Below are 57671 nucleotides of genomic sequence, written 5' to 3'. Positions count from 1 at the left end.
AATGAATCCCCGACTGATGTGTTATTGCACCATCTGCAGATTTATTTTTTTGGTGGGGTTTCGGGGTTTAATTATTATGTTATTAATGAGCAGCCTAATTATAATTCGCTACTGACAGTGCCTCGATTTATTCAGGCCTTACTACCACTAGATTTAGATTTTCCTCCGTCTTTTTATGACTTCGTAGAAACGCCTGGAACGCTAAATGTGTTCACGTCTATGTTTCCCCCGTATCATGATTTTGGGGTGTTAGGGGTGCTTCTATTCTTTCTGATGTATGGCTCCATATCGACAGTCGCCTGCGTCCGATTTGTAAAAACAAATAAATCAACCTGGCAAGTTATGGCGGGGTTTTTTATATACGCAACCGTTATGACGATATTTGATGATCAGTTTGTACGAGGTCTTCCAGTCATATTGATATTCATCTTTTTTGCGCGTATTTTTGATTCGATACGTTCAAAGTGCCTGAGTTCGACGGAAAGTGAGTATTAAGTCAAATACAAAGCTCATGTGTACAATTTCGAGTGGTTTCAAAATGGAAGACTTAAGTGTTACTGTTTGTATGGCTGCCTACAATGGAGAAAAATATCTACGCGAGCAAATTGACTCAGTACTCAGCGAGTTGGCAGGTACCGATGAGCTTGTTGTTGTGGATGATTGCTCCTCTGATGCAACATATAAGTTGCTTTTGTCATATTCAGCTAAAGATCCAAGGGTAAAGGTTTTTAAAAACGCTTATAACTCTGGAGTGGTGAAAACGTTTGAAACTGCACTTTCTTATGCCCAAAATGATATTGTTTTTCTGGCAGACCAAGACGATATCTGGATGCCAGGAAGAGTCGATACGTGCTTGGCTATATTCAAGTCTAAACCAGAAGTTTCAGCTGTATTGGTAAATGCGGAAATTTTAGCATTCCAAGAGAAGACGGGACTCTCTTTCTACCCTGCAGGGCTTGAACCTAAATTGACAATTACTTCACAGCTCCTTCGAAATCAATTCATCGGGTGCTGTTTATGCTTCAGACGATCCATGCTGAAAATAGCGCTGCCATTTCCGACAAGTATATCGATGCATGATTGGTGGTTGGGTTGCTGTACTTTATTAAGTGGTAGTGTCTGTTTTGTTAATGAAAGTAAAATTTATTATAGACGGCATTCAACTAATGCATCCCCATCACAACGTAGGGCGCTGTCTGTCGTTTTGAAATCCAGAGCGGCAGATGTCTTATGTTTTTTTAAATTATTAGCTAGGTTTCTTGATAAGAGGCTTGAACGTGTCAAATAAAGTTGCTGTTCTGCTTGCTACTTATAATGGTGAGAAATATTTACGGGAACAGCTTCGTACTATTGAAATGCAAACCCATGAAAATTGGCATTTGTTTATACGGGACGATGGTTCTACTGACGCGACCGTAGATATTATTAAAGAATTCAGTTCTCGTTTTTCAAATACTACTATTGTTGATAATTTCGGAGAGTTTACTGGGTCCGCCGCTGGGAATTTTTTTAAGCTTTTGAATTTTTCGGATTTTGAAGGTTTTAGTCATATCAGCTTGGCTGATCAAGATGATATCTGGGCTCCCACTAAATTGGAATCAGCTCTAAGTCACATGAGTTTAGTTGGGGCCGGCGGTTACTCATCAAATTTGGTGTCGTATGACAACACTTCATTTCGTGCAAACTATATAGACAAAAGTCAGCCTCAAAAAAAATTCGACTTTATATTTCAAGGTGCGTCCGCAGGGTGTACATATGTATTCACGCGTGAGACATGCTTGTTGATTCAAAAAAAAACTATCAATATTGATAGTTTTAAAGGGCGCTCTCATGACTGGTTAATTTATGCTTTGTGCAGGACTAATGATATTCCTTGGGTCTTCGATCAGGAAGCACACATTTTTTATCGTCAGCATGCCGGGAATGTATTTGGCTCAATGAGTGCATTTGCAGGTTTGGTGGCCAGACTTAAACTATTGCGCAGCGGTTGGTATCGCGAAAATGTTCTTTGGATAGCAGAAAAATCGGGGGCTGATGCTAAGGCCTCTGCAGTCGTCGATCGCATAAAAAGAAATTCGCTAATGGATAAAATATCCCTTGCTAAAACGGTATCCCAATTTCGGCGCTCTAACAAAGAGAGTAAAGCTCTTGTATTCATTATTTTTTTATTTTTTTAGTGTGTATTAGTAAGTGAATATAATATATGAAAAGACTATTTGATATTATTTGTTCGGTGTACGGATTGTTGATTTTATCCCCCGTCATTTTGATTGTCGCTTGGATGATTCGAAGAAAACTGGGGTCTCCTGTTCTTTTTAAACAGGAAAGACCAGGTTTGCACGGGAAATCATTTCTCATGATTAAGTTTCGAACTATGCGTGATGCGGTCGATAGTAACGGTCGGCCTCTCCCAGACAGTGAGCGGATGACACATTTTGGACGTTTTTTACGCTCGAGCAGTCTGGATGAGCTGCCAGAGCTCTGGAACGTTTTGAAGGGTGATATGAGTTTAGTTGGACCTAGGCCTTTGCTGATGCAATATCTACCGCTTTACTCGGATGAACAGAGAAGACGGCATGAGGTTAAGCCCGGCGTAACAGGTTGGGCTCAGATCAATGGACGTAATAGTTTAAGTTGGGATGAGAAATTCAAGCTTGATGTCTGGTATGTCGACAACCACACGCTATGGCTCGATATAAAAATTCTTTTTCTAACCATAAAAAAAGTGCTTATAAAAGAAGGCATTTCGCAGGAAAATAACGCGACTATGGAAGCCTTCACCGGGTCCATTGAGCAAAAACGTACTACTGATAAATCGTAGGGAAAATGCTATGCAAGAAAAAATTCTGAGCCTTATCGAAGAAGCAATGGAAGCAGATGAAGGGACGGTGAGCCTTGACGATACACTCGCAGATCTGGCGTGGGACTCGATTGCTGTCGTTACCTTTATGGCATTGGCGGATGAACGTTTGGATAAAACACTTTCAGCAGAAAAGTTGAATGAGTGCGTGAAAGTGTCAGATATTGTGGCGCTTATTACCATATAGTTGTAACTTTAAAAAAGAGGTAAGCGCTAAGTTATCAAACCCGGAAATAATTTTCCGGGTATTTGATTTTTGCGTGCAACACGAGTGTTAGTTTATAAGATGTGTTGCGCGGATATATATTCTGAAATTTTTTATATTGGCTATGTGAGCGTAAAAGATGGCAGTGTTGGATTCTGTTAAAATTGCTGATGATTTAGTACGGTCTTATTGGCATCCAATTGCCCACATGTCTGAGTTGGCGAATGATAGAGATTTTGTACTTTTTGAGATACAAGATTTTGAAGTGGTTGTTATTAACGACAAAGGTAATTTTGTAGCGTTCGATAATCTATGCCCTCATCGTGGAGCTCGTTTTTTTACGGAAGACTATGGTAATCAAATGGTAAAGTGTCTTTACCATGGCTGGAGTTACACTCGCGGTAAAGTCAATGTGGCAGGTATTAAGACTTTTCAAGGCTGTGATATTGCCAGTGCCCGGCTCAATGAGTTTAAACTGGAAGTTATCGGTGAGCTTGTGTTTTTTGCTATAAAGCCGCATACAATCCTAAAAGAGCAACTTGGGCCTGTTATCAGTGATTTGCTTGTTAGGATTGGAGGTGATATTGATAGTCGTGCAGACTTTAACAGATACCCTTTTGAGTGTGATTGGACCATTGCTCTAGAAAATGCTCTAGAGCCTTATCATATACCGTTAATACATACCAATACGCTTGCAACATTAAATTTAGGTGTTGGTCAAAATGAGTTTTACGGCGAGAATTCAATATGGTATTCACCAGTTGAAGATGAAAAGGTTGCCAAGCGTCTTAGAAGCTTGAATCGATTTTATTCGGTAACAGAGCCTTATCAAGGGTATATGAGTATTTTTATTTTTCCATTTTCAATGATTTCTTCTACGTATGGTTACTCGTATTCGATGCAAAGTTTTTTTCCCTCTTCAGATGCGCAGTCTTCTTTTTTTACCAGTCGGCTTTATCCAGTGAAAAACAGTGAGCCCAAATATAAAGAAATTACATCTTCTTTTGTTATCTCTAGTGCTCAAATTAATCGTCAAGTATTTGATGAGGATCATCAAATTTGCAAACGTATTCCTGCCAAGTCATGGTCTACCTCTGCGCCAAAATTCACGAGTACGCTAGAACAAAAACTCCTGCACTTTAGACGCTCTTGTGCAGAGTGGAATAAATCTTCTTGAAGAGCCTTTTGAATATACAAGCCCGCAAAACTCGAACAGCAGGAGTTTAAGATGGTTGGCAATAATCACATCCGTTCGGTCAAAAATGTTCGTGTCAAAGGAATAGCTTGTGCTGTGCCGGCTCACGTTGCCGAGGTCACCAGCCTTACTGATGCATTTGGTGCTGAAAATCTCAACAAGATCATGTCTAGCACGGGAGTAGAACGTCGTCATGTGGTGTCTAGTGAGTGCTCCTCAGATCTATGTGTCGCAGCAGCTGAACGCCTGATAAGTGATCTGAATATTGACAGATCAACTATTGATACTTTGATTTTTGTATCACAGACCCATGATTTCACTTTGCCAGCCACTGCATGCATCTTACAAGAACGCTTAAATCTACCCATGCACGCTGCAGCATTTGACATCGCATTGGGGTGTTCAGGATATACATACGGGCTCTGGGTAGCAGGTTCACTTTTGTCTGGTGGTGGAAGTCAACGTGCTTTGTTATTGGTCGGCGATACCATCAGTAAAATTGTCTCTCCTGCAGATCGTTCGGTCGCAGCATTATTTGGTGACGCTGGGTCAGCAACGATATTGGAACATGATCCGTCTGCTCCTGATATGCCCTTTGTCATGGGGACAGATGGGAGAGGAGCCAAGAACCTGATCGTGCCGTCTGGAGGTTTCCGAGACCGCCATGGTCAGTCGACTGAAACCTCAGAACCAGGAGTTCGAGGGCCTTACGACCTGTACATGAATGGTGCGGAGATTTTTGCATTTACTCTGGCTCGCGTACCGGCACTCGTGAAGGCTCTTCATGAAGCAAATACAGCAAGTGGAAAAGAGATCGATCATTATGTTTTCCATCAAGCTAATCGCTTCATGCTGGAGCATCTGGTTAAACGGATGAAACTACCACCTGAAAAGGTAGTGTTGGATGTGAAAGATGTTGGCAATACAAGTTGCGCTTCAATTCCTCTTGCACTTAGTCTTCATCAGAATAAAGCAGGCAGTCATTTATCTGGCCGCTTCATGTTAGCTGGGTTTGGCGTCGGGTATTCTTGGGCAGGATGTATAGCTGATTTTGATAATGTCTGGGTTAGCTCGCTTACCGTTACTTCCAACTCTGAAACCGAAGGTGAAATGTGACAGAGGTGAATCCTTTTTCGATGCTTGGCAAGCACATACTGGTAACAGGTGCTTCTTCAGGGATCGGGCGTGCAGTTGCTATTTGGCTTAGTAAACAGGGCGCAAGTCTAACATTAGTTGCTCGTGACATGACGCGCCTGGAGTCTACCCTTAGCCAGTTACAAGGTGCAGGTCATTCAATTGAGTTATTTGATTTCTTGTCTGGTGCTGATGTTTCTCAATGGTTGAAGGAAGTTGTTAAAAGGACATCTCCTCTGGATGGATTGGTTCATGCTGCTGGTGTACAGATGCCAATGCCAATTCGAGCTATGAGTGCCGGGCATTGGGATAAGATCATGGCAACCAATGTAACTTCAGGCTTTTTACTAATTAAGGCTTTTCGTCAGAAGGGGGTATGTGCTTCTGGTGGCAGTATTGTTTTGATTTCTTCTGTAATGGCCCAAGCTGGCGAACCCGCGCTCCTCGGTTACTGCGCAAGCAAGGGGGCTGTTGAGGCTATGGTGCGTGCGGCAGCCGTAGAGTTGGCACGTGAAGGTATTCGTGTTAACGCAATTGCTCCTGGGGTCGTACAAACTGAGCTAGTCGATACATTAGAGTCTTTAGTGGGTGCTGACTCAATGCTTGCGATCGAACAGCGGCATCCTCTCGGTTTTGGCAAGGCAGACGATGTTGCCTATGCAGTTAACTATCTTCTTTCACCAGCAGCTCGTTGGGTTACTGGCACTGCTATGGTTGTTGATGGGGGCTACCTTGCATGATCAAGACAAATAAACTTGTAATCTTGGGGGCGGGTGGTTTTGGGCGTGAAGTTTATGCATGGCTTTTGGATCTTATTAGCCAGGGAACTCTTCGTTCGACGAACACCGCTGAATGGATAATTTCCGGTTTTATTGATGATTCCGGAGATGCCCTAAATGGTTTTTCTGATCTTCCGCCTATATTGTCAACTGTCGAAAATTTTGTCCCTGCAGATGACATATATGTCGTCTGTGCAATTGCCAATCCTCGCGTCAAAAAAACATTAACAGATAAATTAAAAGTTAAAGGCACAAACTTTTACACTCTGCTTCACCCTACTGTGATTGTCGGTCCCCGCGTAAAAATTGGCGAGGGATCTGTCATTTGCCCGTTCACAGTCCTTTCAACGGATTTAGTTGTCGGTGACTTTGTCACCATTAACTCTAGTTGCACCATTGGCCATGACACCTTGGTGTCAGACTTTTGCACACTGAGTGGTCATTGTGATGTAACGGGGGGGGGTAAATTGTTAGAGGGTGCATTTCTAGGTTCTCACGCGGTTGTTGTGCCCAAGGTTGTAGTGGGTGAGTACGCAGTTGTCGGTGCCGGGAGCGTAGCCATCAGAAAAGTTGCGCCAGGTGTTACGGTATTCGGTGTTCCAGCCAAACGTATTTCCGGATGATCAAATGAATGTATTTGCCCGAGTCACAGCTATTGAATATGTCCTTCCTGTTAACTCACTGACTAATGATGAACTGGCGCGTGAGTTTCCCGAGTGGAACGTAGATAAAATATTTAATAAAACAGGAATCAGCGATCGTCGAATTATTGCGCAGGATGAATGTGCGTCTGATTTGGCGTTTCTTGCGTGTGAAAAGCTATTAGCAACAGGTACTATCGATCGATCCGAGATTGATTTTATTATTCTGTGTACTCAAAGCCCAGATTACTTTTTGCCTGCTACTGCTTGTATTTTGCAGAACCGTCTAGGGCTTTCGACACTGTGCGGAGCTTTTGATTACAATCAAGGCTGCTCAGGTTTTATTTATGGTTTGGGGTTAGCCAAAGGATTGATTGAAACAGGGCAAGCAAAAAATATCTTATTAGTGACGGCGGAAAGCTATAGCAAATTTATTCATCCCGCAGACAAAAGTGTTAGGACTTTGTTTGGGGACGCCGCTGCAGCAACGTTGATTCAGGCGTCTGCAGGTGGCCCGTTTCTTGATCGATTTCGTTATGGCACCGATGGTGCGGGTGCTAAAAATCTAATTGTACCTATTGGAGGCGCTCGCCATCCGGCGGCACTCAATTTAGAGCCTGATCTTTATACGGATGACAGTGGAAATTCTCGTACTGATGCCAATTTGTACATGAATGGCTCTGCTATTTTTGAATTTTCTATGCGCCGTGTACCTGAGCTATTTACATCGTTGTTTGATGATGAATTTACGATTGATCAGGTTGACTTATTTGCGTTTCATCAAGCTAATAAATTTATGCTCGATTCTTTGCGGCGCAGAATTAAACTGCCCTCTGAAAAGTTTATTGCAGAGTTTGCACACTGTGGTAATACTGTTTCAAGCAGTATTCCTATCGCGCTTAAAGAGTCGTTAAATAAAGGCGTTTTAGTTGAGGGCAAAACAGTTGTAGGTGTTGGTTTTGGTGTAGGGTATTCTTGGGCTGGCTGTATTATTAAATGGTAAGCTTCATGAAACTTATAATTGATGGTCAGCGTCTACGCAGAGGTTAATTGTGCTAAATACTAATTTTTCTCCATGGCCTTCTTTTTCTGATGAAGAAGCTGATGCAGTCCGTGCCGTGATTTTGTCGAATAAAGTTAATTATTGGACTGGTCAGGAAACTCGCTTTTTTGAAAAAGAATTTGCTACGTGGTCTGGGACTGAATATGCCGTGGCTTTGGCAAATGGGACTGTCGCCCTGGATTTGGCATTAAAAGCCCTTCGTATTGGCACTGGTGATGAGGTGATAGTAACCTCTCGCACTTTCCTGGCTTCAGTTTCAAGTATTGTAAATGCCGGAGCAATACCAGTTTTTGCCGATGTGGATTTGAATTCGCAGAATATTACTGCAGAAACCATCCGCCAGGTTTTGACTCCTCGCACTAAAGCGGTGATTTGTGTCCATTTGGCAGGCTGGTCATGTGATATGGATCCAATCATGGCATTGGCAGATGAGTTTGGCCTCAAGATTATTGAGGATTGTGCTCAAGCTCACGGAGCTTATTACAAAGGCCGTCCGGTTGGTTCTATTGGCCATGTCGGTGCCTGGTCCTTTTGCCAGGACAAGATCATGACAACAGGTGGTGAGGGGGGCATGGTTACGACTAATGATCGCCAACTCTGGTTGGATATGTGGGCATACAAAGATCACGGCAAGAGTTGGGAAGCTGTCTATGAGCGTGAGCATACCCCCGGATTTCGCTGGCTGCACGAGAGCTTCGGTACGAACTGGCGGATGCTGGAGGTGCAAGCTGTCATAGGTCGTATTCAGTTGCGACGTATGCATGACTGGCAGGCAACTCGTTTGAATAATGCCCTTCAGATTTGGAACGCTGCGAAGCAGTTACCTGCTCTTCGGGTACCTGACCTGGCAGCAAGTGACGTTCATGCCGCCTATAAGTGCTACGTGTTTGTGCGCCCTGAGTGCCTTAAAGCAGACTGGTCCCGTGATCGCATTCTTAATGAAATTGTTGCCCAAGGGGTACCTGCCTTTTCAGGCTCGTGCTCAGAGGTTTATCTTGAAAAGGCTTTTGACAATACTGGATGGAGGCCTGCGCAACGTCTTGAACACGCCAAAGAACTAGGTGAAACAAGCATGATGTTTTTGGTTCACCCTACGTTGACAGTCCAAGAGATAGACATGACATGCGAGATATTGAGCAGTGTTGTGAAGGAAGCATCTTTGTAAGCAGGTGCTACTTTATAAGTACTAGGTTTGCATAAAGCAGACTGCGTATTGGTTTTGGATCTGCACAGGTGTTCAAAGATGTTATGGCTATAATTAGATCTTTTTTACTCAATTTGTCTCGACGGCAAAAACGAGCCATTCAGGTAGCATCGGATATCATGCTCGTTTGGCTAGCCTTATGGTTAGCCTTCGTTGTTCGACTGGGGATTGACGATATGATCAACCCGGTTACTGCGCATGTCTGGCTATTTGTCGCCGCGCCTTTAGTAGCCATTCCCCTGTTTATCCGTTTTGGCATGTACCGCGCAGTCATGCGCTATTTCGGCAATGATGCCCTCATCGCCATCATTAAAGCAGTCAGCTTGTCTTCGCTGATCCTGGCGGTGGTGGTGTACTGGTACAGCAATCACGATAACGTCGTTCCGCGCTCGATCATTTTCAACTATTGGTGGCTGAGTCTGATCATGTTGGGCGGTTTACGCTTGGCCATGCGTCAGTACTTCTTGGGGGATTGGTTTTCCGCAGCCCAACACGTGCCTTTTACCAGTCGTGATGATGGACTACCACGAGTCGCTATTTACGGTGCGGGTGCTGCGGGTAACCAGTTGGTTGCTGCATTGCGCATGGGCCGGCTGATGCGGCCCGTGGCTTTCATTGATGATGATGAAAGCATTGCTGATCGAGTTATTTCAGGCTTGCAGGTTTTCAAGCCTGAAAATATGCAGCAGATGATCGATCGAACTGGCGCTCAAGAACTACTTTTGGCCATTCCTTCGTCATCACGTGCACGTCGTCGCGAGATATTGGGATTGCTAGAGGGCTTTGCGCTGCATGTACGCAGTGTTCCCGGCTTCATGGACTTGGCAAGCGGCCGGGTCAAGGTTGACGATATCCAGGAAGTGGATATCGCTGATTTACTGGGACGTGATGCAGTGCCCGCACAGGCGGATTTATTGGAGCATTGCATCAAAGGTCAATGTGTTTTAGTCACGGGCGCGGGAGGCTCAATTGGCTCTGAGCTATGTCGTCAGATTCTGTCGTTGAACCCAACAACGTTATTACTGTTCGAACACAGCGAGTTCAATCTTTACAGCATCCTTTCTGAGCTTGAGCAACAGGTGAGTCGCGAATCGCTCTCGGTTAAAGTGCTACCGATTTTGGGATCGGTTCGGAATTCTCAGAAGCTGCTCGATCTGATGAATACCTGGAAGGTTGATACGGTTTATCACGCTGCGGCTTATAAGCATGTGCCCATGGTTGAGCACAATATCGCGGAAGGGGTCCTTAATAACGTTATCGGCACACTCAACACTGCTCAGGCAGCCCTTCAGGCAGGAGTGGAGAACTTTGTTTTGATCTCCACAGACAAGGCCGTACGCCCGACCAATGTGATGGGGAGTACCAAGCGATTAGCTGAGATGACGCTTCAGGCTCTCAGCCATGAGGTGGCCCCTGTCTTGCTGGGCGATAATTCAAACGTAGTCAGGGTCAATAAAACTCGTTTCACTATGGTTCGTTTCGGCAATGTGTTGGGCTCATCGGGTTCAGTGATTCCTCTATTCCATAAGCAGATCAAAGCCGGTGGCCCACTGACTGTCACTCATCCTAAGATTACCCGATACTTCATGACCATTCCTGAGGCGGCCCAATTGGTTATCCAGGCCGGCTCCATGGGGCAGGGTGGTGATGTCTTTGTTCTTGATATGGGTGAGCCGGTACGCATTGTCGAACTGGCTGAGAAGATGATCCATCTTTCAGGTCTAAGCGTGCGCTCCGATAAGAACTTGCATGGCGACATTGAAATCGAATTCACAGGGCTTCGTCCTGGAGAAAAGCTTTACGAAGAATTGCTGATTGGCGACAACGTAATCGCTACGCAGCATCCAATGATCATGTGTGCCAATGAGGACATGTTGTCTTGGAGTGAACTCAAGCAAAAACTTGAACAATTGCTTGACGCAGTAGATCAGGACGACTATCCACGAGTTCGACAATTGTTACGTGAAACAGTCAGTGGATATTCACCTGAGGGTGAAATTGTGGACTGGATTCACCTGCAGCATCGGACTGAGCCCTAGTCAATACACACCCTGCAACTGACACATTTTTGACACCCTCCAACCATCGCCTAAGTTTGGAGTACAGCTCAGGAAAGCTGTTTCCACTTAACGATGTATTGGAGTGTCACTTATGCGTATTGCCTTTCTCTCTTCGATGTTTTTGGCTTTGATGGTCGGTGTTTCCAGCGTGACTCATGCTGCTCCTGTGGCCGAAGCAGGTGCACCGGTCGTGGCTGCGGCGGCTTCACCCGATGTTCAAGTGATGACAATCAACCTCAATACGGCAGATGAGGCGACACTTCAGCGCGAACTGTCCGGTGTGGGTGCCACCAAGGCTAAAGCAATTGTTGCTTACCGTGAGGCAAACGGTGCTTTTGCTTCGGCTGATGAGTTGCTGGAAGTCAAAGGCATAGGCAAGGCCATTTTCGACAAGAACCGGGATCGGGTTGCCGTTAACTAAGTAAAGCGCGGGAATGCAGAAGGCCAGTCAATGACTGGCCTTTTTTGTTTGCAGCCGCTTTTACTCGACTGATTGCTTCAGTGTTTTACGTGTTACATCCAGGATTTTTTCTCTTAATGCGTCACTTTCAGCGCTTCGGGCAAGCACCAATGCGCCCACCAAGCTGGCGAATATCATGATGCTCTGATCTTGCGCCTCTGTGCCCGGCAGCGTGCTTTCGATTTGTTTGAGCCTTGCGTTGATAACGCTGTCGGTCGTCGGGCTGGCATGTCCTTGCTGTGCCATTTCTGCAGACATGGTTGGCAATGGGCAGCCTTCATGGGGCGAGGTCACGTGCCATTGCGACAGGTAGGCATCAATAAACACATGCAGCGGCTGCGGCTGGCTGAATATATCGGCACACAGGCCATCGACTTCATATGCTGCCTGTTGCAGGGCTTTTTCAACCAGTTCGTTTTTTGAGGCGAAGTGAGCGTAAAAGCCACCGTGGGTCAGGCCCAGTGATTTCATCAGGGGCTGCAGGCCGGTTGCTCCAATCCCGTCACGTCGAAACAGGCAGGCGGCTTCTTTAATAATGCGTTGATGCGTCAGGGCTTTGTGGTCGGGTGAGTAACGCATGGCTGCAGCCTCTTAATGCAATGACGCATCATAGCCCTGAGTTTCGAGCCATTGCACAGACACTTCGTGCATTTGTGTATAGGCATTTGTCCTCAGAGCTCATCCTTGAACGAGCGCTGAGGACTGCCCACGTTTTACCGGTCCTTTGATTCTTTTGCGTCCATTTCAGCATTGCGTTCAGCAACGCGTTTGCGCTGCTCATCGGTCAGTTCCACTTTGTCGGCGGTGTCACGCAGGGTCATCAGGCCGCCAACTATAGCGCCGATGACTACGATGAGTATTATCCAACCATACCAGGGCATTGTGTTCTCCTTGAAGGGCACGTGGCTGAGCAAAAAATTTGCGAAGCGTTGTGCTGTCTATCCCGTTAAGTGTGTGAGTAATCAGTGATTTCATTGTAGGCCGGTTATTTTTTCGTGCGCGTGTGATCACCTCAAGATGATTAAAGTCATGAAAATACGATCATCGGGTGCCGGTAGGCGGCGGCTTCCGCTACAATGCGCGCCGATTTCGACCAGCCTGAGAACCCGCTAATGTCCGACTGCCAGACTCCTATCATCGTCGCCCTGGATTACCCAACGCGTGACGCCGCACTGAAATTGGCTGATCAGTTGGACCCGAAACTGTGCCGCGTAAAAGTGGGCAAAGAGCTGTTCACCAGTTGCGCTGCTGAGATTGTCGGTACGTTGCGTGACAAAGGCTTTGAGGTCTTTCTGGACCTAAAATTCCATGACATCCCCAACACCACCGCGATGGCCGTAAAGGCTGCTGCCGAGATGGGCGTGTGGATGGTTAACGTTCACTGTTCGGGCGGCTTGCGCATGATGGCTGCCTGCCGTGAAGAGCTGGACAAGCGTACCGGCCCGCAACCGTTGTTGATTGGTGTCACGGTATTGACCAGCATGGAGCGTGAGGACCTCGCTGCCATCGGCCTGGACATCGAGCCACAAGAGCAAGTGTTGCGTTTGGCTGCTTTGGCACAAAAGGCCGGTATGGATGGGCTGGTGTGCTCGGCTCTGGAAGCGCAAGCGCTGAAGGCCGCACACCCGTCGCTGCAATTGGTAACGCCAGGGATTCGTCCTGCTGGCAGTGCTCAGGATGACCAGCGTCGCATTTTGACTCCACGTCAGGCGTTGGATGCGGGTTCTGATTACCTGGTTATTGGTCGCCCGATCAGCCAAGCGGCTGATCCGGGCAAAGCATTGGCTGCCGTGGTTGCCGAAATAGCTTAAGCTCGCCAGTGATGTCGCCGCAGCCCGGGCTGCGGCGACATGGGGTTTAAACCTTCAGTACCAACTTGCCGAAGTTTTCCCCGCTGAACAGCTTGAGCAGGTTTTCAGGGAAGGTCTCCAGCCCTTCAACAATGTGCTCCTTGCTTTTCAATTGCCCTTTGCTCAGCCAAACAGCCATTTCTTGTGCGGCCGCAGCGTAACGGTCGGCATAGTCCATCACCACAAACCCTTCCATACGCGCACGATTGACCAGCAATGACAGATAGTTGGCCGGCCCTTTGACGGATTCCTTATTGTTGTACTGACTGATCGCACCGCAGATGATTACGCGCGCCTTGAAGCGCAAGCGACTGAGCACCGCGTCCAGAATATCGCCGCCCACGTTGTCGAAATACACGTCGACCCCTTTAGGGCATTCACGTTTCAGGCCGGCGAGAACGTCTTCGTTCTTGTAGTCAATCACGCCGTCAAAACCCAGTTCGTCAATCAGGTAGGCGCATTTGTCTTTCCCGCCTGCTATACCGACCACATGACAGCCCTTGAGCTTGGCGATTTGCCCGGCAATGCTGCCAACGGCGCCCGCAGCACCAGAAATCACCACAGTGTCTCCGGCTTTCGGTGCTCCAATGTCGAGCAATGCGAAGTAGGCGGTCATGCCGGTCATGCCCAGCGCTGACAAGTACACCGGCAAAGGCACCAGTTTGGGATCAACTTTGTAGAAACCGCGGGTTTCCCCAACGAAGTAATCCTGCACACCCAGCGCGCCGTTCACGTAATCACCGACGCTAAAGTCCGGATGCTTCGAGGCAACGACTTTGCCGACGCCCAAAGCGCGCATCACGTCCCCAAGAGCCACAGGGGGGATGTAGGACTTGCCTTCATTCATCCACCCGCGCATTGCGGGGTCGAGGGACAGGTATTCATTTTTAACCACGATTTGCCCATCGCCGGGCTCAGCCACAGGCACCTGTTGGTAGGTGAAAATGTCGCGGGTTACTGCGCCGACGGGGCGTTTGGCGAGAAGGAATTGGCGGTTAGTCTCGGCGGTCATCGTAGGCACTCATCATTAAGGCAAAGGAGGTTGATAGACGTTCTGGGCCGTGTCGGCAAGCGAACATGATCTTACGAATGCTTTTTCATCAATTGGGGTGATGTTGGTAGGCGGAGTTATATCACTTCGATAAATAAGTTGTTTGGGTGTGCCTACACTGAAAACAGATTTTCCCCTTTGAGGATAAGAATAATGAGCATGACGTTTTCCGGGCGAGTGGCTGTGGTGACCGGGGCCGGTGCAGGTATCGGGCGGGCCGCGGCACTGGCCTTCGCGGCCGAGGGCTTGAATGTCGTTGTGGCCGATCTGGATGCCGCGAGCGGGGAGGGCACTGTCGAGCTGATCAAGGCCGCCGGTGGCAGCGCAGCATTTGTACGTTGCAATGTCGCCCTTGAGGCGGACGTCAGGCATTTGATGGAGCAGACCCTCAGCACTTATGGCCGTCTGGATTACGCCTTCAACAATGCTGGCATCGAAATCGAGCACGGCCGCTTGGCGGACGGTACAGAGGATGAATTCGACGCAATCATGGGCGTGAACGTTAAAGGTGTGTGGTTGTGCATGAAATATCAGTTGCCTCTGATGCTCAGCCAGGGCGGTGGAGCGATCGTCAATACCGCGTCTGTGGCAGGCCTTGGCGCCGCACCGAAGATGAGTATCTACTCGGCGTCAAAACACGCGGTGATTGGTCTGACAAAGTCGGCGGCCATTGAATACGCGAAGAAAAAGATCCGCGTCAATGCGGTGTGCCCTGGCGCGATTGACACAGATATGTTCCGCCGCGCATACGAGGCAGATCCGAGAAAGGCGGAGTTTGCTGCGGCGATGCATCCGGTCGGGCGAGTGGGCACAGTAGAAGAGGTCGCGAGTGCTGTGCTGTACCTGTGTTCGGACGGTGCAGCATTTACCACGGGCCATGCCTTGGCAATTGATGGCGGGGCTTTAGCGATTTAATGAAACCGCTGAAGGCTGCGATCTTTTGATGTTGAAAAAGATCGCAGCCCACATTGAGCCATGATTCAGCGGGTTTTCCAGTTCAAAATCATCAGCGTCAACACGCCTGCCACGATGCCCCAGAACGCTGAGCCGACCGAGAACAGGCTCATCCCTGATGCGGTGACCATAAACGTTACCAGCGCAGCTTCTCGCTCTTTGGACTCCGTCATGGCAATAGTCAGGCCGTTGATGATCGAGCCAAACAGCGCCAAGGCCGCAATCGACAGCACCAACTCCTTAGGGAAGGCGGCAAACAAGGCGGCCAATGTGGCGCCAAAAATGCCTGCAATGCCATAGAAAATCCCGCACCACATGGCCGCGGTGTAACGCTTTTTGGGGTCTTCATGGGCATGTGGCCCGGTGCAGATGGCCGCGCTGATGGCCGCCAGGTTGATCCCGTGCGAACCAAAAGGCGCGAGCAGCAGCGAGGCCACACCCGTGGTGGTAATCAGCGGCGAAGCGGGCACGGTGTAACCGTCGGCGCGCAGCACGGCGATGCCCGGCATGTTCTGCGAGGTCATGGCGACCACAAACAACGGGATGCCGATGCTGATGGTGGCTGCCAGCGAAAAGGAAGGCGTGGTCCACACCGGCACGGCCACTTCCAGGGCGAAACCATTGAAATCCAGCAGCCCGAGCAACCCCGAAATCACGATGCCAATCACCAGCGCTGCCAATACCGCGTAGCGCGGCGACAGGCGTTTGACGATCAGGTAGGTGAAAAACATGCCGATGACCAGGCCGGTCTGATGCTGCGCAGCGACAAATATCTCGCTACCGATCTTGAACAAGATACCGGCCAGCAAGGCCGCAGCCAGGGACGCCGGAATGCGTTTGACCAAGCGCTCAAAACTCCCGGTCACCCCACAGATAATCACCAGCACGGCACATGTGATGTACGCACCGATGGCCTCGTGGTAACTGACGCCCCCCAAACTGGTAATCAGCAGCGCGGCGCCGGGCGTTGACCAAGCGATGGTAATGGGGGTGCGATAACGCAGGGATAAGCCTATGCTGCAAATGGCCATACCAATGGACAGCGCCCAAATCCATGAAGAGATTTGTCCGCTGGTCAAACCTGCTGCCTGGCCTGCTTGAAACATCAGCACCAATGAGCTGGTATAGCCGGTCATCATTGCAATGAAACCCGCGACCACCGCAGAAGGTGAGGTGTCGGCCAACGGGTGCAAGCGTGGCTGAGTGGCGTCGGTCATAAAACGCAATTCCTTGTACTGGGCAGAGTGCTCTGCAAAAGCTGTTCTTGATAAGACAGTGAACAGAGCGCAAGCCTAAACGCAAAAGTAACATTTCATTGCAATACAGCCGGGATATCAAACGGCCATACAGTCGTGCATACACTCGGGCTTGTGTACAATGCGGCCAGTTTTCTTGCATTAATTCATTGTCAGCGAGGCCCGTTTACGTATAAACGTAACGCTCAATTTGCCGCCGCTTTTCCCATTCGAGTGCCCATGAACGAACAGTTGCAGCCTCTCAAGAAACCCACCCGCGCCGGCAAGGCCGGTCGCAGCGGAACCCAGGACGATATTGTCTACGCGCATATCTTCGAGGCCATTCTCGAACAGCGTCTGGCACCGGGCACAAAATTGAGCGAAGAGGCGCTGGGCGAAATCTTTGGCGTGAGTCGGACCATTATCCGTCGAGCACTCTCGCGCCTGGCCCATGAAGGGGTTGTGTTGCTGCGCCCCAATCGTGGCGCAGTGGTAGCCAGCCCGAGTGTTGAAGAAGCGCGTCAGGTTTTTCTTGCTCGGCGTCTGGTGGAAAAAGCCATTACGGAATTGGCCGTGGTTCATGCCACGGCGGACGATCTGGCTGAGTTGCGCAAAATGGTCCAGGATGAGCGCGACAGTTTCTCGCGGGGCGATCGTGGTGCAGGTATTCGGTTGTCGGGCGAGTTTCACTTGAAGCTGGCTGAAGCCGCTAAAAATGCGCCGCTGATCAGCTTCCAGCGCAGCCTGGTGTCGCAAACATCGTTGATTATTGCCCAGTACGAAAGCGGCAACCGCTCACACTGTTCCTACGACGAGCACATGCAACTGATCGATGCCATCGAAGCCCGTGACGGTGCGCTGGCAGTGGACCTGATGATGCATCACATGGACCACATCGACAGCAAGCTCAACCTCGACGAAGAAGGCGCCTCGGACGATCTGCATGCAGTGTTCTCGCACCTCCTGCAAACCAAAGGCAAAAGCCATCGCTAACCTGTAGTCGCTGACGAGGCACGAGGCTGCGATGGGTTGCGAAGCGGCCCCATAAGGCGGTCCTGCGGTCCTGCGGCCCGCATCGCAGCCTCGTCCCTGGTCAGCGACTACAAGTGTTCTTAGCAGTCCCTTAACGCTGATGCACCAGGTTCCCTGCTGCATACGTCTGCTCAACCGTGCGGTCATCCCCCAAGGTCATCAACACAAACAACGTGTCGGCGATGTCTTTGGATTGTTGCAGGCGATAGCTCATCAGCGGCGTAGCGTTGTAGTCCAGTACCACAAAGTCTGCATCGGTACCCGGTTTCAGCGTGCCGATCTTGTCTTCCAGGCGCAGCGCCCGCGCCCCACCCAGGGTAGCCAAATACAACGACTTGAACGGGTTGAGGCGTGCGCCTTGCAATTGCATGACCTTATAGGCTTCGTTCAAGGTGTTGAGCAGCGAGAAGCTTGTCCCGGCGCCTACGTCGGTGCCCAAGCCAACATTGAGCTTGTGCTTTTCGGCCATCGGCAAGTTGAACAGGCCGCTGCCCAAAAACAGGTTGGACGTCGGGCAGAAGGCCACGGCGGAGCCGGTTTCAGCCAGGCGTGCGCATTCTTCGTCGCACAGGTGTACGCCGTGGGCAAAGACCGAACGTTCGCCCAAGAGTTGGTAATGGTCGTACACGTCCAGATAGCCCTTGCGCTCCGGGAACAGCGATTTTACCCACTCGATTTCCTGAAGGTTTTCGCTGATATGGGTGTGCAAATACACGTCCGGGTATTCGCTCAACAACTTGCCCGCCAGGCTTAGTTGCTCTGGCGTGCTGGTCGGCGCGAAACGCGGGGTAACGGCGTAGTGCAAGCGACCTTGACCATGCCAGCGCTCAATCAGCGCCTTGCTGTCGTTGTAGCCAGATTCGGCAGTATCTGTCAGATACTCCGGCGCATTGCGGTCCATCATGACTTTGCCTGCGATCAGGCGCAGGTCCAGACGTTGGGCGGCTTCGAACAGGGCGTCCACCGATTGCGGGTGCACACTGCCGAAGACCAGGGCTGTGGTTGTGCCGTTGCGTAGCAGCTCTTTCAGGAAAATATCCGCGACCTTCTCGGCATGTGCCTTGTCGGCGAACTGGTTTTCGCACGGGAACGTGTAGGTGTTCAACCAGTCGAGCAACTGTTCGCCGTAGGCGCCAATCATCCCGGTCTGTGGGAAATGGATATGGGTGTCGATAAAGCCCGGAGTAATCAGCGCATCGCTGTAGAAGGTAATGTCAGTGTCGGCAGGCAGTGAGGCGAGCAGGTCTGCGGCATTGCCCAGCGCGGTAATTTTGCCGTCCTCGACCACCAGCAGGCCATCTTCAAAATACTCGTAGGAGGCCTCGATCCCGACTTCGGCGGGGTCGGCGATGCTGTGCAGAATGGCGGCGCGATAGGCTTTACAGGTCATAACAACTCTCAGTGCGTGGCATGGCTGCGTCGCGAAGACGCCAGCAATTGTGTAAGGGGTTCAGCGCCAATCGGTTCGGCGCAGGCAGTGTGCTGGCCGAAGTGGGCGTTATAAGTGGCGATAATTTCGCCGGCGATGGAGATCGCGATTTCAATCGGTAACTTGCCCTTCACCTCATTTAAGCCCATCGGGCAGCGCATACGCTGCAAAGGGGCGGCGCTGATGCCGCGCTCACGCAGGCGATGTTCAAACTTCATGCGCTTGGTTTTTGAGCCAATTAAGCCGAAGTAGGCAAAGTCGTTGCGTTTGAGCAGGGCGGCGCTGAGTTCCAGATCCAGGGCGTGATTATGCGTCATGACGATGCAGTAGCAACCCGCAGGCAGCGTATTGATTTCATCAATCGGGTCTTCGCAGACTATTTTGCGTACTCCGGCCGGTATCAATGCCGGGAATTCTTGCTCCCGCGAATCAATCCAGCGCACCCGGCAGGGCAAGCTGGCCAGCAGGGGCACCAGTGCTCGGGCGACATGCCCGGCGCCGAACACCGCTATGTGTGCTTGAACCTGACTCATGGGTTCAAACAGCAGGACGGCCACGCCGCCACAGCATTGGCCAAGACTGGCGCCGAGGCTGAAGCGTTGCACTTGCGGCCCTTGTGAGTGGGCAGCGAGCATCTCGCGGGCGATGTGCATGGCTTTAAATTCAAGATGGCCACCACCGATGGTGTCGTAGATCTGGCTGGCGCTGATCAGCATCTTTGCCCCCGCATTCCGGGGCGTTGAGCCTTGTTCTTCGATAAGCGTGACCAGTACGCTCGGTTCGCCCTGTTGCTGCAAATCGGCCAGTGCGCGGATCCAGTCATTCATGCTTACCTCCCGCGATATGTCGACGCATCTGCTCACAGCCCCACAACACCCGTTCCGGCGTGGCAGGCGTATCAATATCAGGCTGCACGCGGTAATCGGCGAGGCTCGCGACCGCATCTTTTATCGCGCACCACGCGGCAATGCCGAGCATAAACGGCGGCTCGCCCACGGCTTTGGAATGGAACACCGTGTCTTCCGGGTTTTTGCGGTTTTCGACCAATTTCACCCGCAGATCCATCGGCATGTCGGAAACCGCCGGGATCTTGTAGCTGGCCGGGCCGCTGGTCAGCAGCTTGCCCTTGGCGTTCCACACCAGTTCTTCGCTGGTCAGCCAGCCCACGCCCTGCACATAGCCACCTTCAACCTGGCCCACATCAATAGCCGGGTTCAGCGAGGCGCCCACGTCATGCAGGATGTCGGTGCGCAACATTTTGTATTCGCCGGTCAGGGTGTCGACGATCACCTCTGCGCAGGCAACCCCAAAAGCGTAGTAGTAAAACGGTCGCCCACGGGCCTGGCTGCGGTCGTAAAAGATCTTTGGGGTTTTGTAATAGCCGGTACTGGAGAGCGAGACTTGGCCGAAGTAGGCCTGCTGGATCAGTGCTGCAAAACTCAGAATCTGTTCACCGATGCGCACCAATCCGTTATGGAACACCACGTCCTGGGCGCTGACCTGGTACTTTTCTGCGGCAAACTCAATTAAGCGTTGCTTGATGGTTTGCGCCGCATTTTGCGCTGCCTTGCCATTCAGGTCTGCACCGCTGGAGGCTGCCGTGGGTGAGGTGTTGGGCACTTTCTCGGTATGCGTGGCGGTGATGTGCACGCGGTCGACCTCCACCTGAAACACCTCGGCCACCACTTGCGCGACCTTGATATTCAGGCCCTGGCCCATTTCTGTGCCGCCGTGGTTCAAGTGAATGCTGCCATCGGTGTAAATGTGGATCAGCGCTCCGGCCTGGTTGAGAAAGCTGGCAGTGAACGAAATGCCGAATTTGACCGGGGTGAGGGCCAGGCCTTTTTTCAGGATCGGGCTGCTGGCATTGAAGGCCTTGATCGCTGCACGGCGCTGCGCGTATTGGCTGCTGGCTTCGAGATCGGCGGTCATTTCATGGAGCAAGTTGTGCTCCACGGTTTGGTAATAGTGAGTCACGTTGCGCTCGGTTTTGCCGTAGTAATTGACCTTGCGCACCGCCAGCGGGTCCAGGTGCAAATGCCGGGCAATCCGGTCCATGACCTCCTCAATGGCGACCATGCCTTGCGGGCCGCCGAAGCCGCGGTACGCCGTGTTCGAGGCGGTGTTGGTCTTGCAGCGGTGCCCATGGATTGTGGCATCGCCCAGGTAATACGCGTTGTCAGCGTGAAACATGGCGCGGTCAACAATGGACCCCGACAAGTCGGGCGAGTAGCCGCAGTTAGCCGCCAGATCCAGTTGGATGCCCTGCAACTGCCCGTTGTCATCGAAACCGACGTCGTACTCGATATAAAACGGATGGCGCTTGCCGGTCATCTGCATGTCTTCGGTGCGCGGCAGGCGCATCTTGGTCGGTTGCCCGGTCAGGTGTGCAATCACCGCACACAAGCATGCGGGGCTGGCGGCCTGGGTCTCTTTGCCACCAAAGCCGCCGCCCATGCGGCGCATGTCGACTGCGACTTTATTCATCGGCACGCCTAGCACTTCGGACACCAGCTTCTGGATCTCGGTCGGGTGCTGGGTTGAGCAGTACACGATCATGCCGCCGTCTTCAGTGGGCATGACTGAAGAGATCTGCGTTTCAAGGTAAAAGTGCTCTTGCCCGCCGATGTGCAGTTGACCTTGCAGCCGATGGGTGGCCTGGCTCAGCGCGCTGCTGGCGTCGCCGCGCCGGTGAGTGTGGCTGTCGAGCACAAAGTTTTTTTTGCGTAGCGCCTCGACTACATCGAGCACTGGCTCCAGGTCTTCGTACTCGATTACGGCCGCCATTGCGGCCTTGCGGGCGGTGTCCAGGTCGCTGGCGGCCACCGCCAGTACCGGCTGCCCTACAAACTCCACGGTATCGATGGCCAATAACGGATCGCCCGGCAGCAGCGGGCCGATATCCTTAAGGCCGGGGATGTCCTCGTGGGTGATCACCCGTCGCACACCGGCAAAGGCGTAGCAGGGCGCGGTATCGATGCGGATGATGCGTGCGTGGGCCCGGTCAGACAAACGCGCGTACACGTGCAACTGGTTGGGGAATTCCAGCCGGTCATCGATGTACTGTGCCTCGCCCGACACATGTTTATCTGCGCTGTCGTGTTTGACGCTGCGGCCCACACCGGTTTTCAAATCCTGGGCAAACAGGGTGCTCAGTTCAGCCTGAGACAGTTCGATCGCGTGAGGGTTAGACATAAGCCGTTACCCGCGTTTGGAGGTCCGGGGTTTGCTGTTCGATAAAGTATTTGCGCAACAGGTTTTGCGCGCACAGCAAGCGATATTCTTTGCTGGCGCGAAAGTCCGAGAGCGGGCTGAAATCCTGCGACAAGGCGTTGCAGGCTCGCTCCACCGTTGCGCTGTTCCAGGGCGCTTTGTGCAAGACGGCCTCGCAGGCGCTGGCGCGTTTGGGCGTGGCCGCCATGCCGCCGAAGGCCACACGGGCATCCATCACCACGCCATTTTCGATGTGCAGATTGAACGCGGCGCACACGGCGCTGATGTCGTCATCCAGACGTTTGGAGATTTTATAGGCGCGAAACAGATGGCTGGCTTTGGCGCGCGGGATGACGATTTTCTCGATGAATTCGCCTTCAGCTTGGGCGGTCACCCGGTAGTCCAGAAAGTAATCTTCCAGCGCCAGCGTGCGACGTGTAGCCCCTTTGCGTAAGACCAGTTGTGAGCCGAGGGCGATCAGCAGGGGGGGCGAATCACCAATGGGCGAAGCGTTGCCAATGTTGCCGCCCAAAGTGCCTTGGTTGCGAATTTGCAGCGAGGCAAAACGCTGTAATAGTTCGCCAAAGTCCGGGTATTCGGCGTTAAGCGTTTGGTAGATGTCTGCGAGGGTCACTGCGGCGCCGACTTCGAGGCGATCTGCAAAGCGTTCGATGCGCTTTAGCTCGGCAATCTGCCCCAGAGCAATCATTACCGGCAGGCTGCGGTGAAGTTGCGTGACCTCCAGCGCCAAGTCGGTCCCGCCCGCCAGCAGGCGCGCCTGTGGATGCGCTGCATAGGCCCGAGCCAGCTCGTCAAGGGTAAGGGGCAGCAGGCAACGGTTGTCGCCGTTATTAAGCTCGCTGGCGCCGACAGGGCGGATGGCCTTGAGTTTGGCCAGGGTTGCTCCGTGTTGCGCATCAAATTGGTCCGCAGGCGCTGAGTGGCAGGCTTGCGCCGCGGCGGCCAGAATTGGTCGATAGCCGGTGCAGCGGCAGAGGTTGCCGGCCAGTGCTTCGTGGGCCTGCTGGTGGTTGGCGTCAGGGCTGTTTTTTTGCAGGGCAAACAGCGACATGACAAAGCCGGGCGTACAAAAGCCGCATTGCGAGCCGTGGCAGTCGACCATCGCCTGCTGCACGCTGTGGAGCTGGCCCTGGTGTTTGAGGTCTTCAACGCTGATCAACTGCTTGCCATGCAAGGTCGAAACGAAGGTCAGGCAGGCATTGAGGCTGCGATAGCGCAGGCCTTCAGTGCCTTGCTCGTCAGTATGCAACTCACCAACAACCACTGTGCAGGCGCCGCAATCACCGCTGGCACAGCCTTCCTTGGTGCCGGGTTTGTGCAGGTGCTGACGCAGGTAATTGAGTACCGTGAGGTTGGGGTCCAGTACGTGTTCAGTGCGTAGCGTCTGATTAACTAAAAACTGGATCACGGGCGGCCTCGCACTGCACTATTTTTATCGGGCGGGATGAATTGAATCTAGTCATTGCTGACTTCAGGGTCAAGAAATGCCAGTGAGTCATCCCGGTGATTGATCACGACACGCTTTATTTGCTTATTTCGTGCCACATTCGGCGCCCGAGACACTCTGCTTGCACCGCGCAAGTGCGTTACACTCCGCCGCCTGCACTGATCGAAGATTTTGAAGGTACAACATGACGTTCAAGGCGCCGGATAGCCTCGCCGAGCAAATAGCTCACCACCTCGCTGAGCGGATTATTCGTGGCGAGCTCAAGCCTGGAGAACGCATTCAAGAACAGAAGGTAACGCTGGCGCTCAATGTCAGCCGCGGCTCTGTGCGCGAAGCGTTGTTAATCCTGGAGCGTCGACACTTGATCGCGATCCTTCCACGGCGTGGCGCACATGTCACCGAGCTCACTGCACATAAGGTTCAGAGCCTGTGTACGTTGATGAGCGAGATGTACATCCTGCTCGGCAATGCCGTTGCGCAGCGCTGGACAGCGCCGTCTGACCTGGGGCCTTTCCTGCAAATCCAGCAGCGTCTGGTCGACAGCTACGAGCGCCAGGACATCAGCGCCTTTGTTGAAGACAGCTTCAACGTAATGCGCGCTGCCTACCCGTTTGCCGACAACCCGTATCTGCAAGAAACCGTCGAGAACCTGCACCCGGCCATGAGCCGTGCCTATTACCTGGCACTGGAACAGCGCAAGGCCGAGATGAGCGAGTTTCTGGCGCTGTTCGCGGAGTTGCTTGAGGCGGTTCTGGCGCGGGATTTTTCGCAAATTCGTGTCGTACTGAGCCGATATGCTCAGCGCAGCTGTGACCTGGTGTTGTCCGCCTTGACGGTTGCCTGAACGTGCGTCTCAAGTGCATCAAACTGGCGGGCTTCAAATCCTTCGTTGACCCGACAACGGTTAACTTTCCGAGCAATATGGCGGCGGTGGTCGGCCCCAACGGTTGCGGCAAGTCGAACATTATCGACGCCGTGCGTTGGGTAATGGGCGAAAGCTCGGCTAAAAACCTGCGCGGCGAGTCGATGACCGACGTCATCTTCAACGGCTCCACCAGCCGTAAACCCGTGAGTCAGGCCAGTATTGAACTGGTGTTTGATAACTCCGACGGCACGCTGCTGGGTGAATATGCGGCCTACGCCGAGATCTCCATCCGCCGCAAGGTGACCCGCGACAGCCAGACCACTTACTACCTCAACGGTACCAAATGCCGTCGTCGTGACATCACCGATATTTTCCTCGGCACCGGCCTGGGGCCGCGCAGCTACTCGATCATCGAGCAGGGCATGATCTCCAAACTGATCGAGTCCAAGCCCGAAGACCTGCGCAACTTTATCGAAGAAGCGGCCGGCATCTCCAAGTACAAGGAGCGGCGTCGCGAGACCGAAAACCGCATTCGTCGCACCCACGAAAACCTCGCGCGGCTGACCGACTTGCGTGAAGAGTTGGGTCGCCAGCTTGAGCGTTTGCACCGTCAGGCCCAGGCCGCCGAGAAGTACCAGGAATACAAAGCCGAAGAGCGTCAGCTCAAGGCGCAGTTGTCCGCATTGCGCTGGCAAGCCCTGAACGAGCAGGTGGGGCAGCGTGAAACGATCATTGGCGATCAAGAGGTCAGCTTTGAAGCGTTGGTCGCTGAGCAGCGCAATGCCGATGCCAGCATCGAACGCCTGCGTGACGGGCATCACGACCTGTCAGAACGCTTTAATTTGGTGCAAGGGCGCTTCTACTCGGTGGGCGGCGACATCGCCCGCGTCGAGCAAAGCATCCAGCACGGTCAGCAACGTTTGCGTCAGTTACAAGACGACTTGCGAGAAGCCGAGCGCTCGCGCCTTGAAACCGAGTCGCACTTGGGCCATGACCGCACGATGCTGGCGACGCTGGGTGAAGAGCTCGAAATGGTGGTGCCCGAGCAGGAGCTGACCAGCGCCGCCGCTGAAGAATCGGCGGCCGCGCTCGAAGAATCCGAAGTCACCATGCATGCCTGGCAAGAGCAGTGGGATGCCTTCAACCTGCGCTCGGCTGAGCCGCAACGTCAATCCGAAGTACTGCAAGCGCGTATCCAGCAGTTGGAAACCAGCATGGAGCGCGTGGCTGAACGTCAGCGTCGTTTGGCCGAAGAGCGTGCCTTGCTCGCCGCAGACCCGGAAGATGCAGCGATCCTTGAACTGAGTGAGTTGCTGGCGACCAGCGAGCTGACCCAAGAAGAGCTGCAAGCCAGCGAAGAACAGGTGATCGAGCGTCTTGAGCAAGTGCGTCACGACTTGCAGCAAGCCACGCAAAATCAGCAGCAGGCCCAGGGCGAGTTGCAGCGGCTTAACGGTCGTCTGGCTTCCCTTGAAGCGCTGCAGCAAGCCGCGCTGGACCCTGGCGCCGGTGCAGGCGAATGGCTGCGTGAGCAGCAATTGGCTGAGCGTCCACGTCTGGCGGAAGGCCTGCGGGTTGAAGCCGGATGGGAGCTTGCGGTCGAAACGGTGCTGGGTGCCGACCTCCAGGCCGTGTTGGTGGATGATTTTTCCCAAGTGGATCTGGCGGGCTTTGCCCAAGGTGATTTACGCCTGTTCAGCGCCGACGCCACCGCGAGCCGCATCGCGGGCAGTTTGCTGGACAAAGTCGAAGCCGATTTTGACTTGGCGCCTTGGCTGGGGCAGGTCAAACCGGTTGAAACCCTTGAGCAGGCACTGGCAGCGCGTGGGCAACTGGCCGACGGTCAAAGCCTGATCAGTCGTGACGGTTATTGGGTCGGGCGTAACTTTTTGCGTGTGCGCCGCGCCAGTGAAGCCGAAAGCGGCGTGCTGGCCCGCGGTCAGGAAATCCAGCATCTGGGGGTTGAGCGCGAAGAGCGTGAAGCCACCCTGGCGACCCTTGAAGATCAGTTGCAACGCTTGCGTGAGCAGCAAGTCGCCCAAGAAGACGCGCGTGAGCAGGTTCGTCGCCGCTTGCAGGACGAAGCCCGTCAACAAGGCGAGATAAAAGCCAAGCTGTCGGCCAGCAAAGCCAAAGTTGAACAGTTGACTTTGCGTCGTCGGCGGCTTGACGAAGAGCTGGCCGAGCTCAGCGAGCAGCGTGCGCTGGAGCATGAACACGTTGGTGAGGCGCGCCTGAACTTGCAGCAAGCGCTGGATGCGATGGCCACTGACACCGAGCAGCGCGAGCTGCTGCTGGCTCAGCGCGACAGCTTGCGCGAACGCCTTGACCGGGTGCGTCAAGAAGCCCGCCAGCACAAGGATCACGCCCACCAATTGGCGGTGCGCTTGGGCTCACTCAGGGCACAGCACGATTCGACCCGTCAGGCGCTGGAGCGGCTGGAGCTGCAATCTGAGCGGCTCGCTGAAAAGCGTGAGCAGCTCACCCTCAATCTGGAGGAGGGCGAAGCCCCTCTTGAAGAGCTGCGCCTTAAACTTGAAGAGTTGCTGGATAAACGCCTGAGCGTTGACGAGGAACTTAAAGTTGCGCAATTGGCTCTTGAAGATGCGGACCGTGAATTGCGCGACGCTGAAAAGCGCCGCAACCAGGCCGAGCAACAGTCTCAACTGATTCGTGGCCAGCTTGAGCAGCAGCGTATGGAATGGCAGGCGCTGACAGTTCGGCGCACGGCCTTGCAAGATCAGTTGCTGGCAGACGGTTATGACTTGCACGGGGTGCTGGCAACATTGAGTAACGAACTCAATGAGCAGCAGGCCGAAGAGGAACTTGAGCGGATTGCTGCGCGCATTCAGCGTTTGGGCGCGATTAACCTCGCGGCCATTGATGAGTATCAGCAGCAGTCCGAGCGCAAGCGTTATCTGGATGCCCAGGATGCCGATTTGGTCGAAGCACTGGACACCCTGGAAAACGTGATTCGCAAGATTGATAAAGAAACCCGCAGCCGCTTCAAAGACACCTTTGATCAGATAAATGGTGGATTGCAGGCGCTTTTCCCAAAAGTTTTCGGTGGCGGCAGCGCTTATTTGGAACTGACGGGCGAAGATTTACTCGATACAGGGGTAACGATCATGGCGAGGCCGCCGGGCAAAAAGAACAGCACGATTCATTTGCTGTCCGGTGGTGAGAAGGCATTGACGGCTCTGGCATTGGTTTTTGCCATTTTTAAACTCAATCCGGCGCCGTTTTGCATGCTCGACGAAGTTGATGCACCGCTTGATGATGCGAACGTGGGGCGCTATGCACGGTTGGTTAAAGAGATGTCACAGACAGTGCAATTCATCTACATCACCCACAACAAAATCGCCATGGAAATGGCCGATCAGTTGATGGGGGTGACGATGCATGAGCCCGGTTGTTCACGTCTTGTTGCGGTTGATGTTGAGGAAGCAATGGCAATGGTCGATGCATGAGCTATAAGCAAGTAGGGATAAAATTTTCTTCATGTAAGAAAATCCCTACGGATTTGACCGATGAGACGCGTAGGTCAGCGGCTACATGGGCCTAACTCAAGGTGACAGACGGTGTAAAGTTATCTTTGGTCGTGTTAATTTAGCGTCTAATTTTTTTGTACGTGGAAAAACGTCATTCAGAACATAGAGTTGGCGCCACGTTTTAAAGGGCTTTAGGCTCTTCTTCATAGAATCATTTTTTTAGGGGCACGGGATTACATGGAAATCGGTCTGCGCGAGTGGCTGATAGTCATCGGCATAGTGGTCATCGCCGGTATTCTTTTTGACGGCTGGCGTCGTATGCGTGGCGGTAAAGGGAAGCTCAAGTTTCGTCTTGACCGCAGTTTTTCCAATGTGCCCGACGAGGAAAACAGCGCCGAGCTGTTAGGCCCGTCACGGGTTCTGGATACGCCGGATCACAAAGAGCCGCAGCTCGATGAGCATGACCTGCCATCGGTGAGCATGCCGCCCCGTGAGAAGTCCTCCAAGCGCGGTAAACGTGCCAGTGAGCCGAGCCAGGGTGATTTGAACCTCAACCTCGATCTTGATGATGACGGTCCAAGCTTCAGTGCGCGTGACGATGATGCCCCCGTTGAAACCAAGCCACGCGGGCGTCAGACGCCAGCAGTGGCTGCGGCAGAAAGCAAAGAGCCCGCACCGGCAACCGAAGAAGTGCTGGTCATCAGCGTTATCAGCCGTGATCCGGCAGGTTTCAAAGGCCCGGCGCTGCTGCAAAACATTCTTGAGAGCGGCTTGCGTTTCGGTGAAATGGATATTTTCCACCGTCACGAAAGCATGGCTGGCAACGGCGAAGTCCTGTTCTCCATGGCCAACGCCGTGAAACCTGGCGTGTTCGATCTGGACGACATCGATCTGTTCAGCACGCCAGCGGTGAGCTTCTTCCTCGGCTTGCCAGGCCCGCGTCATCCCAAGCAGGCGTTTGATGTGATGGTGGCAGCAGCACGCAAGTTGTCCCAGGAGCTCAACGGCGAACTCAAAGACGACCAGCGCAGCGTGTTGACGGCTCAGACTATTGAGCATTACCGCCAGCGCATCGTCGAATTCGAGCGTCGTGCCCTGACTCAAAAACGCTAAAGCCGTGGGGGCCGTGTGATCGCTCCCGCTGAGTGCACTATGAATTAACACATGAGCAGCCTCGGCTGCTCATTTGCTTTGTGAGAGAAAATCCCCATGACCGCCGCCAACACCCGCATTCTAGAGCTGCGCGCTGAACTGGATCAGCATAACTACCGCTACCACGTACTCGACGAGCCGAGCATCCCGGACGCTGAGTACGACCGGCTGTTTCGTGAGCTTAAAGCCCTGGAAGCGGAGCACCCGGAACTGGTGACGGCAGATTCGCCGACCCAGCGCGTAGGCAGTGCGGCGTTGTCGGCCTTTACTCAAGTGCGTCACGAAGTGCCCATGCTGAGCCTGGGCAACGCGTTTGATGAAACCGATATGCGCGAATTTGATCGGCGTGTCAGCGAGGGGCTCGATTTGCCGGCTGGCGACCTTTTTGGCGGCGGTGCAGAAGTTGAATACAGCTGCGAGCCCAAGCTCGACGGTCTGGCGGTCAGCTTGCTGTATCAGGACGGTGTACTGGTGCGCGGTGCCACCCGCGGTGATGGCACCACCGGTGAAGACATCAGCGTCAACGTGCGCACCGTGCGCAACATCCCGCTCAAGTTGCAGGGCAGCGGCTGGCCTGCGGTGTTGGAAGTGCGTGGTGAGGTGTTTATGTCCAAGGCGGGTTTTGAGCGCCTCAATGAAGCCCAGCTTGCGGCGGGTGGCAAGACCTTTGCCAACCCGCGTAACGCAGCGGCTGGCAGCCTGCGCCAGCTGGATTCGAAAATCACCGCCAGCCGTCCGCTGGAGTTTTGCTGCTACGGGCTGGGGCAAGTTTCTGAAGAGTTTGCCGACACGCACATTGGCAATCTCAAGCAGTTGCAGCAGTGGGGCATGCCCATCAGTCACGAGTTGAAACTGGCCAAAGGCATTGCCGAGTGCCTGGACTACTTCCGTGATATTGGTGAGCGTCGTGCCTCGTTGGCGTATGAAATCGACGGCGTGGTGTTCAAGGTCAACAGCCTGGCCTCGCAACGCGAACTGGGCTTTCGCGCTCGTGAACCGCGCTGGGCAATCGCCCATAAATTCCCGGCAATGGAAGAGCTGACCGAACTGCTGGATGTTGAATTCCAGGTCGGGCGAACGGGGGCGGTCACTCCGGTTGCACGCCTGAAGCCAGTCAAGGTGGCGGGCGTGACCGTGTCCAATGCCACGTTGCACAACATGGACGAAGTGGCGCGTCTGGGCCTGATGATTGGCGACACCGTGATCATTCGCCGTGCCGGAGATGTGATCCCGCAGGTGGTGCAAGTGGTGCTCGACCGGCGCCCTGACAACGCGCGCCCGGTGCACATCCCGCAAAACTGCCCGGTGTGCGGCTCCCACGTCGAGCGCACGCAATTGATCAAGCGCAGCAAGGGCCGCGAAACCGTCAGCGAAGGTGCGGTGTACCGCTGCGTCGGGCGGCTGGCCTGTGGTGCGCAACTGAAGCAGGCGATCATCCATTTTGTCTCGCGACGGGCCATGGACATTGAAGGCCTGGGTGAAAAGAGCGTCGAGCAGTTGGTCGATGAAGGTCTGGTGAGTTCGCCGGCCGACCTGTACACCCTGTCGTTTGAGCAAATCGTCGACCTGGAAGGCTTTGCCGAACTGTCGAGCAACAACTTGTTGGCGGCCATTGCCGACAGCAAGCGTCCGACACTGGCACGTTTTATCTACGCATTGGGTATTCCTGATGTAGGCGAGGAGACAGCCAAGGTTTTGGCGCGCTCATTGGGCTCTCTGGAGCGCGTGCAGCGTGCGTTGCCGCAAGTGCTCACGTACTTGCCGGACGTGGGCCTGGAAGTGGCTCACGAGATCCACAGCTTCTTCAGCGATGACCATAACCGCCAAGTGATTGGTCAATTGCTGGAGCGCGGTCTGGAATTGCAGGATCAGGGTGAGCTGGGCGCTGAATTTGCCGCCAGCGCCACCTTGGGCGGGTTGATCGACAAACTGCACATTCCGTCTGTTGGGCTGGGCGGGGCGCAGAAGCTGGCCGACAAATTTGACATCCTTGAGCGCGTGATCAACGCCGATTGGCTGGACATGCGTCAGGCCTTGCCTGAAAAGCAAGCCAAGGCCGTGCGCGACTTCTTCGACAACCCGGACAATGCGCGACTGGCGCTGGACGTCGAAGCGCAACTGCGCGACTTCGGCATGCATTGGCAGAGCGAGAAGAAAACTGTAGAAGGCTTGCCGCTGGCCGGGCAGACCTGGGTGCTGACCGGCTCGCTGGAATTGATGAGCCGCGACGTCGCCAAAGAAAAGCTGGAAAGCCTCGGCGCCAAAGTCTCGGGCTCCGTGTCCGGCAAAACCCACTGCGTAGTAGCCGGGCCGGGAGCGGGGTCCAAATTGACCAAGGCCAACGAGCTGGGTCTCAAGGTGCTGGATGAAGAAGCGTTCGTGGCGTTCCTCAAAGAGCAGGGTATCGGCCTGTAACGGCTGCAAAACCTGTAGTCGCTGCCGCAGGCTGCGAAGGGTTGCGAAGCAATCCGTTGCCTCGTAGCCTGCGCGAGCTTCATCGCAGCCTTCGGCAGCGACTACGGAGCCAAATACATGCCCGAATCCAAGTACTTGAACCCATTCATTTTTTTATTCTTGAAGCAGCGGTTGTAAGTTTTCGTCAGATAGGTACAATGGCGCCGTTCGCTGCTAGGCGGATGTTGTTATGGTGACCCTATCGGTCCCTCCGCAACGATTACCCGTGAACCTGGTCAGAGCCGGAAGGCAGCAGCCACAGCGGGAACATTGTGTGCCGGGGTGTGGCTGGTGGGGTTGCCTCCATTTTAAGAATCCTCAATTCGCAGGGTTCTTAGTCCAGAAAAAATCTTCTCCTTTATAAATCTCGACTGCTGAATGCCCGGTCGACGTATTTTCACGTCCGCCTGAAATGCCCGGCCATGAGTGCCTGAGCAGTTAAAAGCGCGCACCGGATGCAATTTTGCCCCTGCTCCGCTAGCATTAGCCCCTTCCGCTTTTCAGACGCGACGGTTATCAATGAGTTATCAGGTTCTTGCACGTAAATGGCGTCCGCGCTCGTTCCGCGAAATGGTCGGCCAGACCCATGTGCTCAAGGCTCTGATCAACGCTCTGGACAGTCAGCGCCTGCACCACGCCTATCTGTTTACCGGTACGCGCGGCGTCGGCAAGACCACCATTGCGCGGATCATCGCCAAATGCCTGAACTGTGAAACAGGTATCACCTCGACGCCGTGCGGGACGTGTTCGGTGTGCCGCGAGATCGATGAGGGGCGTTTTGTCGACCTGATCGAGATCGACGCCGCGAGCCGGACCAAGGTTGAGGACACGCGTGAGCTGCTCGACAACGTGCAGTACGCGCCAAGCCGTGGGCGCTTCAAGGTCTACTTGATCGACGAAGTGCACATGCTTTCCAGCCATTCCTTCAATGCGCTGTTGAAAACCCTCGAAGAGCCGCCGCCCTACGTCAAATTCATTTTGGCGACCACCGATCCACAAAAACTGCCGGCAACCATTCTGTCTCGCTGCCTGCAGTTCTCGCTCAAAAACATGACCCCTGAGCGCGTTGTCGAGCATTTGACCCATGTGTTGAGTGTCGAGAACGTGCCGTTCGAAGACGATGCGCTGTGGCTGCTGGGCCGTGCCGCCGATGGTTCGATGCGTGACGCCATGAGCCTGACCGATCAGGCGATTGCCTTCGGTGAAGGCAAGGTGCTGGCGACGGATGTGCGGGCAATGCTCGGCACACTGGATCACGGTCAGGTATTTGATCTGTTGCACGCCTTGATCGAGGGCGATGCGCGGGCGCTGCTTGAGGCCGTGCGGCACTTGGCCGAACAAGGCCCGGACTGGAATGGTGTGCTCTCCGAGATCCTCAACGTTTTCCACCGCGTGGCGATTGCCCAGGCGTTGCCTGAAGGCGTCGACAACGGTCACGGCGACCGCGACCGGGTACTGTCGCTGGCGCAAGCGATGCCTGCCGAAGACGTACAGTTTTATTACCAGATGGGCCTGATCGGCCGACGCGATCTGCCGTTGGCGCCAGACCCGCGTGGTGGCTTTGAAATGGTCTTGCTGCGAATGCTGGCCTTCCGCCCGGCGGACACCGGCGATGCGCCGAGTCAGCCGCTAAAGCCAGTGGGGATCAGCCAGGCCACAGTTGATTCCGCCAACACCGTGGCGGGCTCGACGGCTGTTGCGCCGCGTGCAGAACCCGCTGCGGTGGCAGTGGCTGCGCCGGTGGTTGAAGTCGTGGCTCCTGCACCTGAAGTGGTGGCCCCTGTGGTGGCTCCTGAAGCACCGCCAGCAGCCGAAATCGACTTGCCCTGGAATGAGCGTCCGGCGCAGGTGATCGAAGACGAGATCACGCCAGAGCCTGTGCTCGAGACTGTCAGTGAGCAGCCGGATTTACCGCCCATGCCGCTGCCGACCCCGGACAGCGTGGTGCCTGACGCGCCGGAGTGGGTTGCCGAACCTGTTCACGAGCCAACGCCCGAGCAAGTCGACGCCGCGCTGTCCGGTATGGACCGCGACGATGAACCGCCGCTGGACGAAGACTACATCGAGCCGGACATGGATTCTGCGGCCTATAGTTACCTGGACGAGTTGGCCAGCGAACATGCCGTCGAGCCGCAACCCGAGCCCGAACCATTACCGGCAGCCATGCCTGCCACGGGCCTGGCCCTTGAATGGCTGAACATGTTCCCCCAATTACCGGTATCAGGGATGACGGCCAGCATTGGCGCCAACTGCACCTTGATTGCGGTTGATGGCGATGACTGGCTGTTGCACCTGGACCCAGCCCATAGCGCCCTGTTTAACTCGACCCAGCAGCGCCGCCTGAATGATGCGTTGAACCAGTTTCATCAGCGCACACTCAAAGTGACCATTGAGCTGGTCAAGCCAGAGCAGGAAACCCCGGCCCAGGCCGCTTCGCGCTTGCGTGCAGAGCGTCAGCGCCTGGCCGAAGAGTCAATCTACGCAGACCCGTTGGTCCAGCAAATGATTGAACAGTTCGGCGCAGCCGTGCGTGACGATACGATTCAACCTGTCGATGTTATTGAGGCGCAGTAACACCGGCTAGATACTGACAGCCCGCAGTCATTGTGACTGCGGGTGCATTGTGCAAATAACGTTTGAGGTGATTCCCATGATGAAAGGTGGCATGGCCGGCCTGATGAAGCAGGCGCAGCAGATGCAGGAAAAAATGGCCAAGATGCAGGAAGAACTGGCCAACGCTGAAGTCACCGGTAAGGCCGGTGGCGACATGGTGACGGTGGTCATGACCGGCCGTCACGACCTCAAGCGTGTGAACATTGACCCAAGCCTGCTTGAAGGCGTGAGCGAAGATGACCGCGAAGTGCTGGAAGACTTGTTCGCCGCTGCAGTCAACGACGCCGTGCGCAAGATCGAAGCCAACAGCCAGGACAAAATGTCCGGCGTAACCGCTGGCATGCAACTGCCACCGGGCATGAAGCTGCCGTTCTAAGGCGCTTGATAATGCCGGGCCCAGCGCCCGGCATTTTTTTGCCTGCCGGTTGGCATTTGACGCTGGCCCGGACCACGGGTATAAACCGCCTCTCGTTGTTTTGTCGGACCTTTCTCTATGAGCTTCAGCCCCCTTATTCGCCAATTGATCGATGCCTTGCGCACGTTGCCGGGTGTCGGCCAAAAGACCGCACAGCGCATGGCCCTGCAACTGCTCGAGCGTGATCGCAGTGGCGGTTCGCGTTTGGCGCTTGCCTTGAGTCAGGCGATGGACGGTGTGGGTCATTGCCGCCAGTGCAGAACCCTGACCGAAGATGACTTGTGCCCGCAGTGCGCCGACGTGCGCCGCGACGACACCTTGCTCTGCGTGGTGGAAGGGCCGATGGACGTCTACGCCATCGAACAGACCGGCTATCGCGGACGGTACTTTGTGCTCAAGGGGCATTTGTCGCCCCTGGATGGCCTTGGGCCTGAGGCCATCGGGATTCCGCAACTGATGACGCGCATTGCCGAGCAGGGCACTTTCAAGGAAGTGATCCTGGCGACCAACCCGACCGTGGAAGGTGAAGCCACTGCGCACTACATTGCCCAGTTGCTGAGCAGCAAAGGCCTGATCGCGTCGCGCATCGCCCACGGCGTCCCGCTGGGTGGCGAGCTGGAGCTGGTCGACGGCGGCACCCTGGCGCATTCGTTTGCCGGGCGTAAACCGATCGCTTTGTGACGTTTTAAACGCCACCCTCTCCCGGAGGGAGAGGGGGCTTTACCGAGGTGTTCTCAGGTTCAGCGCAAGGCATTTAGATAGCAGAAAATCTAAAGTATCCCCCAATCAGTTCCTTCTCCCTCCGGGAGAGGGCTAGGGTGAGGGTTCTTGATTTATTCAGTCAACGAAAACTCAGTCAGACAAAACGTCGGCACACCCACTTCCTGCAAGCGCGTTGAGCCGCCCAACTCGGGCAAGTCAATAATCGACGCCGCTTCAAACACCTGCGCACCCATGCGGCGCACCAGGTTCACCGCCGCCACCAGCGTCCCGCCCGTGGCGATCAAGTCGTCGACCAGCAGCAGCGAATCGCCCTCGCACAAACTGTCTGCATGCACCTCCAGAAACGCTTCGCCGTATTCCGTCTGGTAGCCTTCAGCCAATACGTCAGCGGGCAACTTGCCTTGCTTGCGAAACAGAATCAACGGTTTGTTCAGTTGATGCGCAAGCACTGAGCCAATCAGAAAACCACGGGCGTCCATGGCGCCGATATGGCTGAATTCAACTTCGACGTAACGCTCGATAAAGGCGTCGGCGATCACGCGCATGGCGCGGGGCGACTGGTAAAGCGGGGTGATGTCACGAAAGATCACGCCGGGCTTGGGGAAATCAAGCACCGGACGGATCAGGGATTTGAGGCAGAAGTCGTTGACCATGGGGGTGGGTGTCCTGGCGGGCTTCGGAGCCGCCAGTATACCCCTCATGCGGCCTGATCAGGCCTCCAGCGAACCACCGGCCAGCGCGCACAGCTTGATTGGGTCAAGAATGTGCACTTCTTTGCCTTCTGCGGTGATCAACTGGTTTTCTTGCAGGCGGGTAAACACCCGGGAGACGGTTTCCACGGCCAGGCCCAAGTAGTTGCCGATCTCGTTGCGCGACATGCTCAGGCGGAACTGGTTGGCCGAGAAGCCGCGGGCACGAAAGCGTGCAGACAGGTTGACGAGGAAGGTGGCGATGCGCTCATCGGCGGTCTTTTTCGACAGCAGCAACATCATTTGCTGATCGTCGCGAATTTCGCGGCTCATGATGCGCATCAACTGCCGGCGCAATTGCGGCAGTTGTACAGACAGTTCGTCCAGGCGCTCGAAAGGGATTTCGCAAACAGGGGTGGTTTCCAGTGCCTGAGCCGAAACCGGGTACGTTTCAGTGTCCATGCCTGACAGACCGACCAATTCGCTCGGCAAGTGAAAGCCGGTAATTTGTTCTTCGCCGCTGTCACTCAGGCTGAATGTTTTGAGTGCTCCGGAACGTACGGCGTAGACCGAACCAAAGGTGTCGCCCTGGCGAAACAGAAACTCGCCTTTCTTCAGTGGCCGACCGCGCTTGACGATTTCCTCTAACGCATCCATGTCTTCCAAATTCAACGAAAGTGGCAAACAAAGAGGGGCAAGACTGCAATCCTTGCAGTGAGCCTGGTTATGAGCGCGCAGTTTTACTGGCTCGAACATTTCTTCAATCCTTGTGGGAAAACACACATAAGATGCAAGGGTAACTCAGCACGATGGGTGAGGCTAGGGCGCACCGGGTCGCGAGTCGGCCTCAAGTTGCAAAACGCACGGTCGATAGCGTGGTAATTGATATCCATTGTGAGCGAATTCATGTCGTCGATAGGTGCAATGACGTTTGGTCAAAGTGGCATACCGCCCAGTATTGAACCGGCCAGAAACACGCAAGAGGGGCCCGCAGCCAACAAGGCATCCAAGGCCGACAAAGAAGAAGCGCCGCCACCGGCTGAAGGGGTCAAGGTGACGATCTCCGGGGCTGCCCTGAAGGCGGCCAGCGCTAGCAAGACTGAAAACAGCGATATTGAAGACAGTGGTTTGCCGGAGACCATCCAGAGCATTCTGAAGATGATCCGCGCGATCAAGAAGAAGATCGCAGAGCAAATGGCCAAGCTGCAAGCGATCATGACCAACCGCAGCCTGAGCCCGGAACAAGCCCGGTCACAGTCGATGGCGTTGCAGGCCGAAGTGGCCGGTTTGAACGCATCATTGACGACGGCCAACAACAGCTTGAACAAGGCGCTGCAAGAGTCCGGGGCGAGCAGTGAGAGCATTGTCAAAGCCGCGTCCCTGGCCATGAAGTGATGACGCGGGTTTAGATCACCCGCGAGAAGCGTTGCCGGGGCTGCTGTGCCAGATACGCGTCAAACGCCATGCACACCGAACGCACCAGCAACCGCCCTGCGGGCAGGACCGTCAGTTGGTCGTTGTTCAGTGCAATCAGGCCATCGGCCGCCATCGCCTCCAGCTCAGGCCACTGCGCAGAAAAATAGCCCCTGAAATCGATGTTGAAGGCCTGTTCGATGCGCGCGAACGGCAGGTGCAAATTGCAGATGATCTGCTGGATGACTTCGCGGCGAATCCGGTCGTCCTGATTACACAGCAAGCCGCGACTGGTCGCCAGTTGCTCGCTGGCCAGCGTGTGCTGGTAAAGGGCAATGTCACTGTTGTTCTGGCAGTACAGCTCGCCGATCTGGCTGATGGCCGACACGCCCAGGCCGATCAGATCGCAATGGCCGTGGGTGGTGTAACCCTGAAAGTTGCGCTGCAAGGTGGACTCTTCCTGGGCAATCGCCAACTCATCGTCGGGCAAGGCGAAGTGGTCCATGCCGATATAGCGATAACCCGCGGCAGTCAGTTGCTCGATGGTGTGTTCGAGCATCTGCAGTTTGTCGGCAGGGGAAGGCAAGTCGCTGGTATTAATCCGTCGTTGCGGTTTGAAGCGCTCCGGCAAGTGTGCGTAATTAAACACCGATAAACGATCCGGCTGCAGGCTGATCACTTCCTCAACGGTGCGGGCGAAGGCCATCGGGGTTTGCTTGGGCAAGCCGTAGATCAGGTCGATGTTGATCGAGCGAAACTGCAAGGTACGCGCCGCATCAATCACCGCGCGGGTCTCTTCCAGGCTTTGCAGGCGGTTGACCGCTCGTTGCACGGCGGGGTCGAGGTCTTGCAGGCCGATACTCACGCGGTTAAAGCCCAGTTCGCGCAACAAGCCCATGGTCGACCAGTCGGCTTCGCGGGGGTCAATTTCGATGCCGTAATCGCCGGAGTCATCGTCCAGCAGATTGAAGTGCTCGCGCAGGTGGCCCATTAGCTGGCGCAGTTCGTCGTGGCTTAAAAACGTCGGTGTGCCGCCGCCAAAATGCAATTGTTCAACTTTTTGCCTGGGGTCGAGGTGGCAGGCGACCAGGCTGATTTCCTGTTCCAGGCGTTTTAAATACGGCTGGGCACGGCCACGGTCTTTGGTGATGACTTTGTTGCAGGCGCAGTAGTAGCAAATATTGGCGCAAAACGGCACGTGCACATACAGCGACAGCGGGCGCATGGCTTTGCGGCTGTCACGCAGGGCGTGCAGAAAGTCGAATGGACTGATCTGATCATGAAACTGCATCGCCGTGGGGTACGAGGTGTAGCGCGGTCCGGCGAGGTCGTAACGACGAATTAAATCGGAGTCCCAACGAATGGCGTCGAGCATGCGGGCATTCCCCTGGGATGGCTGGCAATGCTCAGGAGTCTAGGGGCTGCGAATTTGTCGCACCTTGATTTGCATCAACGCCAGCTCTGGCTCAGCTCATGCGTTAGCTTCGCCAGGCTCTAACGGTTCAATGCCCCATCAACCAATGCTGATGCGGGCCGGGCAGGGTCCAGAGGCCGAACAGCATCACCAGTAACCCGCCGGCCATGCGTACGCTGCGCTTGCGCAGCACGGCGCTCATGCGTTCAGCCGCGAGGCCTGTGGCCAGTAACACGGGCCATGTTCCCAGGCCGAAAGCCAGCATCAGCAAAGCGCTGGTCAGGGCACTGCCCTGGCTGGCTGACCAAATCAAAGTGCTGTAAACCAATCCGCACGGCAACCAGCCCCAGAGCGCGCCCAACAGCATGGCGCGGGGCAGGCTCGATACTGGCAACAGGCGGCCCGCCAGCGGCTGGATATGCCGCCACAGCCCGCGCCCCAGGCTTTCGATACGGGTCAAGCCGCTCCACCAACCTGCCAGGTACGCGCCCATCATGATCAGCAACACCCCGGCCAGTACCCGCATCAACAGGGCGGCCGGGCTGTTGGTGACTGCCCAGCCTGCCAATCCCAGCAGTAAACCCGCCGTGGCATAGCTGAGAATTCGCCCCAGGTTGTAAGCCAGTAACAGCTTGAAGCGTCGGCTGCGTTGCTCTTTGGGGATGGCGAATGTCAGCGCGCCCATCAGGCCGCCGCACATGCCCAGGCAATGCCCGCCGCCCAGCACGCCCAATATGAACGCCGAGACCAGTAGTGGTGCCAACTCAAGCATGGGGTGGCACGTGCTGATCGGGTTTATTCACAGCATGCCCGTTAGAGCCTTTGGCCTCTTCCACGGCAGCGGTGTGCTGCGGGTCCTGGTCGTCGAACAGAATGCTGTGCGCAGGGCTGTCCAGATCGTCGTACTGGCCGCTGTCCACGGCCCAGAAGAAGATAAAAATGGCGATGCCAACAATCAGCAACGCCGCGGGGATCATGATGTAAAGCGCTGGCATAAAGGCTCCAGGCGACCGGCTCAGGCCGGTAGCGGGCGAAGGTCTGACGTGGGCGGGGCAGGCGTCTGACGCGGCATGCGGGTCAGACGAAGGGCGTTCAGCACCACGGTCAGCGAACTGATCGACATGCCGATCGCGGCCCAGATCGGTGTGATCCAGCCCAGCGCCGCAAAAGGCAGCATAAGGCCATTGTACAAACCGGCCCACAGCAGGTTTTCGATGATCACCCGGCGGGTTCGCCGGGCCAGACTAAACGCTTGTACCAAAGCGTCCAGACGATTGGACAGAAGCACCGCGTCGGCGCTGGTCTTGGCCAGATCGGTGGCCGAGCCCATTGCCACGCTGATGTCGGCCGCCGCCAGCACCGGCACGTCATTGACCCCGTCACCCAGCATCAACACTTTACGCCCTTGGGCGTGCAGGTCTTGCAGCACCCGCAGTTTGTCGTCCGGGCGTAAGCCACCCCTGGCCTCGTCAATGTTCAACTCTGCAGCCACACTGGCAACCATTGGCGAGCTGTCACCGGACAACAGCAGCGTACGCCAGCCGCGCGCCTTGCACGCAGCGACCAGCGCCGCAGCGTCAGTGCGCAGGCGGTCGTCGAGTACCAGCCAGGCCAGCGCGCCTTCGGTATCCCCCAGCAGCAACCATTGGCCGGGTTCATCCGGCAGGTCCGCAGTTGCGCAGTGGCTAAGCGCGCAGACAAAGCCTGGCTGACCGATGCGCAAGCGTTGCTTGCCCACCACGCCCTCAAGGCCCAGCCCCGGCGTACTCTGCACATCTTCGGCGGCGTTCGGGGCGCGGCCAAAGGCGCGGGCAATGGGGTGTTCAGAGCGGTTTTCGAGCGCGGCAGCCAGGGCCAGGCACTGGTCAGGGTCCAGATCGCGCAGCGGGCGAATGGCACGTAACGCGAGGCGGCCTTCGGTCAGGGTGCCGGTTTTGTCGAAAATCACCGTGTCGATTTGATTCAGCCCTTCGAGCACATGGCCGCGGGTAAGCAACAAGCCCAGTTTGTGCAGGGTGCCGGTGGCGGCGGTCAAGGCGGTCGGGGTGGCCAGCGACAGCGCGCAAGGGCAGGTCGCCACCAGCATCGCCAGCACGATCCAGAACGCTCGCGACGGGTCGAGCTGCCACCACAGCAGGCCAATCGCTACTGCCGCAATCAAAGAGAACAGCAGGAACCATTGCGCAGCCTTGTCGGCAATTTCGGCCAGCCGCGGCTTTTCGCTTTGGGCGCGCTCCAATAAACGCACGATGGCCGACAGGCGCGTGTCCTGGCCCAGAGCCAGCACCTGCACCGTCAGTGCGCCCTCGACGTTCAAGGTCCCAGCGGTCACCGCATCGCCCACGGTGCGCGGCTGCGGCAGGTACTCGCCGGTCAGCAAGGACTCATCAATGCTCGATTGGCCGTCAAGAATCTTGCCATCGGCCGGGAGCACCGCGCCGGGGTGGACCAGTACCTTGTCAGCGACCTTCAGCTCGTTCAGCAGAATGCGTTCGCTTTGACCGTCTTCGCCCAGGCGCAAGCACGAAGCGGGTAACACGTTGACCAGTTGCGCAGTGGCCGCCGCCGTGCGTTCGCGGGCGCGGCGCTCCAGGTAGCGCCCGGCCAGCAAGAACAGGGCAAACATGCCGACTGCATCGAAATACAGCTCGCCATCGCCGGTGATCGCGGTCCAGATACCGGCCACATAGGCACCGCCAATGGCCAGCGATACCGAGACATCCATGGTCAGGTGGCGAGTGCGCAGGTCACGCATTGCGCCTTTGAAAAACGGCGCGCAGCTGTAAAACACGATGGGAGTGGTCAGAAACAGCGCGACCCAGCGCAGGATGGTGTGCATCTCGGGGCTGAGGTCGATATTGAATTCGGGCCAGGTGGCCATGGTTGCCATCATCGCCTGAAACCACAGCAAGCCGGCCACTCCCAACTGGCGCAAGGCCAGGCGGTTTTCGCTGGCCAATTGTTCTGCCGCTTTATCGGCTTGATACGGGTGGGCGGCGTAGCCGATATGGCGCAACTCGCTCAACACGTCACTCAAGGGCAGCTGGCTGTCTGCCCAGCGGATATGCAAGCGGTGGTTGGACAAGTTCAGCCGCGCCTCACTGATGGCGGGCAGGTGCAGCAGGTGTTTCTCGATCAGCCAGCCACAGGCGGCGCAACTGATGCCCTCGATCAGCAGTGTGGTTTCAGCCTGCTCACCCTCATGGCGAACAAATGGTTTTTGCACATCGGGGCGGTCATACAGGGCCAGCTCTTCGGCCAGTTGCACCGGTAACGCCTGCGGGTTGGCCGAGGCCTCGCTACGGTGCTGATAATAGTGATCCAGCCCGCCGGCCACGATGGCCTGCGCCACCGCCTGACAGCCCGGGCAGCAAAACTCACGGCTCTGGCCCAGAACATCGGCGGTAAAGCGGCTGCCGGGCGGGACGGGCAGGGCGCAGTGGTAGCAAGGCGTGGGAGTGGTCATGGGTAATACCTTTTACTGCTTGCGATCTTCCGCGCCTGGAATCGGCTCGTCGCCCAGCATCAGGTCTTTGTCATGGTCAACCAGCTCTTCTTCAAACAGGCGCCAGGTTTTGCCATCTTCCACCCCCAACAACTCCACAAAACGCCGACCTTCTACCTTGTCGTCCAGTTGGCCGGTGTAGCGCCCAGGCTCAGACGGGCTTTGGATCAGGATAAGGCCGCGGTCCTTTTCAGGCTGGGTCGGCGAAATCAGGTTCAGCTCCAGGGTTTTCGGCTGGCTGTTACCTTCGAGCAGCAGCACCACTTCGCCGGTCAACTCGTCCAGTCGCAGCTTGGCCTTCAGTTGCAAGGCTTGCCCCAGCAGTTCGCGGTCCAGCGAGCGGTTTATGCCCTTGCCCGCCTCGTAGTAATTGTCGTTAACCAGGTTGTCCGGGTTCTTCACCGCAATGGTCACCATCGACAGGGTCAGCGTCACCGAGCAGGTGAGAATGGCAATGATGATCCATGGCCAAATGTGTTTGTACCAAGGGCTGTAGGCGTTTGCTGCGGGCATGGACAGTTTCTCTTAACGAATATGAGGGCCGATGAATCGGCTCTTGGCTTTAACAGTGATGTCGTTGTTGTCGGCATCTTGAAGAATGAAGTACACCTCGTTGGTGCTGGACGGCAGTTGTTCCGGGTCAACCGACAACTCGACCGGCAGGCTGACAATATCGCCTGCCGCGACGCTGATTTCGCGTTTGCCTTGCAGCTTCAAGTCCGGCAAACCGCTGGCTTGCAGCACGTAGGTATGGTCGCGCTGGTCCTTGTTCATGATCTTCAGGCTGTACACGTTTTCGATCCGGCCCTCGGCATTTTCGCGATACAGCACGCGGTCTTTGCTAACGTCGAAGCCCACCAGCGAGCGCGTGAAGAAAGCAGCCGCCAGCAGGCCCATCATGGTCAGCAGCACCAGGGCATAGCCAATCAGGCGCGGGCGCAGGGTGTGGGTTTTCTGGCCCGACAGGTTGTGCTCAGTGGTGTAGCTGATCAAGCCGCGCGGGTAGTGCATCTTGTCCATGATGTCGTCGCAGGCATCAATACAGGCTGCGCAGCCAATGCATTCAATCTGCAAGCCGTCACGAATGTCGATGCCGGTGGGGCAGACCTGAACGCACATCGTGCAGTCGATACAGTCACCGAGGCCCTGGGCCTTGTAGTCGCTGTCTTTTTTGCGCGGGCCGCGCACTTCGCCACGACGTGGATCGTACGAAACAATCAGCGTGTCCTTGTCGAACATTACGCTCTGGAACCGCGCGTACGGGCACATGTAAATGCACACTTGCTCGCGCAGCCAACCCGCGTTGCCGTAGGTGGCGAGGGTGAAAAAGCCTACCCAGAAGTAAGCCCAGCCATCGGCCTGGCCGGTGAAGAAATCCACCACCAGTTCGCGGATCGGGGCGAAGTAGCCGACAAAGGTCAGGCCAGTGACAAAGCCAATCAGCAGCCACAGCGTGTGCTTGCTGAATTTGCGCACAAATTTGTTGGCGCTCATCGGCGCCTTGTCGAGCTTGATGCGCTGGTTGCGATCACCTTCAGTGATTTTTTCGCACCACATGAACACCCAGGTCCAGACGCTTTGCGGGCAGGTGTAACCGCACCATACGCGGCCTGCGTACACGGTAATAAAAAACAGGCCGAAGGCCGCAACGATCAGCAGGCCCGAGAGCAGGATGAAATCCTGTGGCCAGAAGGTGGCGCCAAAAATAAAGAATTTGCGTTCAGGCAGGTTCCACCACACGGCCTGGTGTCCGCCCCAGTTAAGCCAGACGGTACCGAAATACAGCAAGAACAGCAGGGCACCACCGACCATGCGCACATTGCGGAAAAACCCGTGGAAAGCGCGGGTGTAGATTTTTTCTCGCGCCGCGTAAAGGTCGATGCTTTCAGTGTTTTTTGAGGCAGGCGGCGTGACGTTTTGGACTGGGATCTTATCGCTCATAAGTGCTTACCACGGCAGTGAAGTGCCACGGCCAGTACGTGCCAACCGCGGTCAGAAGGTGTTGCAATGGCGCAATGATACCCCTGAGACTCTAGCGCAAGGGTGCGACCTTTGGTCGCGTTCCGAAAATCTGAAACTTGGTATAGGAGTTGCGCTGAGTCATGACGTGGATCAATTGACTTAAGGCCCTGACTACGGTGTCAAAACTGTGAATCAGGGCTCCCATGGGTTGAGTAAAGGGGCTCCGCTTAACGCAAAATCCTGGGTATTGCGGGTCACGATGGTCATGCCATGGACCAGAGCTGTCGCGGCGATCAGTGCATCGCACTCATTGCTGCGGTCAGGTACATGCAGGCGCGCGCAGCGCCTGGCTACGGTGCCGTCAATGGACAGTACGCGCCCGGCAAATGCCGGTACTACGTGCGCCTCAAGCCAGTTGCGCAACGGCGCGGCCTGCCTGGGGTCCTGGCGTTCCAGCCGCAAAATGCCGGTCTCAATTTCAAGCAGGGTAATGGCCGAAATATACAGTTTGTAAGCCGGTATGCTGCCGGCCCAAGCCACCACGGCAGGGTGTGCCTGGGGTTTGCGAAGTTCTGAAACCACGTTGGTATCGAGCAGGAACATTAGAGGTCCACTGGGCGCGGCGCGATGATTGCGCGTTCGGGTTCGAATTCAACCGGTGGTGTGTCGGGCATGACGAGCAGGTCGACGATGCTGGTGTTTTGGCCGGTCAGTCTTTGGTACTCCTCCATGCATAGCAGTACATGGGCGGGGCGGCCACGGTCGGTGATGTAAACAGGCCCTTGTTGCGATGCTTTTTTGGCACCGCTTGTGTCTTGATTGAATTCGCGGCTTGAAATAGTGGTGATGGTCATGGAGTGGTTCCTCCCCAAAAAACGAATGTAGTAACGTTACTACTTAAAGCGCAAGCTAACCATCTCAAAAATACGATGAAACAAAACGCCGCCGCCAACCTGCGCTGGCGGGGGCCATTTTGTGTCGTGCCGAGGCAGCGGGTTTACTCCGCAGGCTTGACCTCATCAGGGTGCGACAGGCTGTACACGTAGGCGGCCAGCAGGTGGACTTTGTCGTTACCTTGCAGCTCGGCCTGGGCAGGCATCTGGCCCTGACGGCCGTAGCGGATGGTCTGCTGCAACTGGGCAAAGCTCGAGCCGTAGATAAACGCGCCGGGTTGGGTCAGGTTGGGGGCGCCCATCAACGGGTTGCCTTTGCCTTCCGGGCCGTGGCAGACCGCGCAGTTGGTGGCGTAGATGGCCTGACCCTTGAGTGGGTCGGCCTTTGCCGTGTCCGGCAATTTGCGCCCGTCAAGGCGGGTCAGCACGTACGCTGCCACGTCACTGACACCTTGCTCGCCGATGATTTCGCCCCAACCCGGCATCACCGCATGTCGTCCCGCCATGATGCTGTTCTTGATGTCGGTTGGCGTACCGCCCCAGCGCCAGTCGGCATCGGTCAGGTTCGGAAAGCCATAAGCGCCCTTGGCATCAGAGCCGTGGCACACCGAGCAGTTGGAGGCAAACAGGCGGCCGCCCATTTTCAGTGCTTGCGGGTCTTTGGCCACTTCTTCGATGGGCATGGCGGCGAACTTGGCGAAAATAGGCCCAAAGCGGGCATCCGATTTGGCCATTTCCTTTTCCCATTCATGCACGCCCGTCCAGCCGGTCTGGCCATTGGCAAAAGGGGTTTTATCTTTGGTGTCCAGGTACTCATAGCCCGGCAGCAGGCCACGCCAGTTACCCAAACCTGGGTACAGCACCAAATAGCCCAAGGCAAAGATGATGGTGCCGACAAACAGCATGAACCACCAGCGGGGCAGGGGGTTGTCGTACTCTTCGATGCCGTCGTAGGCGTGGCCGACTTTTTCGTCGGTCTGCTCGCTGCGTTGGCCCTTGCGTGTGGCAAACAGCAGCCAGGTCAGGGCGAAGATGGTGCCCAGGGTGAGGACAGTGACGTACAGACTCCAGAACTCGGTCATTTATGTTTACTCCTGGACGCTTGTTCTTGCTCAACGTGCTTGATGGCTTCGGGGTCGTCCTTGAACGGCAACATCGTTGCGTCGTCAAACTCGGACTTGCGCTTGGGGCTGAACACCCACAAGGCCAAACCGATAAAAGCCACCATCACCAGCAAGGTGCCCAGGCCACGAATCATCCCGATATCCATTCAGATCACCGTTTGCTCTTGATGAGTGTGCCCAAGCCCTGGAGGTAAGCCACCAGTGCGTCCATTTCTGTCTTGCCCTTCACGGCATCCTTGGCACCGGCAATGTCTGCATCGGTGTAAGGCACGCCCAAGGTGCGCAAGACTTCCATCTTCTTGGCTGTTTCCTTGCCGTCGAGCTTGCGCTCAACGAGGAAGGGGTAAGCCGGCATGATCGACTCCGGCACCACGTTGCGCGGGTTGTACAAGTGCGCGCGGTGCCAGTCATCCGAGTAACGCCCACCCACGCGGGCCAGGTCCGGGCCGGTGCGTTTGGAGCCCCACAGGAAGGGGTGGTCCCACACGCTTTCACCGGCCACCGAATAGTGGCCATAACGCTCGGTTTCGGCGCGGAACGGTCGGATCATTTGCGAGTGGCAGCCCACGCAGCCGTTGGCGATGTAGACGTCGCGGCCTTCAAGTTCCAGCGCGTTGCGCGGTTTCATGCCCTCGACCGGGTTGTTGGTCACGTCCTGAAAAAACAGCGGAACGATTTGTGTCAGGCCACCGATACTCACGGCGATGACCATGAAGAAGGCCATCAGGCCGATGTTCTTTTCAATACTGTCGTGCTTGATCATCAGTGGGCCCCCGCGACTGCAATCGTGCTTGCGGCTTCAGCTTCTGCCGGGTTCGAGGCGCGAATGGTGCGCCACACGTTGTAGGCCATAAACAGCATGCCGCTGGCGAAAATGGCCCCGCCGATGGCGCGGACAATAAAGCCCGGGTGGCTGGCTTGCAGAGATTCTACGAACGAATAAGTCAGCGTGCCGTCGTCATTGATGGCGCGCCACATCAGGCCCTGGGTGATGCCGTTAACCCACATCGAGGCGATGTACAGCACGGTGCCGATGGTCGCCAGCCAGAAGTGGACGTTGATCAGGCCAACGCTGTACATCTGCTTTTGGCCATAGAGGCGAGGGATCATGTGGTACATCGAGCCGATGGAAATCATCGCGACCCAGCCCAGTGCCCCGGCGTGTACGTGGCCGATGGTCCAGTCGGTGTAGTGCGAGAGGGCGTTGACAGTCTTGATGGCCATCATCGGGCCTTCAAAGGTCGACATGCCGTAGAACGCCAAAGACACCACCAAAAAGCGCAGGATCGGGTCGGTGCGCAACTTATGCCAGGCGCCCGAGAGGGTCATCATGCCGTTGATCATGCCGCCCCAGCTCGGTGCCAGCAGGATGATCGACATGGCCATGCCCAGCGACTGCGCCCAGTCCGGCAATGCGGTGTAGTGCAAGTGGTGCGGGCCGGCCCAGATATACAGGGTGATTAAGGCCCAGAAGTGCACGATGGACAGGCGATAAGAGTAAATCGGGCGTTCGGCCTGTTTGGGCACGAAGTAATACATCATCCCCAAAAAGCCGGTCGTCAGGAAAAATCCGACCGCGTTATGGCCGTACCACCACTGGATCATGGCATCGGTCGCACCCGCATACGCCGAGTAGGACTTGAAAAAGCTCACCGGCAGAGACGCGTGGTTGACGATGTGCAGCATGGCCGTGACCACGATAAACGCGCCATAGAACCAGTTGCCCACATAGATGTGTTTGGTTTTACGCCGGGTAATGGTGCCGAAAAAGACAATGCCGTAGACCACCCAGACGATGGCCAGCAGGATAGCCAGCGGCCATTCCAGTTCGGCGTATTCCTTGGTGGTGGTGTAGCCCAGCGGCAGGGTGATGATTGCGCCGAGGATGACGGCTTGCCAGCCCCAGAACGTAAACGAGGCCAGGCTGTCGGAAATCAGCCGTGTCTGGCAGGTACGTTGCACCACGTAGTAAGACGTACCAAACAAGGCGCAGCCACCGAAGGCAAAAATCACAAGGTTGGTGTGCAGGGGGCGCAGACGACCGAAGGTTGTCCATTCAAGACCCAGGTTAAGTTCGGGCCACACAAGTTGTGACGCGATAAAAACCCCGAGTCCCATGCCAAGGATCCCCCAGACCACCGTCATGATGGCGAACTGGCGGACGACCTTATAGTTATAAGCAGTCGGATTGATTGCTGTGCTCATCGCAAGGTTCCACGGTTTTATAGTTATTAGAGGCAAAAACGGTCGCAAGTATGGATAAAGCATAGGGCTATTGCAACGAAGCCAGCCCTCGGTCAATGCCCTTCAGCGCTTGTTTTCCGGCTTTTCCACAGGCTAAGCAAGGTCAAAATGGCCGTTAAAAAACGCCCTGTGGAAGGCTGTCGTGAAGGGATTTGGCGAGGTGACTCTGGGGGAGAAAGTAAAAGAGGCGGCGAGGAATGTCCAGATATTGTTCACAGAAGTGTATACATCTTTACAGGAGCGACTCGCCGTCGCTCCTGTAAAGACGAGGGGTTACTCGGCGGTTTTCTCCTCTGCCGTGCCATGGGACAAGCTGTAGACGTAGGCTGCGACCAATTGCACTTTGTCGTTGCCCAGCAATTCGTTTTGCGCGGGCATATGGCCCTGGCGGCCATGGCGAATGGTTTGCTGCAATTGCGCCAGGCTGGTGCCGTAAATAAAGGCTGTCGGTGCCGTCAGGTCCGGCGCGCCCAGTAGCGGGTTACCTTTACCTTCAGGCCCGTGGCACGCCACGCAGGTGGTGGCGTACGCCTGCTGGCCGGCCTCCAGATTGAACGCGGCGCCTTTTGGCAGCGGTAGCCCCGCCAAGTCGTGGCGAACATAAGCCGAGACGTTCTTCACGCCTTCCTCGCCCAGCACCTCGCCCCAGGCCGGCATCATGCCGATGCGTCCGCCCATGATCGTCGCCTTGATGGTGTCTGCATCCCCGCCCCAGCGCCAGGACGCGTCCGTCAGGTTGGGAAAGCCAAACGCGCCCTTGGCGTCCGAGCCGTGGCACACCGAGCAGTTGGAGGCAAACAGGCGGCCACCCATTTTCAGGGCTGCCGGGTCTTGCGCCACTTGCTGCACCGGCATGGCTGCGTACTTGGCGAAAATGGGACCGAATTTGGCATCGGCCTTGTTCATCTCCTTTTCCCACTCGTGAACGCCGGTCCAGCCATCCTCGTAACCTGGCAGCAGGCCTTTCCAGTTGCCCAGGCCAGGGTAAAGGATCAAATAGCCGACCCCGAACACCAGCGTGCCGATGAACAGCATGAACCACCAGCGTGGCAGCGGGTTGTCGTACTCTTCGATGCCATCGAAACTGTGGCCCATGGTTTCGGTGGTTTCGCTTTTTTTCTCGCCCTTGCGCGTACCGAACAACAGCCAGGTCAGACCGATCAGCGTGCCAATGGTCAGCACGCTGACGTAAATACTCCAGAACTCAGACATTCTTTTTACTCCTGGACGCTTGCTCTTGCTCGACGTGTTTGATGGCCTCGGGGTCGTCCTTGAACGGCAGCAAGGTCGCATCGTCGAACTCTGCCTTGCGCCGCGGGCTGAACACCCACAGCGCCAGACCGATAAAAGCCACTGCAACCACCACAGTGCCCAGCCCGCGAATCATTCCACTACTCATGTCAAACACCATGGCTCACCTCTTGCTCTTGATGGCAGTGCCGAGCACTTGCAGGTAGGCGACCAGCGCGTCCATTTCGGTTTTACCCTTGACCGACTGCTTGGCATTGGCGATGTCTTCGTCGGTGTAAGGCACACCCAGTGTGCGCATCACTTCGAGTTTTTTCTCGGTATGGCTGCTGTCTACGGGCGTTGATACCAACCATGGATAAGCGGGCATTTTCGATTCAGGCACAACGTTGCGCGGGTTGTACAAGTGCGCGCGGTGCCAGTCATCCGAGTAACGCCCGCCCACTCGGGCCAGGTCCGGCCCGGTACGTTTGGAGCCCCACAGGAACGGGTGATCCCAGACGCTTTCACCCGCTACCGAATAGTGGCCATAACGCTCGGTCTCGGCGCGGAACGGGCGGATCATCTGCGAGTGGCAGCCCACGCAGCCTTCGCGGATGTACACGTCGCGACCTTCCAGTTGCAGCGCGGTGTAGGGCTTCATGCCTTCTACCGGGGTGTTGGTCACGTCTTCGAAAAACAGCGGGACGATCTGCGTCAGACCGCCGACGCTCACGCACAGAATCATCAGCAAGAGCATCAGGCCGATATTTTTTTCAATGATTTCGTGTTTCATGGCGGACTCCTCAGGCCATCTGCGCAGCGGCGACAACTTCAGCGGGCTCGGCATTACGCACCGTGCGCCACGTGTTGTAAGCCATCAGCAACATGCCACTCAGGAAAATCGCCCCGCCGATCAACCGCACGACGTAGCCCGGATGGCTGGCCACCAGGGTTTCGACGAAGGAGTACGTCAGCGTGCCGTCGGCATTGACCGCGCGCCACATCAGGCCCTGGGCGATGCCGTTGACCCACATCGAAGCGATGTACAGCACGGTGCCGATGGTCGCCAGCCAGAAGTGCGCGTTGATCAGGCCGATGCTGTACATCTGCGGGCGGCCGAAGACTTTAGGGATCATGTGGTACATCGCACCGATGGAGATCATCGCCACCCAGCCCAGCGCGCCGGCGTGTACGTGGCCGATGGTCCAGTCGGTGTAGTGGGAGAGGGCGTTGACGGTCTTGATGGCCATCATCGGGCCTTCGAAGGTCGACATGCCGTAGAACGCCAGCGACACCACCAAAAAGCGCAGGATCGGGTCGCTGCGCAACTTATGCCAGGCGCCCGAGAGCGTCATCATGCCGTTGATCATCCCGCCCCAGCTCGGTGCCAGCAGAATCAGCGACATCACCATGCCCAGCGACTGCGCCCAGTCCGGCAATGCGGTGTAGTGCAAGTGGTGCGGACCGGCCCAGATGTACAGGGTGATCAGCGCCCAGAAGTGCACGATGGACAGGCGATAGGAATAGATCGGGCGTTCGGCCTGCTTGGGCACGAAGTAATACATCATCCCCAAAAAGCCCGCTGTCAGGAAAAAGCCCACGGCGTTGTGGCCGTACCACCACTGCACCATGGCGTCAGTGGCGCCACCGTACAGCGAGTAGGACTTGGTGAAACTGACCGGGATTTCCAGGTTGTTGACGATGTGCAAAATCGCCACGGTCACGATAAACGCGCCGAAGAACCAGTTGCCCACATAAATGTGCTTGGTCTTGCGCTTCATGATCGTGCCAAAGAACACGATGGCGTAAGCGACCCAAACAATGGTGATCAAAATGTCGATCGGCCATTCCAGTTCAGCGTATTCCTTGGAACTGGTGTAACCCAGTGGCAAGCTGATGGCCGCCAGCAGAATCACCAGTTGCCAGCCCCAAAAGGTAAAGGCAGCGATTTTGGGCGCGAACAGCGTGGTTTGGCAGGTGCGTTGCACCGAGTAGAACGAGGACGCAAATAAGGCGCAACCGCCAAAGGCGAAAATCACCGCGTTGGTGTGCAGCGGGCGCAACCGCCCAAAGCTGGTCCAGGGCAAATCGAAGTTAAGTTCGGGCCAGACCAATTGCGCGGCGAGCAAGACGCCGAGCCCCATACCGACGATGCCCCAAACCACCGTCATAATGGAAAATTGGCGGACCACCTTATAGTTGTAGGCGGTACTGATAGAAGTGTTCATGGTTCCCCATCCACGGATCAGGCGAGTTCAACGCACGCCTGGAGTTATAGGCAGACTAAAAGCGAGGCAAGCATGGGCGTAGGCAGCAAAGTGGGTATTGACGAGGATCAATGGGCGAAGTGCCTGCAGGCGCGGGGCTGGCTATGGAGCGCTGCAAAAACACCATTATCGGCAACCTTGATCCTGGCTCACGGCGCAGGTGCGCCAATGGACAGTGACTGGATGACCGACATGGCTGAACGCCTTGCTGCACGCGGGATCAACGTGCTGCGCTTCGAGTTCCCGTATATGGCGCAACGGCGCCTGGATGGCGGCAAAAGGCCGCCCAATCCACAGGCTAAATTGCTGGAATGCTGGCGTGAGGTTTACAGCGAGGTGCGACGGCATGTCACTGGGCCCTTAGCCATCGGTGGCAAGTCCATGGGCGGGCGCATGGCCAGCCTGGTGGCTGATGAGCTGGGCGTTGATCGGCTGGTGTGCCTGGGTTACCCGTTCTATGCCGTGGGCAAGCCGGAAAAACCTCGGGTCGCGCATCTGGCTGAACTGCACACGCCGACCCTGATTGTGCAGGGTGAGCGCGACGCGCTGGGTAATCGGCTGACCGTTGAAACTTACCCATTGGCGCCGACGCTCGAACTGGTGTGGCTGGCCGCCGCCGACCATGACCTCAAGCCGCTCAAGGTTTCAGGGTTCACTCATGATCAACACTTGGAACGGGCCGCGGATAGCCTTGCAGGATGGCTCAAAAGAAGATGATGGTTTGATGCCGGGCGAGTGGATTTGCGACAGGGTGCTTGAGCTTCTCTACATGCTTGATGCGTTAAGTCCTACAGTAATCAAGGAAATTCCCGATGTTTTGTTCTGACGATTATTTTCATTCTTGGCGCCCTCGTACGTAGGTACGCTCGGCAATGTCGTTGAGCTCCGTACGAGAACTCAACACAAGAGAAAACAATCCTCATGCCCCAGTTCCTTTTCCCGCGTCAGTCCATTCTTGCCATAGCGATCAGTCAGACATTGTTGTTCTCAAGTGTTCAGGCATTCGCTGCTGATGAGGACCAGGTGTCAGCCCGGGACGGAGAAGAAGTCAGCGTCAGTGATCGCAAGATCGAAACAGTCAGCGCTGGCGTGTATGGAATGCATGCCTCCAGTGGCGGAAAAATCAAGTCCGCTGACATGGCTGTCGCAACGTCTGGTAAAGACGCTTACGGCGTGCTGGTTAACGGTCAGGGCAGCACATTCCAATCCACCGGGGAGCTTCAGATCGAGACTTCAGGTGAAGGCGCCACGGGCCTGCGCGTAGGCGTTGGTGCTGTAGCCGATGTGGAGAAAGTCACCGTTGTTACCACCGGCAATGCCGCTGCCGGTATTTATGCGTTCAGTGACGGGGCTATCCAACTGGGCGGCGGCAGCGTCACCACCACAGGAGACCACAGCGCAGGGATTTTGGGGTGGCAGCTCAGTTCCGTGGAAGCGGCCAACCTGCAGATCCGCACTGAAGGCTACCGCTCGTTGGGTGTTGAAGGGCACAGTGGTGCAGTCATTGATTTGCAAGGCAGTTCAATTGTCACTGAAGGGGATCAGTCCTCCGGTGCAGGTGCTGAGAGCGGTGCTTCGATTGAATTGAGCCAGGGCTCGTCGATTGTTACCCGTGGCCGAGAGTCCCATGGTGTGGTTTCTATCGGCAACAGCAGCTTGGTGACACTGAACGACAGTTCCATCGAAACCTTTGGCGAAGGTTCAGCAGGCGTTGTGACCCAATCCGGCGGCCGGGTAGAACTCAACAATTCCCACGTTAAAGCCAATGGCGCCGGTGCGGTCGGTGCGCAACTGAACGGTGGCACTCTGGCCGTCAACGGTGGCTCGATTCAATCGCAAACCGCGGCAGCGATCAATATCAGTGGCCAAGGCAACACAGTGGCCATCGATAACGCTTATATCGGCAGTGTTGAGGGGCCGGCCATAAAAGTTGAAGGCGGCGCACAGGCAACCATTACGGTCAGTAATGGTTCCACGCTGTCTGCTGGCAATGGTCGGGGCGAATTGCTCGACGTGCAGTCTGACAGCGTGCTGGACCTTGTCGTCGATGGCAGCTATTTGCACGGCAACCTGACCATCCCTGAGGGCGGCCTGGTGAATGTGCGTTTGCAGAATGGAACACGTTTTACCGGGCAGATGAGCGACGTCAAAAACCTGCAACTTGATGCAGGCGTCGGCTGGGACATTATGGGTGACAGCAATGTCGAGTCCTTGGTGCTCAATGGCGGGAGCATCGACTTTGCCAAAGCTGAGGGGTTTCATCAGCTGTCCATGGGCGAGTTGTCCGGCAATGGCTCCTTTGGGCTGAAGCTGGACATGGACAACCAGCAAGTCGACTTTCTCAACATAGAAGGCCAGGCGACGGGCAATCATGTGTTGAGCATTCAGAACAGCGGTGCCGAGCCTGAATCCGGCTTTGATCCTTTGCAGGTGGTTCACACCGGTGGCGGCGATGCGCAGTTCAGCGTGCTGGGCGAGCGTGTCGACCTTGGGGCTTATTCGTATGGGCTGGAGCGTCAGGGCGACGATTGGTTTTTGACCGGCGAAGACCGTGAGGTAAGCCCGGCCACCCGCAGTGTTCAGGCGCTGTTTAACAGTGCGCCGACCGTCTGGTATGGCGAGATGAGTACCTTGCGCAGCCGTATGGGCGAGGTCAGAAGCAGCGGGCAGGGCGGTGCCTGGATGCGCAGCTACGGTAACCAGTACCGGGTTGCAGGTCGCGATGGCCTGGGCTTTGAGCAACAGCAGAGCGGTTTTTCGCTGGGCGTGGACGCGCCGCTGGCTCTCACTGACGGTGTGCTGCTGGTGGGGTTGCTCGGCGGTTACAGCAAATCTGACCTGTCTCAGTCACGCGGTTCCTCAGGCACTGTCGACAGTTTTTATGTCGGGACTTACGGGACCTGGATGAACAACAACGGTTATTACGTGGATGGCGTGCTTAAGCTCAACCAGTTCCAGAATCGCGCGGACGTCTTGATGAGCGATTTCAGCAAGGCCAAAGGCAGCTACCGCAACTATGGGCTGGGTGCTTCGCTGGAAGCCGGTCGGCAGATCCAGCTCACCGAACACCTGTTCATCGAGCCTTTCGCTCAGGTGTCTGCGGTGGCAGTGCAAGGAAAGTCGTTCAGTCTGGACTCAGAGCTGAAGGCCGATAACGCGGCCACCCACTCCCTGCTCGGTAAAGTGGGCATGACCCTTGAACATCGTAATCAATGGCTAAGCCCTTATATCAAAGTCGCACTGGCTCAAGAGTTTGCCCGAGACAATGACGTCGAGGTCAACGGGCATCGCTTCAACAATGATCTGTACGGCACCCGTGCTGAGTTGGGGGCCGGTCTGGCGCTGTCGTTGTCCAGTAACCTGCAATTGCACGCAGACTTCGACTACATGAACGGCCAAGGTATCGAACAACCTTGGGGGGCCAATGTCGGGGTGCGATACGCATTTGACTGAAGCATGATTAAAAAAAAGCCAGAGCGAACGCTCTGGCTTTTTAGTTTCAGCGGTTAAACCGCTCCACCAGCGAATATTGAATATTCACGGTTTGCGCCAGTTCTTCACTGAGCAGGGCCGAATGCTGCGCCTGTTCCGAGGTTTGGTCGGCAAGGTCGGCAATGGTGCTGATGTTACGGCTGACTTCTTCGGCCACGGCACTTTGCTCTTCGGTGGCGGCGGCAATTTGGGTGGTCATATCGGTGATATTGGCCACCGCTTCGCTGATCCCGATCAGTGCCGCGTCGGCTTCCAGCACCCGTGCCACGCCTTCTTGTGCCTGGCGGTGGCCGGCGTCCATGGTTTGTACGGCTGTGGCGGCGGTTTGTTGCAGCTTGGCAATCAAGCCGTGAATCTGGCCGGTCGAGGTGCTGGTGCGTTGCGCCAGTTGGCGTACTTCATCGGCCACAACAGCAAAACCCCGGCCCATTTCACCGGCACGTGCCGCTTCAATGGCTGCGTTCAAGGCCAACAGGTTGGTCTGGTCGGCAATGCCCTTGATCACGTCGACGACACCGCCAATCTCGTCACTGTCTTTCGCCAGTTGGGTCACCGTCGCGCCGGTTTCACCGACGACCACCGACAGGCGCTCAATGGCCTCGCGGGTTTCACCGGCAATGTCGCGGCCGCGGCTGGTCAGGCGATTGGCTTCTTGCGTGGCATCGGCAGTGCGCTGCACATGGCTGGCGACCTCTTGGGTCGTCGCGGCCATCTGGTTCACGGCGGTAGCAACCTGCTCGGTTTCAACCCGCTGGCGCTCCAGCCCGGTGGAGCTCTTGTGCGCCAGCACGTCCGATTGACGGGCTTGCTCGCTGAGGTGCTCGGCGGTGTCTTGCAGACGGGTCAGGCAGGTTTTGAGGCGCGCTTCCTGGCTCAGGATGGACATTTCCAGACGCGCTTGCGGGCCACGGCTGTCGGTGTACATCTGGGCAATCAGAGGGTCAGAAGTGGTCTGTTCGGCCAGGCGCAGCAAACGCTTGATCCCGCGTTGCTGCCAGGTCAGGCCCAGCAGCCCCAGCGGAATCGACAACAGGGCGGCCAAGGCAAAACCCCAACTGGAGTTGAACAGCGCACCGATCACAAAGCTCAGTTGGCTGACCAGAATGAACGGTAGCCAGTCCTGCAGCACCGGCAGCCACTTGTCGCGGCGCGGTACGGCGGGCTTGCCGCGATTGATGCGCTGGTACAGCGCTTCGGCGCGGCGGATCTGTTCGGCCGTCGGCTTGACCCGCACCGACTCGTAGCCCACTACGCGTTCGTTTTCAAACACCGGGGTCACATACGCATTCACCCAGTAATGATCGCCGGACTTGCAGCGGTTTTTGACGATGCCCATCCACGGCATGCCCTTTTTCAGGGTGCTCCACATATGTTCGAACACCGCCGAAGGCACATCCGGATGGCGCACAAGGTTATGCGGTGCGCGCACCAGCTCATCACGCGAAAACCCGCTGATGTCGACGAAGTCGTCGTTGCAGTAGGTGATCACGCCTTTGGTATCGGTAGTGGAAATCAACCGTTGCTGCGCGGGGAATGTGCGTTCGCGCTGGGTGATGGGCTGGTTGTTACGCATGTCGTTTCAATCCGCAAGACTTTGATAGGCTTTCGGCACGCGCAACGAATTGTTTAATTAATATTTCTGCTGCAACAGCGTGCATCAACGCTGTCGCAGTCTTGGGGCGAGCTTAAGGCGCCAGCATGGGATAGGTGAAGAACGCCAAGTGCAGCACGTTAAGACCAAAGTGCGTGGCAATCGCCGCACTTAACCCGCCAAAGCGGTAGGCCAGGCCATAGCAAAGTCCGGCAATGCCGGCCAACAGTACCCACTGCCAACCGGCACCGATATGCGCCAGGCCGAACAACAGCGAGGCAATGACCAAGGCTAGGGTTTG

54 protein-coding genes and 1 other RNA gene (2 of these 55 cut by a window edge) are annotated in these 57671 nt (G+C 55.7%); 27 read left to right on the top strand and 28 right to left on the bottom strand.

The features are described from left to right. From GHO25_RS06420 to GHO25_RS06360, 13 genes are all read left to right on the top strand, one after another. Positions 1-495, top strand: the end of a protein-coding gene (locus GHO25_RS06420) for an O-antigen polymerase (protein WP_153390183.1). 669 nt of this gene lie to the left of the window's left edge; only the last 495 of its 1164 coding nucleotides appear in the window; its start codon lies off the left edge, out of view; the stop codon is at positions 493-495. 43 nt (positions 496-538) lie between these two features. Beyond that, a complete protein-coding gene (locus GHO25_RS06415) occupies positions 539-1288 on the top strand; it encodes a glycosyltransferase family 2 protein (protein WP_178110006.1) in 750 nt (249 codons plus the stop codon). After that, the gene (locus GHO25_RS06410) at positions 1278-2177 is read left to right on the top strand and encodes a glycosyltransferase (protein ID WP_178110005.1); all 900 of its coding nucleotides are present in this window, start codon (positions 1278-1280) and stop codon (positions 2175-2177) included. Before GHO25_RS06415 ends, GHO25_RS06410 begins: the two co-directional genes overlap by 11 nt. A gap of 26 nt (positions 2178-2203) precedes the next feature. Continuing rightward, entirely contained in the window at positions 2204-2821 is a 618-nt protein-coding gene (locus tag GHO25_RS06405) for a sugar transferase (protein WP_153390179.1), read from the top strand. A gap of 10 nt (positions 2822-2831) precedes the next feature. After that, a complete protein-coding gene (locus GHO25_RS06400; RefSeq protein ID WP_153390177.1) occupies positions 2832-3047 on the top strand; it encodes an acyl carrier protein in 216 nt (71 codons plus the stop codon). A gap of 157 nt (positions 3048-3204) precedes the next feature. After that, the gene (locus GHO25_RS06395) at positions 3205-4242 is read left to right on the top strand and encodes an aromatic ring-hydroxylating dioxygenase subunit alpha (protein ID WP_153390175.1); all 1038 of its coding nucleotides are present in this window, start codon (positions 3205-3207) and stop codon (positions 4240-4242) included. A 51-nt stretch (positions 4243-4293) separates the two neighbouring features. Beyond that, positions 4294-5376 carry a ketoacyl-ACP synthase III gene (locus GHO25_RS06390; RefSeq protein ID WP_082148644.1) on the top strand — a complete coding sequence of 361 codons (1083 nt, stop codon included), beginning with the start codon at positions 4294-4296 and terminating at the stop codon, positions 5374-5376. 20 nt (positions 5377-5396) lie between these two features. Next, positions 5397-6134, top strand: coding sequence for an SDR family NAD(P)-dependent oxidoreductase (locus GHO25_RS06385; protein WP_153390215.1), 738 nt, complete (start codon positions 5397-5399; stop codon positions 6132-6134). Then, positions 6134-6796, top strand: a complete 663-nt coding sequence (locus GHO25_RS06380) for a NeuD/PglB/VioB family sugar acetyltransferase (RefSeq protein ID WP_178110011.1) — start codon at positions 6134-6136, stop codon at positions 6794-6796. The genes GHO25_RS06385 and GHO25_RS06380 overlap by 1 nt, the downstream gene beginning before the upstream one ends. Before the next feature lie 4 nt (positions 6797-6800). Further along, positions 6801-7817: a ketoacyl-ACP synthase III gene (locus GHO25_RS06375; protein WP_153390172.1), complete on the top strand. Its 1017-nt coding sequence runs from the start codon at positions 6801-6803 to the stop codon at positions 7815-7817. Between the two features lie 49 nt (positions 7818-7866). Further along, positions 7867-9042, top strand: coding sequence for a DegT/DnrJ/EryC1/StrS aminotransferase family protein (locus GHO25_RS06370; RefSeq protein WP_178110004.1), 1176 nt, complete (start codon positions 7867-7869; stop codon positions 9040-9042). A gap of 83 nt (positions 9043-9125) precedes the next feature. Continuing rightward, positions 9126-11120: a nucleoside-diphosphate sugar epimerase/dehydratase gene (locus GHO25_RS06365; RefSeq protein WP_153390213.1), complete on the top strand. Its 1995-nt coding sequence runs from the start codon at positions 9126-9128 to the stop codon at positions 11118-11120. Positions 11121-11232: 112 nt separating this feature from the next. Beyond that, on the top strand, positions 11233-11562 hold the full coding sequence (locus GHO25_RS06360; RefSeq protein ID WP_153390170.1) for a helix-hairpin-helix domain-containing protein: 330 nt from the start codon (positions 11233-11235) through the stop codon (positions 11560-11562). 60 nt (positions 11563-11622) lie between these two features. On the opposite strand, the gene GHO25_RS06355 is transcribed toward GHO25_RS06360, so the two are convergent. Beyond that, positions 11623-12180 (bottom strand): TetR/AcrR family transcriptional regulator, encoded by a 558-nt coding sequence (locus GHO25_RS06355; protein WP_048368493.1) that lies wholly within the window; start codon positions 12178-12180, stop codon positions 11623-11625. Between the two features lie 134 nt (positions 12181-12314). Beyond that, a complete protein-coding gene (locus tag GHO25_RS06350; protein WP_082148642.1) occupies positions 12315-12482 on the bottom strand; it encodes a DUF2897 family protein in 168 nt (55 codons plus the stop codon). Between the two features lie 231 nt (positions 12483-12713). Between GHO25_RS06350 and pyrF the strand changes: the two genes are divergently transcribed. After that, a complete protein-coding gene (gene pyrF / locus GHO25_RS06345) occupies positions 12714-13412 on the top strand; it encodes an orotidine-5'-phosphate decarboxylase (protein WP_162207679.1) in 699 nt (232 codons plus the stop codon). A gap of 46 nt (positions 13413-13458) precedes the next feature. On the opposite strand, the gene GHO25_RS06340 is transcribed toward pyrF, so the two are convergent. Further along, entirely contained in the window at positions 13459-14463 is a 1005-nt protein-coding gene (locus GHO25_RS06340; protein WP_153390169.1) for an NADP-dependent oxidoreductase, read from the bottom strand. A 192-nt stretch (positions 14464-14655) separates the two neighbouring features. Between GHO25_RS06340 and GHO25_RS06335 the strand changes: the two genes are divergently transcribed. Next, the gene (locus GHO25_RS06335) at positions 14656-15417 is read left to right on the top strand and encodes an SDR family oxidoreductase (protein ID WP_153390168.1); all 762 of its coding nucleotides are present in this window, start codon (positions 14656-14658) and stop codon (positions 15415-15417) included. A gap of 65 nt (positions 15418-15482) precedes the next feature. Here the strand turns inward: GHO25_RS06335 and GHO25_RS06330 are convergent, their stop codons facing one another. Further along, on the bottom strand, positions 15483-16673 hold the full coding sequence (locus tag GHO25_RS06330; RefSeq protein ID WP_048368489.1) for a benzoate/H(+) symporter BenE family transporter: 1191 nt from the start codon (positions 16671-16673) through the stop codon (positions 15483-15485). Between the two features lie 258 nt (positions 16674-16931). Between GHO25_RS06330 and GHO25_RS06325 the strand changes: the two genes are divergently transcribed. Beyond that, entirely contained in the window at positions 16932-17684 is a 753-nt protein-coding gene (locus tag GHO25_RS06325) for a GntR family transcriptional regulator (RefSeq protein ID WP_048389959.1), read from the top strand. A 130-nt stretch (positions 17685-17814) separates the two neighbouring features. Here the strand turns inward: GHO25_RS06325 and guaD are convergent, their stop codons facing one another. The 4 genes from guaD to xdhA are packed head-to-tail and all read right to left on the bottom strand — an operon-like array spanning position 17815 to position 23794. Then, the gene (gene guaD, locus GHO25_RS06320; protein ID WP_048389961.1) at positions 17815-19113 is read right to left on the bottom strand and encodes a guanine deaminase; all 1299 of its coding nucleotides are present in this window, start codon (positions 19111-19113) and stop codon (positions 17815-17817) included. A gap of 8 nt (positions 19114-19121) precedes the next feature. After that, positions 19122-19979: a xanthine dehydrogenase accessory protein XdhC gene (gene xdhC, locus GHO25_RS06315; protein WP_048368486.1), complete on the bottom strand. Its 858-nt coding sequence runs from the start codon at positions 19977-19979 to the stop codon at positions 19122-19124. Beyond that, on the bottom strand, positions 19972-22347 hold the full coding sequence (xdhB, locus tag GHO25_RS06310; protein WP_153390167.1) for a xanthine dehydrogenase molybdopterin binding subunit: 2376 nt from the start codon (positions 22345-22347) through the stop codon (positions 19972-19974). The genes xdhC and xdhB overlap by 8 nt, the downstream gene beginning before the upstream one ends. Continuing rightward, positions 22340-23794 carry a xanthine dehydrogenase small subunit gene (xdhA, locus tag GHO25_RS06305; RefSeq protein WP_178110003.1) on the bottom strand — a complete coding sequence of 485 codons (1455 nt, stop codon included), beginning with the start codon at positions 23792-23794 and terminating at the stop codon, positions 22340-22342. Before xdhA ends, xdhB begins: the two co-directional genes overlap by 8 nt. Positions 23795-24017: 223 nt before the next feature. On the opposite strand from xdhA, the gene GHO25_RS06300 reads away from it, so the two are divergent. The 8 genes from GHO25_RS06300 (at position 24018) to recR (ending at position 35504) form a co-directional block, all read left to right on the top strand. Continuing rightward, on the top strand, positions 24018-24677 hold the full coding sequence (locus tag GHO25_RS06300) for a GntR family transcriptional regulator (protein WP_048368483.1): 660 nt from the start codon (positions 24018-24020) through the stop codon (positions 24675-24677). 2 nt (positions 24678-24679) lie between these two features. After that, on the top strand, positions 24680-28168 hold the full coding sequence (gene smc, locus GHO25_RS06295; RefSeq protein WP_178110002.1) for a chromosome segregation protein SMC: 3489 nt from the start codon (positions 24680-24682) through the stop codon (positions 28166-28168). A 258-nt stretch (positions 28169-28426) separates the two neighbouring features. Beyond that, positions 28427-29302: a cell division protein ZipA gene (zipA, locus tag GHO25_RS06290; RefSeq protein ID WP_153375204.1), complete on the top strand. Its 876-nt coding sequence runs from the start codon at positions 28427-28429 to the stop codon at positions 29300-29302. Between the two features lie 96 nt (positions 29303-29398). Beyond that, the gene (ligA, locus tag GHO25_RS06285; RefSeq protein ID WP_153390165.1) at positions 29399-31756 is read left to right on the top strand and encodes an NAD-dependent DNA ligase LigA; all 2358 of its coding nucleotides are present in this window, start codon (positions 29399-29401) and stop codon (positions 31754-31756) included. Positions 31757-31995: 239 nt separating this feature from the next. Continuing rightward, an RNA gene (gene ffs, locus GHO25_RS06280) (signal recognition particle sRNA small type) lies at positions 31996-32092 on the top strand. 222 nt (positions 32093-32314) lie between these two features. After that, a complete protein-coding gene (gene dnaX / locus GHO25_RS06275; RefSeq protein ID WP_153390164.1) occupies positions 32315-34369 on the top strand; it encodes a DNA polymerase III subunit gamma/tau in 2055 nt (684 codons plus the stop codon). Positions 34370-34445: 76 nt separating this feature from the next. After that, entirely contained in the window at positions 34446-34784 is a 339-nt protein-coding gene (locus GHO25_RS06270; protein WP_048368816.1) for a YbaB/EbfC family nucleoid-associated protein, read from the top strand. Positions 34785-34901: 117 nt separating this feature from the next. Further along, complete coding sequence (gene recR, locus GHO25_RS06265) at positions 34902-35504, top strand: recombination mediator RecR (RefSeq protein ID WP_048368817.1); 603 nt, start codon at positions 34902-34904, stop codon at positions 35502-35504. A 152-nt stretch (positions 35505-35656) separates the two neighbouring features. Here the strand turns inward: recR and GHO25_RS06260 are convergent, their stop codons facing one another. Together GHO25_RS06260 and fnr are read right to left on the bottom strand one after the other, a co-directional pair. Next, positions 35657-36199: an adenine phosphoribosyltransferase gene (locus GHO25_RS06260; RefSeq protein ID WP_153390163.1), complete on the bottom strand. Its 543-nt coding sequence runs from the start codon at positions 36197-36199 to the stop codon at positions 35657-35659. Positions 36200-36256: 57 nt separating this feature from the next. After that, positions 36257-36991 carry a fumarate/nitrate reduction transcriptional regulator Fnr gene (gene fnr, locus GHO25_RS06255; RefSeq protein ID WP_153390162.1) on the bottom strand — a complete coding sequence of 245 codons (735 nt, stop codon included), beginning with the start codon at positions 36989-36991 and terminating at the stop codon, positions 36257-36259. A gap of 168 nt (positions 36992-37159) precedes the next feature. Between fnr and GHO25_RS06250 the strand changes: the two genes are divergently transcribed. Beyond that, positions 37160-37630: a hypothetical protein gene (locus GHO25_RS06250; RefSeq protein ID WP_153390161.1), complete on the top strand. Its 471-nt coding sequence runs from the start codon at positions 37160-37162 to the stop codon at positions 37628-37630. 10 nt (positions 37631-37640) lie between these two features. On the opposite strand, the gene hemN is transcribed toward GHO25_RS06250, so the two are convergent. The 16 genes from hemN to ccoN (GHO25_RS06170) all read right to left on the bottom strand — a co-directional run bounded on the left by hemN (position 37641) and on the right by ccoN (GHO25_RS06170) (position 52248). After that, positions 37641-39023 carry an oxygen-independent coproporphyrinogen III oxidase gene (gene hemN / locus GHO25_RS06245; protein WP_153326632.1) on the bottom strand — a complete coding sequence of 461 codons (1383 nt, stop codon included), beginning with the start codon at positions 39021-39023 and terminating at the stop codon, positions 37641-37643. Between the two features lie 127 nt (positions 39024-39150). Beyond that, positions 39151-39834 (bottom strand): sulfite exporter TauE/SafE family protein, encoded by a 684-nt coding sequence (locus tag GHO25_RS06240; RefSeq protein WP_153390160.1) that lies wholly within the window; start codon positions 39832-39834, stop codon positions 39151-39153. Beyond that, positions 39827-40057, bottom strand: coding sequence for a cbb3-type cytochrome oxidase assembly protein CcoS (gene ccoS / locus GHO25_RS06235; protein WP_153326636.1), 231 nt, complete (start codon positions 40055-40057; stop codon positions 39827-39829). The genes GHO25_RS06240 and ccoS overlap by 8 nt, the downstream gene beginning before the upstream one ends. A 20-nt stretch (positions 40058-40077) precedes the next feature. Next, complete coding sequence (locus GHO25_RS06230; RefSeq protein WP_153390159.1) at positions 40078-42528, bottom strand: heavy metal translocating P-type ATPase; 2451 nt, start codon at positions 42526-42528, stop codon at positions 40078-40080. A 12-nt stretch (positions 42529-42540) separates the two neighbouring features. Continuing rightward, positions 42541-43080, bottom strand: coding sequence for a FixH family protein (locus GHO25_RS06225; RefSeq protein ID WP_153326640.1), 540 nt, complete (start codon positions 43078-43080; stop codon positions 42541-42543). A 12-nt stretch (positions 43081-43092) separates the two neighbouring features. Beyond that, positions 43093-44508 carry a cytochrome c oxidase accessory protein CcoG gene (gene ccoG, locus GHO25_RS06220; RefSeq protein WP_153326641.1) on the bottom strand — a complete coding sequence of 472 codons (1416 nt, stop codon included), beginning with the start codon at positions 44506-44508 and terminating at the stop codon, positions 43093-43095. Positions 44509-44721: 213 nt separating this feature from the next. Next, complete coding sequence (locus tag GHO25_RS06215; protein ID WP_048368826.1) at positions 44722-45132, bottom strand: type II toxin-antitoxin system VapC family toxin; 411 nt, start codon at positions 45130-45132, stop codon at positions 44722-44724. Beyond that, positions 45132-45383, bottom strand: a complete 252-nt coding sequence (locus tag GHO25_RS06210; RefSeq protein ID WP_048368827.1) for a type II toxin-antitoxin system prevent-host-death family antitoxin — start codon at positions 45381-45383, stop codon at positions 45132-45134. The genes GHO25_RS06215 and GHO25_RS06210 overlap by 1 nt, the downstream gene beginning before the upstream one ends. Positions 45384-45526: 143 nt before the next feature. Then, positions 45527-46504, bottom strand: a complete 978-nt coding sequence (gene ccoP, locus GHO25_RS06205) for a cytochrome-c oxidase, cbb3-type subunit III (protein ID WP_048368828.1) — start codon at positions 46502-46504, stop codon at positions 45527-45529. Beyond that, the gene (locus GHO25_RS06200) at positions 46501-46692 is read right to left on the bottom strand and encodes a CcoQ/FixQ family Cbb3-type cytochrome c oxidase assembly chaperone (protein WP_048368829.1); all 192 of its coding nucleotides are present in this window, start codon (positions 46690-46692) and stop codon (positions 46501-46503) included. The genes ccoP (GHO25_RS06205) and GHO25_RS06200 overlap by 4 nt, the downstream gene beginning before the upstream one ends. Before the next feature lie 5 nt (positions 46693-46697). After that, positions 46698-47306, bottom strand: a complete 609-nt coding sequence (gene ccoO / locus GHO25_RS06195; protein ID WP_048369080.1) for a cytochrome-c oxidase, cbb3-type subunit II — start codon at positions 47304-47306, stop codon at positions 46698-46700. A 2-nt stretch (positions 47307-47308) separates the two neighbouring features. After that, positions 47309-48751: a cytochrome-c oxidase, cbb3-type subunit I gene (ccoN, locus tag GHO25_RS06190; protein ID WP_048368830.1), complete on the bottom strand. Its 1443-nt coding sequence runs from the start codon at positions 48749-48751 to the stop codon at positions 47309-47311. Between the two features lie 312 nt (positions 48752-49063). Then, positions 49064-50002: a cytochrome-c oxidase, cbb3-type subunit III gene (ccoP, locus tag GHO25_RS06185; RefSeq protein ID WP_153390158.1), complete on the bottom strand. Its 939-nt coding sequence runs from the start codon at positions 50000-50002 to the stop codon at positions 49064-49066. Continuing rightward, a complete protein-coding gene (locus tag GHO25_RS06180) occupies positions 49995-50189 on the bottom strand; it encodes a CcoQ/FixQ family Cbb3-type cytochrome c oxidase assembly chaperone (RefSeq protein ID WP_048369081.1) in 195 nt (64 codons plus the stop codon). The genes ccoP (GHO25_RS06185) and GHO25_RS06180 overlap by 8 nt, the downstream gene beginning before the upstream one ends. Positions 50190-50204: 15 nt before the next feature. Next, on the bottom strand, positions 50205-50813 hold the full coding sequence (gene ccoO / locus GHO25_RS06175) for a cytochrome-c oxidase, cbb3-type subunit II (protein WP_048368832.1): 609 nt from the start codon (positions 50811-50813) through the stop codon (positions 50205-50207). Positions 50814-50823: 10 nt separating this feature from the next. Beyond that, complete coding sequence (ccoN, locus tag GHO25_RS06170) at positions 50824-52248, bottom strand: cytochrome-c oxidase, cbb3-type subunit I (RefSeq protein WP_048368833.1); 1425 nt, start codon at positions 52246-52248, stop codon at positions 50824-50826. 72 nt (positions 52249-52320) lie between these two features. Here ccoN (GHO25_RS06170) and GHO25_RS06165 point away from each other — a divergent pair, with 72 nt between their 5' ends. Then, complete coding sequence (locus tag GHO25_RS06165) at positions 52321-53004, top strand: alpha/beta family hydrolase (RefSeq protein ID WP_153390157.1); 684 nt, start codon at positions 52321-52323, stop codon at positions 53002-53004. Positions 53005-53208: 204 nt separating this feature from the next. Continuing rightward, a complete protein-coding gene (locus tag GHO25_RS26315) occupies positions 53209-55740 on the top strand; it encodes an autotransporter outer membrane beta-barrel domain-containing protein (protein WP_218581067.1) in 2532 nt (843 codons plus the stop codon). A gap of 46 nt (positions 55741-55786) precedes the next feature. On the opposite strand, the gene GHO25_RS06150 is transcribed toward GHO25_RS26315, so the two are convergent. Together GHO25_RS06150 and GHO25_RS06145 are read right to left on the bottom strand one after the other, a co-directional pair. Continuing rightward, positions 55787-57352: a PAS domain-containing methyl-accepting chemotaxis protein gene (locus GHO25_RS06150; protein ID WP_048368835.1), complete on the bottom strand. Its 1566-nt coding sequence runs from the start codon at positions 57350-57352 to the stop codon at positions 55787-55789. A 112-nt stretch (positions 57353-57464) separates the two neighbouring features. Beyond that, a protein-coding gene (locus GHO25_RS06145) for a CPBP family intramembrane glutamic endopeptidase (protein WP_153390155.1) crosses the window boundary here: on the bottom strand, positions 57465-57671 show its end. Its footprint extends 585 nt past the window's final position; the window shows 207 of its 792 coding nt (coding positions 586-792); its start codon lies off the right edge, out of view; it ends in the stop codon at positions 57465-57467.

This window comes from Pseudomonas sp. FSL R10-1350, assembly GCF_009600525.1.
Lineage (GTDB): Bacteria > Pseudomonadota > Gammaproteobacteria > Pseudomonadales > Pseudomonadaceae > Aquipseudomonas > Aquipseudomonas helleri.
This window is presented reverse-complemented; position numbering and strand designations above follow the sequence as displayed.

Coding starts and splice junctions, on each gene's coding strand:
- GHO25_RS06415 (WP_178110006.1), top strand. CDS start 539: ATGGAAGACTTAAGTGTTACTGTTTGTATGGCTGCCTACAATGGAGAA.
- GHO25_RS06405 (WP_153390179.1), top strand. CDS start 2,204: ATGAAAAGACTATTTGATATTATTTGTTCGGTGTACGGATTGTTGATT.
- GHO25_RS06400 (WP_153390177.1), top strand. CDS start 2,832: ATGCAAGAAAAAATTCTGAGCCTTATCGAAGAAGCAATGGAAGCAGAT.
- GHO25_RS06395 (WP_153390175.1), top strand. CDS start 3,205: ATGGCAGTGTTGGATTCTGTTAAAATTGCTGATGATTTAGTACGGTCT.
- GHO25_RS06390 (WP_082148644.1), top strand. CDS start 4,294: ATGGTTGGCAATAATCACATCCGTTCGGTCAAAAATGTTCGTGTCAAA.
- GHO25_RS06385 (WP_153390215.1), top strand. CDS start 5,397: ATGCTTGGCAAGCACATACTGGTAACAGGTGCTTCTTCAGGGATCGGG.
- GHO25_RS06375 (WP_153390172.1), top strand. CDS start 6,801: ATGAATGTATTTGCCCGAGTCACAGCTATTGAATATGTCCTTCCTGTT.
- GHO25_RS06365 (WP_153390213.1), top strand. CDS start 9,126: ATGGCTATAATTAGATCTTTTTTACTCAATTTGTCTCGACGGCAAAAA.
- GHO25_RS06360 (WP_153390170.1), top strand. CDS start 11,233: ATGCGTATTGCCTTTCTCTCTTCGATGTTTTTGGCTTTGATGGTCGGT.
- GHO25_RS06355 (WP_048368493.1), bottom strand. CDS start 12,180: ATGCGTTACTCACCCGACCACAAAGCCCTGACGCATCAACGCATTATT.
- GHO25_RS06350 (WP_082148642.1), bottom strand. CDS start 12,482: ATGCCCTGGTATGGTTGGATAATACTCATCGTAGTCATCGGCGCTATA.
- pyrF (WP_162207679.1), top strand. CDS start 12,714: ATGTCCGACTGCCAGACTCCTATCATCGTCGCCCTGGATTACCCAACG.
- GHO25_RS06340 (WP_153390169.1), bottom strand. CDS start 14,463: ATGACCGCCGAGACTAACCGCCAATTCCTTCTCGCCAAACGCCCCGTC.
- GHO25_RS06335 (WP_153390168.1), top strand. CDS start 14,656: ATGAGCATGACGTTTTCCGGGCGAGTGGCTGTGGTGACCGGGGCCGGT.
- GHO25_RS06330 (WP_048368489.1), bottom strand. CDS start 16,673: ATGACCGACGCCACTCAGCCACGCTTGCACCCGTTGGCCGACACCTCA.
- GHO25_RS06325 (WP_048389959.1), top strand. CDS start 16,932: ATGAACGAACAGTTGCAGCCTCTCAAGAAACCCACCCGCGCCGGCAAG.
- guaD (WP_048389961.1), bottom strand. CDS start 19,113: ATGACCTGTAAAGCCTATCGCGCCGCCATTCTGCACAGCATCGCCGAC.
- xdhC (WP_048368486.1), bottom strand. CDS start 19,979: ATGAATGACTGGATCCGCGCACTGGCCGATTTGCAGCAACAGGGCGAA.
- xdhB (WP_153390167.1), bottom strand. CDS start 22,347: ATGTCTAACCCTCACGCGATCGAACTGTCTCAGGCTGAACTGAGCACC.
- GHO25_RS06300 (WP_048368483.1), top strand. CDS start 24,018: ATGACGTTCAAGGCGCCGGATAGCCTCGCCGAGCAAATAGCTCACCAC.
- zipA (WP_153375204.1), top strand. CDS start 28,427: ATGGAAATCGGTCTGCGCGAGTGGCTGATAGTCATCGGCATAGTGGTC.
- ligA (WP_153390165.1), top strand. CDS start 29,399: ATGACCGCCGCCAACACCCGCATTCTAGAGCTGCGCGCTGAACTGGAT.
- dnaX (WP_153390164.1), top strand. CDS start 32,315: ATGAGTTATCAGGTTCTTGCACGTAAATGGCGTCCGCGCTCGTTCCGC.
- GHO25_RS06270 (WP_048368816.1), top strand. CDS start 34,446: ATGATGAAAGGTGGCATGGCCGGCCTGATGAAGCAGGCGCAGCAGATG.
- recR (WP_048368817.1), top strand. CDS start 34,902: ATGAGCTTCAGCCCCCTTATTCGCCAATTGATCGATGCCTTGCGCACG.
- GHO25_RS06260 (WP_153390163.1), bottom strand. CDS start 36,199: ATGGTCAACGACTTCTGCCTCAAATCCCTGATCCGTCCGGTGCTTGAT.
- fnr (WP_153390162.1), bottom strand. CDS start 36,991: ATGTTCGAGCCAGTAAAACTGCGCGCTCATAACCAGGCTCACTGCAAG.
- GHO25_RS06250 (WP_153390161.1), top strand. CDS start 37,160: ATGACGTTTGGTCAAAGTGGCATACCGCCCAGTATTGAACCGGCCAGA.
- hemN (WP_153326632.1), bottom strand. CDS start 39,023: ATGCTCGACGCCATTCGTTGGGACTCCGATTTAATTCGTCGTTACGAC.
- GHO25_RS06240 (WP_153390160.1), bottom strand. CDS start 39,834: ATGCTTGAGTTGGCACCACTACTGGTCTCGGCGTTCATATTGGGCGTG.
- ccoS (WP_153326636.1), bottom strand. CDS start 40,057: ATGCCAGCGCTTTACATCATGATCCCCGCGGCGTTGCTGATTGTTGGC.
- GHO25_RS06230 (WP_153390159.1), bottom strand. CDS start 42,528: ATGACCACTCCCACGCCTTGCTACCACTGCGCCCTGCCCGTCCCGCCC.
- GHO25_RS06225 (WP_153326640.1), bottom strand. CDS start 43,080: ATGCCCGCAGCAAACGCCTACAGCCCTTGGTACAAACACATTTGGCCA.
- ccoG (WP_153326641.1), bottom strand. CDS start 44,508: ATGAGCGATAAGATCCCAGTCCAAAACGTCACGCCGCCTGCCTCAAAA.
- GHO25_RS06215 (WP_048368826.1), bottom strand. CDS start 45,132: ATGTTCCTGCTCGATACCAACGTGGTTTCAGAACTTCGCAAACCCCAG.
- GHO25_RS06210 (WP_048368827.1), bottom strand. CDS start 45,383: ATGACCATCACCACTATTTCAAGCCGCGAATTCAATCAAGACACAAGC.
- ccoP (WP_048368828.1), bottom strand. CDS start 46,504: ATGACCGAGTTCTGGAGTCTGTACGTCACTGTCCTCACCCTGGGCACC.
- GHO25_RS06200 (WP_048368829.1), bottom strand. CDS start 46,692: ATGGATATCGGGATGATTCGTGGCCTGGGCACCTTGCTGGTGATGGTG.
- ccoN (WP_048368830.1), bottom strand. CDS start 48,751: ATGAGCACAGCAATCAATCCGACTGCTTATAACTATAAGGTCGTCCGC.
- ccoP (WP_153390158.1), bottom strand. CDS start 50,002: ATGTCTGAGTTCTGGAGTATTTACGTCAGCGTGCTGACCATTGGCACG.
- GHO25_RS06180 (WP_048369081.1), bottom strand. CDS start 50,189: ATGAGTAGTGGAATGATTCGCGGGCTGGGCACTGTGGTGGTTGCAGTG.
- ccoO (WP_048368832.1), bottom strand. CDS start 50,813: ATGAAACACGAAATCATTGAAAAAAATATCGGCCTGATGCTCTTGCTG.
- ccoN (WP_048368833.1), bottom strand. CDS start 52,248: ATGAACACTTCTATCAGTACCGCCTACAACTATAAGGTGGTCCGCCAA.
- GHO25_RS06165 (WP_153390157.1), top strand. CDS start 52,321: ATGGGCGTAGGCAGCAAAGTGGGTATTGACGAGGATCAATGGGCGAAG.
- GHO25_RS26315 (WP_218581067.1), top strand. CDS start 53,209: ATGCCCCAGTTCCTTTTCCCGCGTCAGTCCATTCTTGCCATAGCGATC.
- GHO25_RS06150 (WP_048368835.1), bottom strand. CDS start 57,352: ATGCGTAACAACCAGCCCATCACCCAGCGCGAACGCACATTCCCCGCG.